This window comes from Hymenobacter sp. BT491 (assembly GCF_014349165.1).
Classification (GTDB): Bacteria; Bacteroidota; Bacteroidia; order Cytophagales; family Hymenobacteraceae; genus Hymenobacter; species Hymenobacter jejuensis.
Genome location: NZ_JACSJJ010000003.1, coordinates 519043 through 574497, shown reverse-complemented (window position 1 = coordinate 574497; position 55455 = coordinate 519043). Strand labels below are relative to the sequence as shown.

Here is a 55455-nt window from a genome sequence, read left to right as displayed (position 1 = left end):
GTGAGCACATCAGACGGGGCAGATTGGGCGGCAGCGACCAGCGGCAAAAACGCGAGCGCCGTGAAAAAAAGCTTTTTCATTGAAACAGAAAAGAAAGAAAACAGGCCGGGAAAGTTAGGCAGGAAATGCGCAGGAAAGAACGCTCTGTCCCCCCGCCGGCGTACCGCTAAGCCGCCTTCAGCGCTGAAACGACCGGCGGGATAGCTGGCTGTATGCATTTATTAAGTATCTTATAATCAAATATATAATGTGTTTTTCGTTGAATTCCTTCTTTTAACCTCAAGCGTTACTACTGTGAAAGCCTTCGTTGTAAGCCTACTGCTGCTGCTCGGGGCGTGGGGAAGCGCCGCGGCGCAACAACCTACGCCTCAGCAACAAACCGAACTGGAGCGGCAACGGTGGAACAAAGTGCTTACCGGCAAGCAGCCGGGCTACGTGTTCAACCAAGAGCCAAACGCCCTGTTGGCCGAAAGCATCAAGGGGCGCACGCCCGGCACAGCCCTCGACGTCGGGATGGGGCAGGGGCGCAACGCCATTTATCTGGCGACGCAGGGCTGGGACGTCACCGGCATCGACATTGCCGACCAAGCCGTGGCGCTGGCGCAAGAAAAGGCCAAGCAGGCCCACGTCACCATCCATACCGCGCTCCAAAGCGACGCCGACTACGATTTCGGTACCAACCGCTGGGATTTGGTGGCTTTCATTTACGCGGGCGGCCGGCGGTACGTCGAAAAAGTGCGGCAGTCGTTGCGGCCCGGCGGCATTGTCGTAATCGAAGGCTTTCACCGCGACGCTACCCAAGGTCGCCGCATCGGCGAAGACGTGGTATTTGATACCGACGAGTTGAAAAAGCTCTACGCCGCCGCCGGCTTCAAGATCTTGCGCTATGAGGAGCCCGAAGGCATCGGCGATTTTGGAATGCAGCGCGTGCGCCTCGTGAAACTGGTAGCGCAGAAACCTTAGCCCAAGTCTGCCTTGCGCGTACACCCGGTCCGCATCATCGACTAAGGGTGTTTTGATAAGTATTTGGTAGATAAATACTTACAAAAAAAGCGTCGGGCTCCTACGCGAGTCCGACGCTTTTGCTTTCCGCCTAAGTAGGGGCGTAGATTTAGCTCGATTTTTTACGGCCGGAGCCGCTTTTCTTGCCGCCACCATCGGCTTTGTTGACGGTGGCCCAAGCCCGACGTTCGGCTTCGTCTTCCGAAACGCCACGCTTTTCGTAGCCTTCTTCAATGTGTTCGGCTTGCCGTTTTTGCTTGTCGGTGTACGCCGATTTATCTCCTCTGGGCATGATGTGGTAAGCTAGAGAGTGAAACAAAAAAGTACTCAGCTTGCTAGTTTACGCAGCGGGTGCGGGTCTGTTTCGCAGGCTGCCGACGAAGTAGTAGGGCGGGGGCGCTATCTTCGCCTTTTCCTTGCTAATAATTGCTCCTGCCATGCGACACGTTGCCGATATTCCGCATCCTGCGGCCAAAATCACGCTGTTTTCGTGGAACGGCAAGTACCTCATCAAGCTGGAAAAAGGCCCGCTGGAACAAACTTACAAGGTGAGCGAGATGGACGTCAGCAGCGATGCCGACGTGCGCGAGTTGCTCGACGAAGAGTTTCTGCAAGCTGCCGTGCAACGCTTCGACCTGATGTGGCAGGATTTGCAGGCGGCCATGGAGCGGCACGACCTTTTTTAGCTCGACCGTAAAAAGTAGCTTATCTTAAGCTTCAAAACGTATCAATTTGATTATGAAACACTTGTATTTTCTGGTATTCGGTTGCCTTCTCGGGTGCATTGCGGCTACATCGGCTTCGGCGCAGCTCTACGACGTGCGCACCAACAGCGTCAACTACGAACGCAAAGAGCGCGACGCCCTCAAAGTGCAGGTAGAAGGCACCGCCCAATGGACGCGCGATTTCTGGGTGTCGTGGCTGAAGGATACCTATAGCATCAAGCTGAAGGGCGAGGGCGTGTTCGGCGTGGGCAAAAAAGACCTGTTGGTGGCCAAGCAAGCACCCGTGTCCAGCGTCTCGGGCAAGCTGCTGGACTTGTATTCCACCGTTACGTCGCCTTCCGATACGGTTTCGGAGCTGTCGGTGTGGGCTGCTATGGGCCCGGACGCGTTTTTGAGCCCCGACCGAACCCCATCAGAATTCGCGGCCCTGCGCAACATCACGCAGAACTTCGCTACGGCGGCCCGGCTAAAAGCCTTTCGTGAGCAGATAGCCGCCGCCGAAAAGCAGTTGAAAGACGCAGAAAAAGAGAAGGAGAAGCTGGAAAAGGAACGCGTCAGTCTGCAAAACAACACCACCAGCAACCTGGCCAAGATCGAATCGCTGAAAAAGCAGAACATCGAAAATACCCTCAAAGCCCGCGAAGACTCGGTGAAGCTCATCACCAACGCCCAACTGCTGGACCTGCGCAAAGCCCGGCTGCAAAGTCGGCGTGACCGTTTGTCGGCCCTCGACCGTAAATAGTCCGCATGCATCTTGCATTGCTTCGCCCTAACGCGCCGCTTTTGCCATGGAAAAAGATCCTTCGCCTCTCGACACCCTGCGCCAGCTCAAAGAATGGCTGGATGCGGGCGCTATTACGCAGCAGGAGTTCGATACGCTGAAGCGCAAATTGGTCTTCAGCGATACGGCACCGACTTCGCCCGCTTCGCCTCCTGCGCCGCCTGCAGCATCTACACCTGCTTCGAATCCTGCGCCGCCCGCCCCGGAATATCCTACGTTGATTCCGCCCGTGGAAGAGAGCTTTTTGCCGCCTTCCGCAACTCCGAAAGCGGAGGAGCCCGCGTTCCTGCCGCCCAAGTCCCTGACGCCACCCCCGTCCGCTACCGTGCCGCCGTGGGAGTCAACCGCTCCGTTGGGAACGCCGTCTTCCTTCACACCGCCTTCGCCCGAAGTGCCAAAAGATGAGCCACTTGCACCGCGTGCTTCCTCACCCGTAACTCCGGCCTCGCCGATTGATTCATTTATTCGGGAGCAGCAGGAAGCCAAGGCGCCACGTCCCACCGAGCCCGTGCGGCCTGTAGTGCCCCCGCCCGCTCCCGAAACTACGGTTCGGCGCGCTCCACAACCCATTGTGGAAGAAGATGAACCGTATGTAACGCCCCCGGCCGGCCGTAGCCCTTTGAGCACGATCCTGATTGTAGGCGGCATTGTGGCGTTGCTGGCGTTGGTGGCGTATCTGGTGCTCGGCAATCGGCAATCGGAGAGGCTCACCAGCACCTCCAAAACCGAAGCTGACAGCGTGGTAGTGCAGCCAGAGGTGGGGCCACAGGATGCGCAAATTGATTTGCCAGCGGCCACAGGTCCGGAAACGGTACGCGTAAGGCCCGCCATCCCCCCAGCTGTTTCGACGCCTGCCGCCCATGATTCGGCGAAGGCGCCAGTTACGGCCCCCGTGCCCGCTACTACTCCGGCGCCTGTACAAACGCCTGCTAATGAGCCTGATACACCCGCGGCTGAAGACAGCGCTACTAAGAGCGATGCATCTGTCACGTCGCGGGTGCAGAGCCTCTTAGCGGCGTATTACGAAGATTTGAAAGCGCCGCCCTTTGCAGCCGCGCAATATCTTGCGCCTAATGTAGAGCGCTTTTACACGCTGCAAAACGTGACGCCAACTGCCATCAACGAAGAGTTGACGCGCAGTCATTTCCCTGAATTTCAGGAGGCACAAACGCAGATTGAGCCGGGAAGCCTAAAGGTAGGTCCGGTTGCCAACGACGGCTCCCGCGTGATTACTTTCCTGGAAAAAAGCAGTGCTTTTCGGACGTCGCTGAACAAACACCAGCAAACCCGGGCTCAGGTACGAATGCGCCTCGACCGGAATATGAAAATCTCTTACCTCCGGCAGGAGCGGCTGTTGGAGAACACTTTTACTGATTAACTAGAATATTCCCGCGTCATTTGGCTCTTCGTCGCGGTTTTTGAGCTTTCCATGTTTCGTTCTTGCTCTATCCTGATTCAGTTGTTGCGCTCATCGGCGCTCGTCCTTCCCTTACTGCTAGCTTCCTGCATTGGCGTTATCCGGCCTAGTCGCGATTTCACGACGTATCAGCCGGCGGCCGAACCCGATTATGCCATGGCGGCCAACTGGGCGGCGCTGCCCGATCGCCGTGATTCGGCCGACGCGGTGCCGCGCAATACCGATTTGCACGACCGCCAGCGCGACGCGCCAGTGGATGTGTTCTTTGTTCACCCGACTACTTTCTATCGCCGCGGCGCTTGGAACGCTGATTTGAGCAATGAATCCGTAAACAAATTCACCGACGCCAGTACCATTCGCAAGCAGGCAAGCGTCTTCAATTCCACGGCCCGAATCTACGCGCCGCGTTACCGACAGGCTACGTTGTTCTCCTTCTTCGACGACAAGAGCGAAAGCGGCAAGCGGGCGCTCGACTTGGCATACAGCGACGTAAAAGCGTCCTTTCAATATTACCTGAGCCATTATAATATGGGTCGGCCGATCATCATTGCCAGCCACAGCCAAGGTACCTTGCATGCTACGCGCTTGCTGCACGAGTTCTTTGACAACGACCCGAAGCTGCGAAAGCAGTTGGTCGCCGCTTACCTCATTGGGTTCAACGTCAAAAACAATGAATACCAGAGTATTAAGCCCTGCGAAGATTCGACGCAAACCGGTTGTTACGTAAGCTGGAATACGGTAGAGTGGGGCAATGATTACCCGCCCTTCGAGGGCGGCGTAGCGACCAACCCCCTCACCTGGACCCGCGACACTGCTACCGCGCCCGCCGCCCTGAACTTGGGCGGCACCCCCTATAGCTTCACGGGCCTTGATAAAGCTGTGGTAGATGCCAAAGTGCACAACGGCTTGGTGTGGGTGCATCCGCCCAAAGCTGCGGGCTATCCGCGCTTCTTGCTGCCGGGGCGCCCCGAGTTGCGTCATTCATTCCACATCGCCGACTACGCGCTGTTTTACCTGAATATCCGGCAAAATGCGGAAGCAAGGGTACGAGCTTATCGGATGCACATGGCAGGTAACTAATTGATAGTCAAATATTTGTGATGGAAGGCGAAATGAATCTGTCGGTGCTGCTTATGTCGATGCAGCCGATCTTGCGGGCGGAAGAATTTGTTTTCTGTACTACACGTAACGCACCGTCTACCGCTTTGCGCGAGGCTATCTGCTGGTTTCGCGAAGAAGAAGGCTCGACACTTATCCTGACTCGGGCGCAAGCCGATGCCGCGCAGCTTTCTTATGCTTCAGCATTCCGGATGATTACCTTAGCAGTGCATTCTAGCCTCGAAGCCGTCGGCTTTTTAGCTGCCGTCACCGGAAAGCTTGCGGCAAATAGCATCAGCGTAAACACCGTTTCTGCTTATTATCACGATCACTTATTCATCCCAATAGATCGCGCCGCCGAGGCGATGGAGGTACTCTGGGAGTTATCACGCAACTCGCTCCAAGAGTAAATAAAAAAGCCCACTGGCATTACACCAGCGGGCTTTTTTAGTAAGTACGGATTCTAAGCTTAAGCACCAATAGCTACGCGCTTGAAGTCGCTGACGGTCATGCCCTTCTGCTTGTTGTCGAGCAGTTTGGCGATAGTTACCGAGTTGTCCTTCACAAACTCTTGGTTGAGCAGGGTATTGTCTTTGTAGAACTTGTTGAGCTTGCCCTGAGCGATTTTCTCCAGCATAGCTTCTGGCTTGCCTTCGGCGCGAGCTTGCTCTTTGCCGATTTCAATTTCGCGCTCTACAGTAGCCGAATCTACACCGTCTTTGTCAACGGCAACAGGCTTCATCGCTACGATTTGCATTGCTACGTCGCGGCCTACTTCGGTAGTGTCAGCACCACCTACGTTCTTCAGTCCTACCAACACGCCTTTCTTGTTGTCGGAGTGGATGTAGGAAGCAACTTTCTCAGCGGTCAGTGTTTCGTAAGCAACTACGTCGATCTTCTCGCCGATTTTGCCCATCAGGTCGGTGATGTGCTCCTGTACCGAACGGCCATCCGATTCTTTAGCAGACAACAACTCTTCTTTCGAAGCAGCATTGCTCGATACGGCGGCGTCCATTACTTGCTTAGCCAAATTGCGGAAGTCTTCCACTTTGGCCACAGGCTCAGTTTCGCAAGCCAAAGCTACCAACTTGCCTTGAGTGCCATCTTCGCTAACGCTTACCAATACAATGCCTTCGGCAGTAGCATTTTCAGCACGCTTGTCGGCAATTTTCTGACCTTGCTTGCGAAGAATGTCGCGAGCGGCTTCGAAATCGCCATCAGCTTCAGTCAACGCTTTTTTGCAGTCCATCATGCCTGCGCCGGTCATGGCGCGGAGCTTGTTCACGTCTTGGGCGGTAATAGCCATTACTGTGAGATTATGGGTGAGGAGGTTTTAAATCTTTTCAAGCCGCAAATCCTTTTGCGAAAAGGAAGCAGTTGGCCCCGTATTCCACGGATTGTACCAACTCTGCATTTCCGTCATTCTGACAGGTTGCGGGTAAAGAAAAAGGGAACACCGGAGCCGAGTGCTTCGCATGTTCCCTTTTTATAACGGTCAGCAAGCCTATTCGTCGGCGTTCTGCTTTTCCTTAATGCCTTCTTCTTCTGACTGCTTCTTGTCAGCTTCTTCCTTGTCGACTTTGCGCTCCGACAGGCCTTCTTCAATCGCTTTGGCCATTGCGCCAACAATCAGCGAAATAGACTTAGAAGCGTCGTCGTTAGCAGGAATTGGGAAGTCTACTAGCTCCGGGTTCGAGTTGGTGTCGCAGATCGCAAATACCGGGATGTTCAGCTTTTGGGCTTCTTTCACAGCAATGTGCTCGCGCTTCACGTCCACTACGAACAGGGCAGCAGGCAGGCGGCTCAGGTCGGCAATGCCGCCCAAAACGCGCTCCAGCTTTTCACGCTCGCGCGACAGCATGAGGCGCTCGCGCTTGGCCAGTGCCGCGTAAGCTGTATTTTCTTTCACCATCTTGTCGATGGTGCTCATTTTCTTCAACGACTTGCGAACCGTAGCGAAGTTAGTGAGCATGCCACCCAACCACCGGTCGGTTACGAAAGGCATTTTCAGGCGCTTGGCCTCTTCGGTTACAATTTCCTGAGCCTGCTTCTTCGTTGCAACGAACATGACCTTACGGCCGCTCTTTGCAATGTTGCGGATGGCGTTGGTAGCCTGATCCAGCGAAACAAGAGTTTTGTTCAGGTCGATAATATGGATACCGTTCTTCTCCATGAAGATGTACGGCGCCATTTTCGGATCCCACTTGCGCGTAAGGTGACCAAAATGGGCACCTGCGTCGAGCAGGTCTTTATAAGTGGTGGACTGAGCCATGATAGATTTCCTCTGGGATTAGCGTTTCGAGAACTGGAACGAGCGACGAGCCTTGCGACGGCCGAACTTCTTGCGTTCTACCATGCGGGGGTCACGGGTCAAGAAGCCTTCCTTCTTCAACGCTGGCCGAGACTCAGCAGTTTCTTCCACAAGGGCTTTCGAAATGGCCAAGCGGATAGCTTCAGCTTGGCTGGCGATACCGCCGCCGCGCACGTTCACCTTTACGTCATACTGCCCGAGTTTCTCGAGCGTAGCGAAGGGCTGGTTCACGATGTTTTCCAGGAGTTCGTTGCCGAAATAGGCTTTCATTTCCCGGTCGTTGATAGTGATATTCCCTTGCCCGGCCTGCATGTAGATGCGGGCCACCGAGGTTTTTCTTCTACCAGAGGTGTTGGTAATTTCCATTAAATGAAGAAGTTAAGAAAAAGAAAGTCAACTAGTGACTTAGAGGTTCGTTAGTTCAACAGCTTTGGGCTGCTGGGCTTCGTGTGGGTGCTCAGCACCGGCATACACAAACAGGTTACGGAACTGCTCACGGCCCAGACGGTTGCCTTGCAGCATGCCTTTTACTGCGTGCTCAATTACGCTGGCCGAGTTCTTGGCCTTCTTGTCGCGTAGGTTGATACGCTTCTGGCCACCCGGATAGCCCGAGTGCGTTACGTAAATCTTGTCGGTCATCTTCTTGCCGGTCACGCGCAGCTTGTCGGCGTTGAGAACAATGACGTTGTCGCCGCAATCGGAGTTGGGCGTGAACGAGGGCTTGTGCTTGCCGCGCAGGATGTTTGCAATTTGGCTGGCCAAGCGGCCAAGCGGTGCAACACTGGCATCAATCACGACCCAGCCCTTATTGGCGTTGGCTTTGTTGACGGATTGCGTCTTGAAGCTCAGATGATCCATTGGGGAGGAGGATAAGCAGTTGGAAATGAGAAGAATCCGGATACGGTCCGGCAAAAACGGACACAAAGTTACGGTCTTTCGCTGGATATGCAAGTCAGTGGTTAAGAATTGTATAGTGCAGCAAACGCCAAAGCGCGTTCTACTTATACTGACGTAGGTTTTCGACCAGCACGCGGAAGTCTTTTGGGTAAGGAGCCTCTACCGTAATCGGCTCACCGCTGAGCTTGGCAAAGCTCAATTTGGCAGCATGCAGGGCAAAACGCTTGATAAAAGGCTGCTCTTCTTCGCCTTCCTTCATATTGAATTTCTTTTTGATGGAGGATAGGTAAAAGTCCTCGCCCCCGTAGAGCGTATCGCCTACAATGGGTGCCTGTAAGTACATCAGGTGCAGCCGAATCTGGTGCATGCGGCCCGTAACCGGAACGCATTGTACCAAGGTATGCCGGGTATAGGTTTCGAGCGTGGTGAAGTAGGTTTCAGCGGGTTTGCCTTTGTAGGCCAAACGAGCTTTGCCTTTGGAAGTTGTTTCGATGCTGCGATCAACCAATTGGTTGTCAAACTGATGGATGCCCCAAGCGACGGCATGGTATAATTTGCTGACCTCGCGGTTTTCAAACTGCATCGAAAGGTGACGATATGCCTCCGGGTTTTTGGCCAGCGCCAAAGCCCCCGAAGTTTCCTTGTCTAGGCGGTGGCAGGCCTGCACGTCGTCGTGGTATTGCCGGGCCATGCGCAAAATGTTAGGGGCCGTTCCGATGCGCTCGTCGAGGGTAGCCAGGTAAGGCGGCTTGTTGATGACGATGTAGTCTTCGTCTTCAAACAGAATTAAGTCTTGAAAATCAGGATGCTTCATAGCGGGCCGCAAAGGTACGCCGAAGTCACGGAAGCTTATGCCTCGGTTGGGGTATCTTTGGGAGGCGCCGGGATATTTTTGGGCCGTGGAAGCTTGAATTCCAGCGTGGTACCGTGCCCAAGCTCACTGTGCACCCGAATGGCCGATTTGTGCGCTTCTACAATATGCTTGCTAATGGCTAAGCCTAAACCCGAACCGCCCGAATCGCGCGACCTGCTTTTGTCGATGCGATAAAAGCGCTCGAAAATGCGGTTTTGGTGTTGCTTCGGGATGCCCTCTCCGTCGTCGCGCACCGAAATTTTGACCACCTTGTTTCCCTCAATGAGGGTGACAGTTACGTGGCCGTTCTCACGCCCGTATTTGATGGCGTTATCTATCAGATTGACAAGCACTTGGCGGATTCGGTTGCGGTCTGCGAGCACGTAGATACCCGTAGCCGGAATCGTCGGTGGAAAGAGTACCAGTTCGACGTTGCGCTGGGCTGCTTTCAACTCTAGTAGCTCAAAGATTTCCCGCACCAGTGCCGCTAAGTCGAAGGCCTGCCGACGCATGCGCACAACGCCCTTTTCCAGCTGCGATATCGTCACCAAATCCTGCACCAAGGCATCGAGCGCGTCGAGGCTGGCGGCGGCTTTGGTCAGGAATTTCTTGCGCGTAAAATCGTCTACCTCGTCGTCGTCCAGAATGGTGTGTACGAAGCCTTGCGCGGCAAAAATAGGCGTCTTCAATTCGTGCGAAACGTCGGCTAGAAATTCGCGCCGCAGGGCTTGCAGGCGCTTGAGTTCGTCGATTTCCTTCTGGCGGCGCTCGGCCATTTGCAGGATTTCGTCGCGCAGGCGCTTAAGGGGCTCGGGGCGGAACAGAAACTTGTTGGAAAGGCGCTTAAATTCCTTGCGCTTGACGTTTTCCAGACTTGCGTAAATGTTGTTGATCTCGCGAAAAATCAGCGCTTCAAACGACAGATACACCAGCAAAAAACACGCTGCTACCGTAATGCCCCCAGCCAGAAAGGCTTCCCGAAAGGCCATGGCGGGCACCACCCACGCAAACGTAGTCAGCACGCCGGCTACCAGCAGCGCAATCAGGATGGCAATAGACCGCGATGAAAGGTCCACTTTGGAAAGTTAAATTACAAGTGTCTTATAATCAATATGTTATAAGGAGGTATATTAATTTGCGGCGGCTTAGTCGGTGTTGAATTTATAGCCCACGCCCTTGATCGTCTGGATGTGGTGATCGCCTACTTTCTCGCGCACTTTGCGCACGTGCACGTCCACGGTGCGGGCCAGTACAAACACGTCGTTGCCCCAGATATTTTGCAGCAGCTCGTCGCGGCCAAACACTTTGTGCGGTGTGGCCGCCAGAAAGGCGAGAAGCTCAAATTCCTTTTTCGGCAGCACAATCTTGCGGCCGTCCTGGTACACGGCAAAACCCGTGCGGTCGATGGTGAGGCCGTTTATCTCAATGGTGTCCTGCACGGCCTGGGGGTTGCGGTCGCGGCGCACGAAAGCGGCGAGGCGGCTAAGCAAGGCGCGCGGCTTGATGGGCTTGGCAATGAAATCGTCGGCACCGGCTTCGAAGGCCGCTACCTCCGAAAACTCCTCGGCGCGGGCCGTCAGGAATACGATATATGTGTCTTTGAACAACGGCTGCTCGCGCAGCAACCGGCAGGTAGCGATGCCATCGAGGTGCGGCATCATCACGTCGAGCAAAATAATATCGGGGCCGAACTGTGGCGCCACTTCCAAGGCCTTGCGGCCGTCGGTGGCGCTGGCTACTTCGTAGCCTTCTTTGCGCAGGTTGTACTCCAGCAATTCGACGATGTCTGGGTCATCATCTACCACGAGAATCTTGTAGGCGTTGGGCGAAGGCGTAGGCTGCTGCACGGTACGAGGGGATTGGGGGTAGAAAAATATACGCGACGACAAAAATACCGTCTGACGGGCGGCAGGACGTGTTACCATTTTGTGAAGCGCTTGCGGTTCGGGCATAAAAAAAGCGACTCACCAGAGTCGCTTTACTAAAAGGGTCAGTTTTGAGCCACCAGATTCAACCGGTTCCTCAGGCCTTGGTATTTATACATATCCACTTTCACGGAGCCTACAAACATCTCGGCCTGAATGAGTACCGGAATCTTGTTGCGGTCGTCGGAAAGGTAAACGGAGATGGCATTTTCGCCGCGGAAAAGCTTGTTGCTTGGCATTTTCGGTACCAGCTTGATGGCGCGGATGTTGCCGGCTTTTGTCTCCACAGTTTCCCGGCCTTTGTAAATGACATCCATGTTGAACACTTCTTCGTCAAAAAAACCTTGCACCCGGATGACTTCGCCAATGCGGCGCTGGTCGTAATTGATGGTGCGCAAAAAGTAGACGCCGCTGACTAGGTCCTGCACGTTGTTGGGAACTTTATAGGTACCCTGCTTGGGCGGGTCCTTCTCTTTTTTCCGTACTTCTACCATCACTACGTCCCGGGCGTGGTCGAAATCTACGGTTTCTTTTTTACGGTAATGGTTTTCTTCGATGTTGCGAAAAAAGCGTTGCGGCAGAATGCTGGTCGTATCGATATACGAACGCCACGTATCCCGGATGCGCAGAAACAGGTCGAAGGAGCCGGTTGTGCGGCCAGTCACAGTAGCCTTGTAGCACGGCCGATCGTTGATGCGGTGAATGTCGTTGGCTACTTCAATGGTCGCTTCAGCGGCATTAATTAGCCCGTAATGAACTTTATAATTGAGTACTTCGCCGCGGGTAAAGCTGGTATTGGGCACAGCCCGCATTACATCATTCGGGCCAAAAGAAGTCAACAGACCCGCTACGAGGGTCAATAGAGAGGCAAGCGCAAGCCAGCGGCGATTCATAGAGGCGGTAATGATAGTTTTAGCCGGGGCTTACTCAAACGCGATGCCAGCAAATATAAGCAGCCGACCTCATACCCCTTCCGGATTCAGCAGGAACGCAAACTGAGCAGTGAGGTTGGCTAAAATTCCCTGACCGGCTTGATACCAAGCAAACAACGGAAGCCGGGAAAAAGATATAAACACAAGTATTTGATAGTCAATTGGTTGTAAAAAAGCCTCCCCAGCTAGCTGGGGAGGCTTTTTGAAGGAAAGCGCCGAAGTTTATTCGTCTTCGTCCGCGATCGACTCGTCGGTAGGAATCGCAGCTAAGGCAGCAGCAGGCTCGCCTTTCACCATGTCGCGAATCTTCTTCTCGATTTCGTCGGCCAGTTCGGGGTTGTCGTGCAGAATGGTTTTCACACCTTCACGGCCTTGGCCCAAACGGTCGCCGTTGTACGAGAACCACGAGCCCGACTTAGCAATAATGCCCATGTCAACGCCCAGGTCCAGGATCTCACCGATTTTGGAGATGCCTTCGCCATAGATGATGTCGAACTCGACCACTTTGAAGGGCGGCGCTACTTTGTTCTTCACCACCTTCACTTTCGTGCGGTTGCCGGTTACGTTGTCTTTGTCTTCCTTGATTTGGCCAATCCGACGGATGTCGAGGCGCACGGAAGCGTAGAATTTCAGCGCGTTACCACCGGTCGTCGTTTCGGGGTTACCGAACATCACGCCGATCTTCTCGCGCAACTGGTTGATGAAAATGCAGCAGCAGCCGGTTTTGTTGATTGTGCCGGTCAGCTTACGCAGGGCTTGGCTCATCAAACGGGCGTGCAAACCCATTTTCGAGTCACCCATGTCGCCTTCCAGTTCACCTTTTGGCACCAGAGCAGCTACGGAGTCAATTACAATGATGTCGATAGCACCCGAAGAAATCAGCTGGTCAGCGATTTCCAGAGCTTGCTCTCCATTGTCGGGCTGCGCGATGAGCAGGTTTTCGGTGTCGATGCCCAGCTTTTCAGCGTAGCTCTTGTCGAAGGCGTGCTCGGCGTCGATGAAAGCGGCAACGCCACCTTTTTTCTGCGCTTCTGCAATGCAGTGCATCGTGAGCGTAGTCTTACCCGACGATTCTGGGCCGTAGATTTCAACAACACGGCCTTTGGGCAAGCCGCCAATGCCGAGCGCAATGTCGAGGCCGAGTGAGCCTGTGCTAATCGACGGAATGTCGCCGATCTTGTTGTCGCTCAGCTTCATCACGGTGCCTTTGCCGAATGCCTTGTCCAGCTTATCCATGGTGAGCTGAAGGGCCTTCATTTTCTCGGAGACCGGATTGGCAACGGCTTTGTCTGTGGTTGCAGCCATTTGGGAGGGGTTTATAGAATTTCTTAGGTTTGGTGAAATTACGCTTTTTTGGCCGGTCGTCCAATCGCTCAGTACATCTCATGTACCGAGTGCAGCCGCTGTTTCGGGCCGGCTTTTGTTAACACGGCGGCTCTATATTTTGTGCCCGCAATGCTAAAAAAATTTGCTGGGATTGAGGGTAAGCTTCTATGCTAAAAATTTTGTCAATTCTGCCGGCGCGTACTATTCTGATACTGACCTTACTAGCTTGGTTGGGCAGTTCGGAAGCGGTTTTGGGACAACTGGACAACCGGGCATTTGTCGAACCCAGACCAGGTGCAGCGCGGCAAATACACTATGCACGCGATCCGGATTATGGTCAGCAGGTAGCAAAAGATTCTGTAGGCGGCGTAATTCCCAAAACATATCCGGTGGCAGAAGCCGGTGACTTACGGCTCTCAGTTTACTGCTTCACCTTTTTTAAAGACAACGAGTACTTCAACAAAATCGCCGATGGCTACACGCTTTTCGGCACCCAGATCAATCCGCAGTTTGTCTATTATCCGACGCCTAATTTGAGGCTGGAAGGTGGCGTGTTTCTGTGGAAGGATTTCGGCAGCCCGCGGCTGCAACAGGTAAGGCCCACATTCAGAGCGACCTACACCAAGAATCGCAGCGAGTTCCTGTTTGGCAACATTCGGCCGCACCTTAGTCACGGATACATCGAGCCGTTGTTCAACTTTGAGCGTGTGATTCTGCGGCCGCTGGAAGAAGGCTTGCAATACCGCTACACCGGCGACCGGGTTGGGCTGGATGTGTGGGTCGATTGGCAACGGCAGCAGTACCGCTATAGCAATTACCAGGAAGAGATTGCGGGCGGACTGAGCGGCAACATCCGCCTTACCGGCGACGACAGTCGCGTGACTCTAACGTTGCCCGTGCAATTCACCGCCACGCACCACGGCGGCCAGATTGACACCATTGACCGACCGTTGCAAACGCTATTCAACGGTGCTACGGGCCTTGTTGCGCGATATCAGCCCAGAAACAGCAAAACCGCCTATCGTATAAATGCTTATGTAACAGGGTATTACGACAAGTCGTTTGCGTACTTGTTGCCCTACAAGCGCGGGGCCGGCCTCTACCTCAACGCCACGGCCGAAACGCGCTACCTCGATGTAATGCTCAGCTATTGGCAAGGCAATAAATTTATTGCTCCCCTGGGCGGCGACTTGTACCAGTCCGCGTCGCGTACGGTGGCCAACCCTACGTATACTGAAGCCAACCGCCGCATCCTGATTCTGAGGCTAATGCGTGATTTTTCGTTGGGCGAAGCGGCCGCCATCACGGTGCATGTAGAACCGGTATACGACTTCCAGGCCCGTAGCACCGAGTTTGCGGCCGGCATCTACCTGAACTTCCGGCAGGAATGGCTGCTGGGGAATATCGGCAAGCGGGTTCGCTTCGCTCAGTGAGCCTGCTGGTAAGTGGTCTTGTGCAGGGAAAAATGCAGAATCTCCGGTTTGGCATCCGAGCGTAACGGCCAGAGCCGCGGCCTGACTGCCAATTGCTTAAAGCCTGCATGCAGCGCCACTGCAAAGCTGCGCGGGTTATCGGCGTAGCACCGGATGGTAAGCCGCTCGGCGCTGATGGTGCTGGTGAAGCCGAAATGCACAGCCGCTTCGAGGGCTTCGCGGGCGTACCCGTTTCCTTCGGCGTCGGCGTCGAGGTAGTAACCAATCTCAGCCGTAACCGGCCGGGCCCAGTTTGGCTTCAGGCTGATATCACCTACATATTGAGCAGTGGCTGCGTTCCAGATGCCAAATGCATACAAACGGCCTGCTTGCCAGTCGTGCGCAAAAATGCGCAGCACGCGCTGGGCATCCGTAACGGCTTTTACCGCCGCCACCCGCGAAGGAAAAGCGCGGTGCAGCCGGCCCCGATTCCTGTCGAGCAAGGCAAAAAATACGGCTTCGTCCAAGGCCGAATAAGGCCGTATCGTCAGGCGCGACGTGCGGATGGGCGACAGCGACGGAACTGGAGGAGGCGAGACAACAGAAGGCATAGAAGATGGCGCGCGGGTCCGTTTGCTTACGGCTAAACAAGGCGTTGGTGTCAGAATTGGTTTGGGCCACCGCGGTAACCTGCGGTGCAACTGCCCGTTAAGTTCTAGGGTTGGCGACGCTTTCGGCTCGCTGATTTTATACGCGTTCTGTTCTACCAAACCTTAAAAAAACGAATATGACTATGCAGGGAAGACTCGAAGGCAAAGTCGCCATTGTTACGGGCGGCGGTACCGGTATTGGCGAAGCCATTTGTAAAAAATTTGCGCGCGAAGGGGCGGCTGTAGTTGTAGCAGGCTTCGTGGAAGATCCGGTGCGGGCAGTGGTAGATGAAATTACGGCCGCCGGTGGCCGGGCTGTAGCCTTCACTGGGGATGTTTCGCATCAGCAGACGGCGGAAGCGTGCGTAAAACTGGCCGTTGAGCAGTTTGGCAAGCTAGATATCTTAATTAATAATGCGGGTGTTTTCCCAACTACTTCTACCATAGATACTTATCCGGTGGAAGCGTTTGAGTACCTCATCAAAAACAACGTGTATTCGACGTTTATGATGACCAGAGCTGCTATGCCGTATTTGCAGAAAACCCGCGGCAACGTCGTGTCGGCCGGTTCCGAATCAGGGGAGATCGGGTTGGCGCAGAACTCGCCTTATGGTGCCTCCAAAGGGTGGGTGCACGCGTTTATGCGCGGCGTAGCTGTAGAGCAGGCCCGCAACGGCGTACGCGCCAACTGCGTGTGCCCAGGCCCTATTGATACTGCCTGGACGCACAAAGAAACTGGCCCCATGACTGCCAAAATGGAAAAAGGACTGGTGGCCGGTACGCCCATGGGCCGCCGCGGCACTACCGAAGAAGTCGCCAATGTGTACGCATTTATCGCTTCCGACGAAGCCAGCTACGTGACCGGTGCCCTTTACTTCGTGGACGGTGGCACCACCGTATCCAAAGGCCCCGACGGCGACGAGGTACCGAGCGAACTAAAGCAAGAACCAGAAGGTCAGTTGGCCGTCGAGCATTCCAAAGACGGGCACACCAAAATCCGCGAAGCGGATGCAGGGCACATGGTCTGAACCACGGATTGGTGCGGATTAGACGGAATTCGCGGATTTTGTAGCTGTCTTATTTTTTATTAACCCTACGTTGAGAAACAAAAAAGCCACTGCGGATGCAGTGGCTTTTTTGTTTAGTATAATGTGCATAAGGCACTGGCTGGCAACTGATTGCGAATTAGTAACAAAATCCGCGAATTCCGTCCAATCCGCACCAATCCGTGGTTCAGACTACTTTTTCACAGCCAGGCCTTGCAAATGGGGGTGTTTGTATTGCACAGGGCTGCCCAATGCCTGCTGAGTACGCATGACGTTGACGAGGCGCGCCGTTTCGTTGAAGTACTCGAGGCGGCGAATGAGCATTTCCTTCGTCAAGACGCGGCCTTCGGGCGTGCGCATGAAAGACTTTTTATCTTCCAGAATGCGACGCATAATGGCCTCGGTTTCGGACTCATGCTGCATGTACTGTTGCTCAAATTCAGCCAAACGGGCTAAACCGTCTGTAGTGAGGCGGTATTGTGCGCCACCAGCGTTGAGCACTTCGCAGAGCACGTATACTTCCAGCGGCAAAGACACTTCCAGTGGCGTAGTGCGCACATCGAGCCCGGCACGCAAAGCATCCAGAGTGATTTCAACGTTGCGCTCGAACTGTTGGTAGTAACCGGGAACTTCCATGAAATTTTTATTTAACTGTTTGCAGGTGACTGCTAACTGGCTTAAAGCAACTCTTTTATGATTTGTTCTACGGTAATGCCCTCGGCTTCGGCTTTGAAATTGCGCACCAAGCGATGACGCAAAATAGGCAAGGCCACGGCGCGTACGTCCTCAATATCCGGCGAATATTTACCGTTGAGCAGTGCATTGCATTTGGCCCCCACAATGAGATGTTGCGAAGCCCGTGGACCAGCGCCCCATTCTAACAGTTGACTTACGCGTGCGCCTGCCCGGTCGGTGTTGGGCCGCGTTTTGTGCACCAAGCTTACAGCGTATTCCACCACATTATCGGCCACCGGCACGCGGCGCACCAAGTGCTGATACGCCTGAATATCATCGGCGTGCAAAATCTTGCTGATCGTGGGCTTGGTATCGGAAGTGGTGTTCTTTACAATCTGAAGCTCAGCTTCATAGCTCGGATAACCCAGTTCGATGTTGAACATAAAGCGGTCGAGCTGAGCTTCTGGCAGTGGGTACGTGCCTTCCTGCTCGATAGGGTTTTGCGTGGCCAACACAAAGAACGGGCGCTCCAGCGAATAGCGCTTGCCGGCCACCGTCACGGCGTATTCCTGCATGCTTTCCAGCAGCGCCGCCTGCGTTTTGGGCGGCGTCCGGTTGATTTCGTCGGCCAGCACGATGTTGGCAAACACCGGTCCGTGCACGAACTGGAAATCGCGCTGTTGAGTAAGTGTCTCAGAACCAACGATATCCGAAGGCATCAGGTCGGGCGTGAACTGAATGCGGTTGAACGACAGGTCAAGCGAGTCGGCAATGGTCTGGATAAGCAGCGTTTTGGCCAAGCCCGGCACGCCTACCAGCAGGCAATGACCCTGCGAAAAAACGGCCGTCAGCACGAGGCGCACTACTTCGTCTTGGCCGATGATAACTTTGCCGATTTCCTGGCGCAGCGTACGATACGAGGCAGCCAGCGCGTCGGCGGCTTCTTTGTCAGAAGAGAATGTGCGCATCCGGGGTAGTTATCGGTAAGTAATTGCTAACAGTCAGAAAATAAGCAGGTTGTGGGTAGCGGGTCAGAAGGCTTCTGACCCGCTACCCACAACCTGCCGTGTAACTTAAAGCGCAGAATTCAGGAGCTTACAATCGGCGTATTGCGGATCGACGTCGATGAATACGCCGGTGCGGTTCTTCTCAAACCACTCATCCAACGCCTTGTTTTTCTTCTCGTTCAGAGCGGCGGCGGCTATTTTCTGGTAGTCGTCGGTGAGGTTGGCTTGGTGCGGCGGGCGGTTTGCCTTCAGCCAGATGATGCGCATGGCATCTTTGCCGTCGTCGGTACGATAGGGCAGGGGCTTGGTGATGTGCCCCACTTTCATCGTGTCGATAGTGAAGAAAATAGCAGGATCGATCTTGTCGAGCGGCAAGTAAGAGCTGTTGTCGGCGCGGTTTTGCAGCAAACCGCCATTGCCGCTGGTGCTTTTGTCATCGGAGAAATCCTTGGCGGCTTTTGCAAAGCTAATGCTGTCGGACAGGATACGCTTCCGGATCTTTTCGAGCTGGGTAGCGGCTTCGTTGACATCGTTTCCGCCCGTTTCCGGCTTCAGCAAGATATGTCGTGTGCTAAATGTTTCGCCCTTGCGCTCAATGAGTTGGATAAGGTGGAAGCCAAACTGCGACTCTACTACCGGCGACATCTGACCGGGCTCTAAGCGTAGCGCCGCTGCTTCGTACTCCGGTACCAGTTCATGGCGCTTGAAGAAACCCAGATACCCGCCTTCTGCGGCCGAGCCGGGGTCTTGCGAAAACTGCTTGGCCAGCGTAGCAAAATCTTCTCCTGCTTGGATGCGGGCGCGTAACTCGTTGAGTTTGGCAATGGTAGCCTGCTTGGCTTTCTGATTGACCTGCGCAAACTTAATAATCTGACCTACTTCTACTTCCGTAGAAAAATAAGGCAAGCTGTCTTTCGGAATGCGGTTGAAGTACTGTTTTACTTCGCGAGGCGTCACGGTGACCTTGCCCGCAATTTGCTCTTGCATTTCCTGCTGCACGAGCTGTTCCTTAACCTGCGGGCGCAAATCCTCCTTCAATTGCCGCAACGGCTTGTGATAGTATTCTTCCAGCTTCTGCTCCGAGCCGATCTGCTGCACAAAATACGCCATCCGACGATCGAGCTCGCTCTTTACTTTGTCGTCGCTGACGACCACGGAGTCGGTTTCGGCCTTGGCTAGCATGAGCTTGTTGAGCACCATGCCCTGCAAAATGCGGCACTGGGTATCGGGGGGAAGCGGTTTGCCTTCAGCCCGTGCAACTTCTTGAGCGTAAGCACCTTCCAAATCGGAGCGCAGTACAATCTGGTTATCGACCTTCACGATGATGCCGTCTACGATTTTGCGCCCCACCGGACGACCCACGCCGAGCTGCGCAAAGCTTGTAAACACCGTGCCAGCTAGCAGCCCCACACTGAGCAGAACCACACGAACCGACAAACGAAAAAATTGAGTCATGGAATCTAAAAAAGTAATGATCGTGCCGGTGAGTTTGCCGCACGAACCGACCAGCTTTTGAAACGCAAAAAGCCGCCCGTAAATTTCAACATAAATCCTTTCTCTGACAAAAACAGCAAGTTAGGCTCCAATGCGGCTCGGGCTACTTCGGCAAAGAGACCGCCCTTTGCATATTCGTTGCACGGACGAGTGTTGCCTATTTGCTGCTCCATAACAAAAGAGCTCCGGCGTTTGTCGGAGCTCTTTTGTAAATTATTGATTATCAATCAATTACTTGGTAATTAATTTATCTGCTTCGGCTTGGTTGATGGTAACCGGGTAACGCTGGCGTAACTGCGCAATCCATTCCTTCTCCAGATAATTCTGGTAATCGGAAGTGGCCTGGCCACGGGCCTCCGCTAATGTTTTAGGACCGGCGGGCAATACCTTTTCAATTGTGACAGCGTAGTAACGCCCGTCTTTCTGCACGTTGTAAGTGCCTGGTCCTTTGCTTGTTACCTCGTCTACGGCTTTGTTATCGCCCTTCTGAAAGCTGCGCTGCATGATCTGCACAGCCAGCGGGTTCTGCTTGTTCAATGCATCTTCTAAGGCAGCAGTGCTGCTGCTTGTCAGGGCAAAGGAAGCGGTAGCTACAGTGGGTTTGGTGGCCGCGACCGTTCGGATGCGCGTTTTATCAATTCCCTTTGTGGTCAGATAAGCGGCTACTTTATCGGCCCGGCGACCTGCTAACGTAGGGGTTTCCCCTCGCTTTACGTGGCCGGTTATCTCTACCGTAAGCGCTTCGTCGGTGGCCAAGCGGTTGGCGAGCTGGTCAAGACTCAGCGAGCTACCCGAGGCTAGGTCCGTGCTTCCGGTTTTGAAAGTAGCCGCCGCCGGCACGTTGCGCACCACCTGATAGCGGCCTACGGCAAGCGATGCTTTGGCTTGCGCCAGTACCTGAGGCGTCGCCGCACTGATTACGGTAGCCTGCACGCGGGGCTCCCATTGGTAATTAGATTGGTTGGCGGCAAAGAATTTTTGCAGACCTACCGTGTCTTCAATCGCCTTCGACCACACCTTCTCATCCATGAGCTGGAACAGCAGAATGCCGTCACGGTACTCTTTCACCAGCATGCGATAGTCCTCGTACTTATTTTCGAGGTTGGCCTTTTCAAAATCCGTTAGGCTCTGATCAACATACTGATCATAAAGCAGTTGCATGGCATAGCGCGGCTCTGAGCCTGCGCGGGGGTGCTGGTTTTGCTGTGCGTAGGCCAGAAAATCTTTCGTCAGGTAAGGCTTGCCCTTAATGGTGAAAAGCGAGGCATTGGCCAGCTTATCTTTCGGGGCTGGCGTGTACTTAAATCGGCCGCTGGTCAGCGTGGTGTCAGCTTTTGCAAATACGTAGTCTTTCGCCGCGGCATTCTCCGTGAAGTTGTTCTCAGTGCGAATGCGCTTGAGGAATGCCGTGCGGTTAAGCTCAGAGCGTGAATCTTTGGAAACCTTGCTTTTTAGCGTCGGCTCCATGGCTTCGAAACTCGGAACGGTCTGTTTTTCAATGAGTTTGATGATGTGCCAGCCATAAGGTGTTTGCACCGGAGCCGACAAATCTCCTTTTTTCTGGAGCTTAAAAGCCGCTTCTTCAAAGCTCGGAATCATGCGATTGGTGCCGAAAGGGGGCAACTCGCCGCCATTGGTCGCAGAGCCGGCATCTTCCGAAAACTGCGTAACCAGCTTGTCCCAGTTTTCACCGCGCTTGAGGCGTGCATACAGTTCGTCAATCTTCTTTTTGGCCGTAACCGAGTCGGCAGCCGGCATGCCCGGCGTCGCCCGAATCATAAGATGCGCTACTTTGATCTCGCCCTGAGCCGGGCGCGCATCGTTGACTTTGATGATGTGGTAGCCGTATTTCGTGCGAATCGGCTGCGATACTTGACCTACCGGCGTTTTATAAGCCGCCGTTTCAAACGGATACACCATTTGCATGGCCGTAAAATAACCCAACCGGCCGCCATTTTCGCGGGCCGAAGGGTCCTCAGAAGTTTCGCGGGCCACTTTATTGAAATCCTCGCCGCCAAGCACGCGCTGCCGCAAGGCCACCACTTTCTGATAAGCCGCCAGCGTGTCTTTAGGGTCGGCGTCGGGCGTAACCCGGATCAGGATATGCGAGGCGTTGATTTCTTTGCTCATCCGATCGTAAGCTTCCCGTACCAGTTGGTCGGTGACGCTTTTCTCAGTCAGGTAAGGTTGAGCCAACTGTTGCTTGTAGCCATCCAACTCCCGCTTAAAAGCCTGGGTGGTGTCGAGGCCGCGTTGCTCGGCTTCCAGCACTTTCAGCTTGAAGTTGGTATACAGGTCCAGATATTCCGTAACGCTGGCCCGCGTGCCGAAGTCGGGCGCGGTGCTGTTGTTTTTGCGGTAGACGTAAGCAAATTCCGCCGCTGGCACCGGTTGGGTACCCAGAGTTTCGATAACAGGCTGTTTGGCGGTGGTAGATGACTTGGAGGCCTGGCATCCGGCCAGTAGCGCGCCGGCCATGAAGCCAGCGTACAGAACGCGTTTGTGCATACAGGGAAGAAGAAACTTCGATGTGCCAAGCACTCCGGCAGCATACGCCGGACTACTGACTGATGCAATTTTACGGATTTTTTTCGGCCCGGCGCGGCCGAAAGATCAGCTACTTAGATACAAAACGAGCACCCCGTAGCTGAGGTGCTCGCCATAAGCAATGCCTGTAAGTAGAGTTAGCTTATCCGTTTGTACAAACGGCAGACGTTATGGGTTCCCGTTGTGACGAATTCTACGCGGTCCATGATGCGGTTGACCAAGGCCATGCCTACTCCGCCTTTCCGCCCCGTGCGGATGTACTCCTGTAGGTCAGGGTCGCGGAAGGTAGAAGGCACATAGGAAATAGTGCTGTTGTCCTCGATCTCAATCTCAATGGTCTGATTATCAACGTCTAGCGTTAAATTCAGAAACTTGTTTTCATCTTCGCCATTCGCATGGATGATGAGGTTGGCCACTACTTCATCTACGGCCAGCACGATTTGGTTGATGTGCAAATCCGACAGCTTGTAAGTCGACAAATATTCGCTCACAAAATCGCGCACGACCTTCAGGTTTCGGCGTGTGCAGCTTACTCGGATTGCATTTTTCATTCCCGCGATACCCCTCTGGTAATTAAATGGCGGTAGCCTCGGCCTGCGATGGAACGATAGTCATCAAAGAATCCAGCCCCAAAATCTCGAACACATTGTGGACCTTTTCCTGCATATTGAAGAAGATCAGCTTTACAGACGCGTCCTGAAAGCGCTGCAAGTGAGAGATAAATACTCCCAGTCCAGCAGATGAAATGTAGTTAAGGCGTTGACAGTCAATCAGAACCTTCTTGTTACTCAGGATTTCAGATTTCGAAAGCTCAGTATCAAGTAGTACGGACGAGCTAGCATCTAGTTCGCCATCCAAGCTGAGAATAAGGGTGTCGTCGGTGGGTTGTTGCGTTATTTTCATGCCTCGTCTCTACGTTAACTTAAACTGTCGGGTTGAGCCGCTCTGAACTTGATAACCAGCAGCGTTTGGTCGTCGTGAATGGGCTGGCCACGGCTAAACTCGGCCAGATCGGCTAGAATGCGTTGTTTGATCTCGTCGGCCTCTAAATAATAGGCGAGCTCCAGCATTTTTTTCAGCCGTTCTTCGCCGTATTCTTCTTTGTTAGCACCTCGCGCCTCTACGATGCCATCGGTGTAAATCACCATGACGTCGCCGGGGTTGTAATCGTAGAATTGGTTTTTGATGTGCTTCTCGTAGCTGTCGTTGCGAATGATGCCCAAGCCCAACCCCGCCGTACGGAAATACGAGACTTCTTCCTTAATGGAATGGTAATACAAAGTATGGCAGTGCCCGGCGCGGGCAAAGACGAAGCCACCGTTTTCATAATCAATGATGTACAGCGCCGCCGTAATAAACGACGACCGCTCTAGGCAGTGCACCAAGGCACGGTTGGCCTGCGACATAAACTTGCTGGGCGCCAGAAACTTTTCGCGTTCGTCGCGGGCCAGTGGGTTTTCCTGCATCAGCGCGTGGAAGATGCCTTTCATCTGGGCCATGTGAAAAGCCGCCGTGATACCTTTCCCCGAAACGTCGCCGATGAGGATGGCCAGCCGTTGGCCGGGCAAGTGCAGAAAGTCGTAGAAGTCGCCACCTACTTCTTTGGCCGCCAAGGCGTGCGAACTGATCTCGAACCAGTTGTCGATAGGCAAATCCTTGGGTATCAGGCTTTCCTGAACGGAAGAAGCAATTTTAAGCTCCTCCTTTACGCGCTCGTTCTGGATGGAAGCTGCCACGAGTTGCAAATTCTCAATACTCAGAATGGTCTGACTAGTAAAGGTTTGCAAAATCCCTAGGTTTTCCCGGTCAAAGCCCTGCCGTTGCTCCTTGAGCATGTACAGTGACCCGTATTGCCGTTTCGACGACCGCAAGGGCATGACAATCAGCGACCCAAACGGCAGCTCCAGGGCTCGAAAGCCGGTGCTGTTGGTCAGGTCGTTGTTGAGGTATTCGATGTGGCCTAGGTTGTAGTCGGCGAGCAGGGCCCGGATGGCATTGCTTTGATCAATGCTGATGTTGTAATGCTGGCCGCGGTAGGTGTCGCTTTCGTCTACATCAAGCCAAGCCGCATCGGCGTCCACCGTCTGGATCGCCGAGTCGAAAAGCATGCTGTACACTTCCTCTTCGGTTTGGCCTTTCTGAATGAGTTGCGTAAGGCGCTGCAAACTCAGGATCTCTTCCCGCTTCTGTTCGAAAACACCCGCCGTCGGCAGATTGAAGAACGTGACCAGCAAGCCCGTCAGAGAGTAGAAAGCGGCAAAAAATACCGTGAGCAGCAAAAAGGCATGCTGCGGCGCGGGTGCCACAAGCTTGGGGTCGTGTTCGATGCGCAGGAAATACACGACGAATACGCCCATGCAGAGCAGCAAGGCCAGTTGCAAAAATACCACCTCCCACTTCTGCCGCCGGTTCAGATAGGCAACCCACTTTTGGTTGCCGCTCAAATACACGCCATACAGGGCCAACCCGCTAACAATGGCGTATGCGATTGGCGCTGGCGGTGCCCAGTTGAGCAGGCGAAACAGAAGCGTAGCACCCAGCAACACTTCAAATAGCTCCCATTCGCGCCGCAAGCGCTGAGTAGAGCGAAACAGAACCAAACAGCGCCAGGAGTAAGTGGTGTAGGCCAGCAGCACCACAAATAACCCTAGGTTAACGGTATAGATAACAGAGAAGAAAACCTTGCTATCGGTTGGTAGCTTATACTGAATCAGGCGCTCCAGCAGGTGCAGCCCTACGCATACGCTTGCCAGCAGCCCCGGGCCTAACACGAGGCGGCGCAGCAACCCCACGAAATCGGTGCCGCGAAGAGTTTCAGGCTGACTGCGCTGGTATATGAAAACGCCGGCGGCAAAAGCTGCCTGCGCCACCAGCGTCACCCACTCCGGAGATTGGCCGAATCGACTGGCCACCGCAGAACTGGTATGAAGCAGCGTGCTGATTAACAACACCATCCAACTCACAACCGTGAACGGCAGCATTGCATTACTCAGCGTCTTGCGAAAAGGCATCGAACTAAATTAAGTGCAATAGGATGCACAGAGCAGAGGAAAAGTTTAAAAGGACTGCCAAGATACAGCGTCTGTACCAATTCAGCAGTTGTTAAAGTCAGCAATTGCTTGAAGCTAACAGGAGGACAAAACTAAAAAACCGACGGCTTTGTCGGCCATCGGTTTTTTTAGGCGTTACGCAGAAGTGAGTTTAACGGCTGCTGTAATTAGGAGCTTCGCTGGTGATTTGTACGTCGTGCGGGTGGCTCTCCCGCAATCCGGCATTGGTAATGCGCACCATGCGCGCTTGCTGAAGTGTTTCGATGGTGGCGGCGCCGCAGTAGCCCATGCCGGCCCGCAGGCCGCCCGCCAGCTGGTAAAGCACTTCGCCGGCACCCCCTTTAAACGGTACGCGGCCCACAATGCCTTCCGGCACTAGTTTCTTGATGTCGTCTTCGGCATCCTGGAAATACCGGTCTTTCGAGCCGTCTTCCATGGCCTCCACTGAGCCCATGCCGCGATACGACTTGAACTTGCGGCCTTCGTAAATAATAATATCGCCAGGAGCCTCTTCAGTGCCCGCTAGTAGCGAGCCGATCATGATGGAAGAAGCGCCTGCGGCCAGCGCTTTCACGGCATCGCCGGAGAATTTTACGCCACCGTCCGCAATCAGCGGAACGCCAGTGCCTTCCAGCCCACGAGCGGCTTCGAGCACGGCCGAAAGCTGCGGCACCCCAATGCCGGCGATAATGCGGGTGGTGCAAATAGAACCTGGCCCTACGCCGACTTTCACGGCATCGGCGCCGGCATCGGCGAGGGCGCGAGCCCCTTCGGCCGTGGCCACGTTGCCGGCAATTACTTCGAGGTTGGGGAAGCGCTGCTTGAGATTGCGCACGGCGTCGAGCACGCCTTTAGAGTGGCCGTGAGCGGTGTCAACGCTCACCACATCAACGCCAGCCTCAACCAGCGCCGTGACCCGCTCCATCAAATCAGCCGTTACGCCCACGGCGGCGCCTACGCGCAGACGGCCGTAGGTGTCTTTGCAGGCGTTAGGTGTGCGGCGGCGCTTGCGGATGTCTTTGTAGGTGATGAGCCCGGTAAGGCGGCCGTTCTGATCAATGACCGGAAGCTTCTCGACCTTAGACTCTTGCAGAATGTCCTCTGCCACAGCCAGATCGGTGCCGGTGGCTGCTGTGACCAGATTTTCTTTGGTCATCACTTCCAACACCGAACGCCCCATGTTCTTCTCGAAGCGCAGGTCGCGGTTGGTCAGAATGCCTTTGAGGCGGTGCTGCTGATCCACAATCGGAATGCCGCCGATCTTGTGATCGTGCATGAGCTGCTTGGCGTCGCCGATGGTGGCGTCTTCCTGCAGCGTGAAGGGATCCAAGATCATTCCGCTCTCCGAGCGCTTCACCCGGCGCACCAACTCGGCTTGCTTGCGGATGGTCATGTTCTTGTGAATAATGCCAATTCCACCTTCCTGCGCCATAGCAATGGCCATGTCCGCTTCGGTCACGGTATCCATGGCCGCCGAGACAAACGGCAGCTTCAGGCGAATATTCCGGGTGAGTTGGGAGCTGGGATCGGCGTCGCGCGGCAATACCTCCGAATAGGCAGGTAGCAGGAGAACGTCGTCGTACGTGAGGGCCTCGAAGGCAATTTTGGCGAGCTGGTCAGCCATGGCAACAAGAAGGTTAGGTTCCGCTTATTGCCGGGTAAAGCTACGGCGAAAAGTTGGCTTCTTCATTATCAAGCTGTTGTCTTCGTGCGCAAACCAACATCATTCGGCCGGCCGGCCGTGCTGGTTACACGTAAAAAACCAGCTTCGGTGAGGTGCGAAAACTGACCTTGCCGAAGGAAATCGGAATGGAAAGAAGTCGCTACTGCTAAACCGATTTGAATAACCCAGTAAGCCTGTTCAAATCGGATTATTAGATAACGAAGTATTGTATATAAATAACTGATTATTAAGTAGATGTGTTAAGTGCTGAAACTTGCTTTCTCTCCCCGAGTTTAACTCACCGGGTTAATCTTTTGAGAGCTTTTACAGGCTCTTCATCCAACAATAGCTTTTTATTTCAATGGCAACCGATTCTAAAGTTTGGTTTATCACGGGAGCTTCTTCCGGTTTTGGCGAGGCGCTCACCCAAGTATTACTTGAAAAGGGCGACCGCGTGGTGGCTACCTTCCGCAAGCCCGAACAGGCGGAAGAATTCACGAAAAATGCCAAAGGCAACGGCCGCGGCGTAGTGGCTGACGTCACCAACCCGGCTCAGGTGAAAACAGCTGTGCAAGAGGCGCTTGATGCGTTCGGTCACCTCGACGTGGTGGTCAACAATGCTGGCTATGGCTCGTTGGGAAGCATCGAGGAAATCTCCGAAGAGGAAACGCAGCGGCAATTCGACGTCAACGTGTTCGGTCCGTTGCGCGTGCTCCGGGCCGTGTTGCCACACCTGCGTGAGCGCAAGACGGGGCATATTCTCAACATTACTTCCGTTGGGGGCCTCATTGGGCTGGCGCACGCGGGCATCTACAACGGCTCCAAGTTTGCCCTGGAAGGCATCGGCGAGGCACTGGCCGCGCAGGTTGGGCCGCTGGGCATACACGTTACCAACGTCGAGCCGGGACCCTTTCGTACCAACTGGGCCGGGGGCTCGGCTACTTACACTCCCAATACCATCGCCGATTACGAAAGCACTGTAGGCGAAGGACTTAAGGCCTCGCAATCGCGTAGCGGAAACCAAGTCGGTGACCCCATGAAAGCGGCTGAAGCCATGTACGCCCTCGTGCGCCTCGAAAAGCCGCCGGTGCATTTGGTACTCGGCGGCCCAGCCTACCAAATGGCCCGCAAAAAATTCCAAGACATCACCCACGAAATCGAAGCCTTCGCTCATCTGGGCGAGCCTACTGATTTTTCGTAATAAATAGTTGATTGTCAGGTATTTAAAAAGATGCCCGGTTCAACACAGAGCCGGGCATCTTGCTGTTCCAGTAGGCTCCGCAGGATACTCCTGCGATCTTCTAAGCAGGGTTTCTGTAAAGGCCTAGCAGTTAGTAAAGCAACGCGATAAGGGCGACTTACTTCATTCCGTTTTGCTTTTTCGTCCCGCGGATGGGCTCGGCCTCCAACGGGTTTTCGGGCCAGTAGTGTTTGGGGTAGCGACCGCGTAAGTCTTTGCGCACTTCGAAGTAGCCCGTGGCCCAAAAGCTGCGCAGGTCGCGCGTGACCTGTACCGGCCGCCGGGCCGGCGAAAGCAAATGAATCGTAAGCGGAACGCTGCCACCGCCCACCCGCGGCGTATCCAGCAGCCCAAATACCTCTTGCAGACGCACGGCCAGCACAGGAGCGGCAGGCTCACTGTAGTCTAAAGCGATGCGGGAGCCCGTCGGGACTTCGAGGTGCGCGGGCGCCAAGCGGTCGAGCTCTTGGCGTTGTGACCAGCCACCGGGCAACCAGTTGAGTAGTGCTTCGCTCAGGTCGATTTTGTTGATGTCGGCCAAGGTGCGGGCGTTGGTGAGGTAGGGGCCAAGCCATTCGGGAAGGGTCGCGAGTAGCGCATCGTCGGCTACGTCGGGCCAAGCGGCGGGCTGCCAATGATGCATAAACGCCAGACGTTCGCGCAGTTGCTGGGCCGTTTCGCTCCAGGGTAGTCGCGCCATGCCGCGGCTGCGCAACCCATCGAGCAGGGCCGCCGCCAAAGCCTCAGGGTCAGGTTGGGCCAACTGATTTTCGGAAAGAACCAACGCCCCCAATCGCCGAATGCGGCGGGCTACTACCCGGCCGTTCTGCTCGTCCCAGCGCACTTCTTCCTGGTTTTCAATCAGATCGGCGAAATACGTTTCTAGCTCCGCCCGATCGAGCGGCGCTGCTAACCCCGCGCGCGGTGCGTGTGGTGGTCCATCGATGTAAGCCGCAGCAAAAAATACATCGCTTGGGCTAAAATACTCGGCGGGCAGCGCCGCACGCTGCCCCGTGACCAAGCGCACGCGTTCCGGCGTTTCGCGCTGGGCAAGCCGATCTGGGTAGGCGAGAGCCGCCAGCAACCCGGCTATATCGGGTTCAAGAGCCGCGCCGGCCGGCACGCCCGCGCGCTTGCTCAGAACTGCTGCTGCTTCGCGTACTCGGCGTAAGGCCCCCGCATCGGGCACCAAACCGGGCAGGGGGGGGCGGCCCGTAGCCAGAGCTTCCAAGCGCAGGCGCAAGTCTGGCGGCGTGAGGGTACCGTCGTTGAGCCGCAAAATGTCGCGTTCGGTCAGTAGTGCGGCCAAGGCACAGGCCGTGGCGCCGTGGCCTGCCTCCCGGCCGCGCACCACCAAATGCCCAAGCCGCGGAACTAGTCCCAAACCTGCTAGCGTGCGGCCGTGAGGTGTCGGTTGGCCGGTAGGCAACAGCGCACCCAGTCGCACCAATAAGTCACGGGCCTGGGCCAGCGGGGCCGACGGCGGGGCATCGAGCCAGCGCAACGTGTTGGCATCGTAAGCGCCCCACAGCGCCAGCTCGATGGCTAGGCTGCTGAGGTCGGCGGTAAGAATTTCGGGAGGCAGATGCGGCGGTAGCAGTGCGTGTTCGGCCTCCGTCCAGAGGCGGTAGCAGGTCCCGGGGCCCAAACGCCCGGCCCGCCCCCGGCGTTGGTCGGCGGCGGCTTGGCTAACCGGAACGGTAACGAGCGTAGTCAGGCCCGTGCGCGGCTCAAACTGCGGCACCCGGGCGTAGCCGCCATCTACTACTATCGTAACCCCTTCGATGGTGAGGCTGGTTTCGGCAATGCTTGTGGCCAATACAATTTTGCGTCGGCCAGCCGGCGCGGGGCGCAATGCGGCATCCTGTTGCTCGGCTGGCAATTCGCCGTGCAACACATGCAACTCGACGGTAGGCGGCAGCGTGCCTTCCAGCCGCTCTGCTACGCGGCGCTGATCGGCAAAACCAGGCAAAAACACGAGCACGTCGCTGGTAGCGTGTCGTTGGAGGGCTTCGCGGATGATCTGCGGCGTGAGCGTGGCTAGTCGCTCGTGTGGCCGGTTGCTCACGGCCGCCGCGCGGGTAGGAGCGAGGTACTGCGTACCGACCGCGTGCTGCAAGCCCGCGCTGCGTACTACGGGCGCCTGAAGCCAAGTGCCTAGCCGTTCGGCTTCCAGGGTGGCGCTCATTACTAGCAGGCGCAGATCAGGCCGCAGTACCGCCTGCGAATCCAGTGCCAGCGCCAACCCTAAATCGGCCTGCAAGCTGCGCTCGTGAAACTCATCGAACAGCACTACCGCTACGCCTTCCAGCGCTGGGTCGTCCTGCAATTGCCGGGTCAGAATAATTTCCGTCACAACTTCGATGCGCGTCTGGGCCGAAACCCGGCTTTCCAACCGCATCCGATACCCGACCGTCTGCCCCACCGGCTCGCCCAACAGCTTGGCCATGCGCGCCGCCGCCGCCCGCGCCGCCAAACGCCGCGGTTCGAGCACAATGATGCGGCCCGTAGGCGGCATCCACGGCGCTTCGAGCAACGCCAGCGGCACCACGGTAGTTTTGCCGGCACCGGGCGGCGCCTGCAAAATCACGCAGTTAGCAGCGCCTAGCGTAGCCAGCAGCTCGGGCAGGGCCGCCCGGATAGGAAGATCAGGTAAGTGCAAGAAAATGAACTAGTTAGAGAAACGGCCAATTAATAGATAGGCACCGAAGAATCGACGCGTACTGACCACGCGTGAATGCCGCCGCGCAGGTTGAGCAGGTTCGTAAAGCCATGACGGTGCTGAAGGTATGCCAGCGCCTGCGCCGACCGTACACCGTGGTGGCAGATCAGCACGACGGGCCGGTCGGTGGCGATCTCCTCGATATGCTGTGGCAAATCGCTTAAGCTAATCAATTGACTGTCTGATAGTTGGCAATACTCGTATTCTTCTGGCTCGCGCACGTCGATGAGCTGAATGGATTCGCCGTTTTGAAGGCGAGCGTGCAGGTCTTCGGGCGTGAGTTCGGGGAGCATGGACAAAGGAAAAAGCGGTTGCAAAGGCAAAAATAGTCCGTGGCTCGTTAGCTTTGGCGTTGCCCGACCGCTGGTGTGGCGGGCAAAGCTTCATCCTCTGAACTTCTGGTCTTGCTGCATTCGCTCTACGAGTTTTGGACTTCTGCCGCCGGCAACACCCCGCTGGAGTGGGTGGCCGTGCTCACCGGACTGGCCTGCGTGTGGCTGGCGGCCAAAGAATCAATCTGGAATTTTCCGGTGGCTATTTTTAGCTGTGCGCTTTACATCGTGGTGTACCACCGCGCGCAGCTGTATTCCGACCGCAATTTGCAGGGGATTTTCATTGCCATGAGCCTCTATGGGTGGTACGAATGGCTGTACGGCGGCGCCAGCAAAACCGAGTTGCCGGTCTCGCGCACGCGGCCCGCCGAGTGGCTGTGGCTGATGCTGGCAGCAGCGGCCTACACAGTTGGGTTTGGCTATTATCTACAGCACCACACCGACGCCGCCCTGCCGCACTGGGACAGCTTCACGACGGCCGGTAGTTTGGTGGCGCAGTACCAGCTTACGCGCAAACGGCTGGAAAACTGGCTGTTGTGGATTATGGTGGATATTATCTACGTGCCCATTCTGTGGTACAAGCATCTGTACCCGACCAGCGGGCTGTACGCCGTGTACCTGGTGCTGGCGATTTATGGCTACTTCGAATGGCGCAAAACCATGCGCAAGGAGCAACTGGCGGCGCAAAGCGCAGTCGTAAATTAACTTCTGGCCGCCCAAAACGTATCTTGGCCTATGCTGCGCGTCGCTCTTACTGGCCCCGAATCGACGGGCAAAACCACTCTTAGCCGCCATTTGGCCGAGTACTACCACACTACCTGGGCTCCCGAATACGCCCGTAAATATCTGGAAGAGCGCGGGCCGCACTACACCCTTGATGACTTGGAGGCCATCGCCCACGGCCAGCTCGCGGCCGAAGAAGTTGCAGCGGCCGGAGCTTCGCGTATCCTCTTCTGCGACACCGATTTGTTGGTGATCAAAGTGTGGGCAGAACATGCCTTTGGGCATTGCCCCGAGTGGATCAAAGACGAAATTCAGCAGCGCCACTACGACTTGGTGTTGCTGCTGAACGTGGATTTGCCCTGGGAGGCCGATCCGTTGCGCGAGCATCCGCACCTGCGTCACCATTTCTTTGCCGTCTATCAGCAGGAGCTGCGCCAGCTACACGCTCATTTTGCGGAGGTCAGCGGCACGCCGGAACAGCGCCTGGAGCAGGCTTGCCGCTTGGTCGATGAGTTGCTAAAAGTATAGGGATGCGCCTCACCAAGCCCCGCAATTTTCGTTAAACCCCCATGACCTACACCCTCGAAAACGACCTCTGCCGCGTAAGCGTAAATTCGCACGGCGCGGAGCTAAGCAGCTTCATCCGCAAAAGCGTCGACGAACGCGCTGAGCTGGAGTACATGTGGCAGGCCGACCCGGCCATTTGGGGCCGCCACGCGCCGGTGCTGTTTCCGATTGTCGGGCGCTTGCCACAGGATACGTATTTGCATAACGGCCATAGCTACAAGCTGTCGCAGCACGGTTTTGCCCGCGACCGCGAGTTTGCCTTGGTACGCCAGACGCCCACGCAACTGCGCTTCGAGCTGCGCGCCGACGAGCAAACCCGCGCCGTGTACCCGTTCGATTTCCTGTTGGCCATCACCTACCAGCTCCATGACCGCACGCTTACCGTGGGTTGGGACGTGCAAAACCCGGCTGCCGATCAGGATTTGCTGTTCAGCATTGGCGCGCACCCGGCGTTTCGGTGCCCGATACTCGAGGAAGAAGAGAAGTTCGAGGATTACTTTTTTCATTTCGACCACCCCGTAACCTTCGAGCGGCATGTGCTGGAAGGCGGCCTGCTCAACTGCCAAACCGAACCTGTGCTCCACGAGCAAACGGAGCTGCCCCTGACTTACCCACTTTTTGAGCAGGATGCCCTGGTGCTCAAGCACTACGATTTCACGCACATCACCTTACGTAGCTTCCGCTCCGACCGCAGCGTCCGGATGCGTTTTGATGGCTTTCCATACCTCGGCCTCTGGACCAAAGGCGAAGGTGCCCCCTTCGTGTGCATCGAGCCGTGGCACGGCGTAGCTAGCTCAATAGGCGAGGTGCAGGAACTATCTGATAAAGAAGGTATTATGACTCTAAGACCTGGCAAGAGTTTTTCCGCCAACTACGACATCACCGTAGTATAAAGCCATTAACTAAAGCTAGAAACTAGCTCCCCTCCTTTTTTTAAGGAGGGGTTGGGGGTGGTTAGCTAGAATTAGAACTAGTCTTCGCTCAACGACCTTTACCACCCCCAGCCCCTCCTTAAAAAAAAGGAGGGGAGCTTAGCTTTCTAGTTTTTAGGCTTAAAACGCATATGCACCTGTTAATCAAGAGTATAAAGGCTGATGCTACTTATGACTTGCGGCACTCGGTGCTGTGGCCCGACAAGCCGCGGAGCTACGTCATGATCGCGGAAGATGCAGAGGGGCATCACTACGGGGCTTTTCGCGGCGAGGAGTTGGTATCGGTGATTTCGTTGTTTTTGGAGGGCGACGAGGCGCGCTTTCGCAAGTTTGCCACGCAGCCCGATTGCCAGCGCCAAGGCATTGGTTCTGCGTTGCTTACGCATACCATGCAGGAAGCGCGGCGCTTGGGCGCCCGCACGATCTGGTGTGATGCGCGGGCCGAAGCGGCCGCGTTTTACCACCGTTTTGGGATGGCTGTGGAAGGCGAAAGGTTTTACAAAGGCCCGATTCCGTACGTGCGGATGCGCAAAGGTCTCCCGTAGTCTGCTTCCCACACACAAGCGCGACCCTCTCTACTTTGCTTCTGTTTCAGCCACGATGAACAGAAGGCAAAAGGTAAAGAGGGTCGCGTTTTTGTAAGTGTTTGTTAGTTAAATAGTTATAAGAGCATTGGCTCTGAAGGCTGAACGGGCGATTTGGGGCGGCGGTTGTAATCGGGCTCCCAATCGTTGATGGGGCGTGTAATGCCGGGGGGCAAATCCAGGTCGGGGAGGCCATCATCCAGTGGTTCGCCGCCATCGTCGTCGTTGTCCGGGTAAGGCGGACGTTGAAAACGACGGCGCGGAATCACCATGAAGTAGGCCAGAATGGCAAGGACCACGAGCGTATAAACAAGGCTGATCATGGCGAGGCGAGGTGTAAGTCGACTAATAGCGTAAATCCGACGAGCGCTGCTGAGATAACGATGCCGGGGGCAGAGTTGTTTCCGCAAAATCGTGCTTTTCGCTTCGCCTCCCTGCGGTATATCTTATCTCCTAAGATAGTTGATTCTCAAGCGAAAGTAAAGTATACGGGCCGGTAGTTTGGAACTGGCCCAGGCAGGCTCTAGCTTTGCAACAGAGTTTAGGGGTGCCCGGAATTTCAGATGGAATCGGCCGGGCTGAGATCATACCCATTGAACCTGATCCGGGTAATGCCGGCGAAGGGAACAAACGATCCGCGAACGTACAACCTGTTGCGCCGACCCCTGGCGTTGGGTCCGTTCCACCTTTCCATTTTTACCACTTGAAAAAAGTACTGGGTTTCGGAGCCGCGCTGCTAGCGTTGCCTCTGACCGCGGCATGGGCGCAAGGCCCCGTATCCGGCTCCATTACCGACGCCCGCACGGGGGCTGCATTGCCCGGCGCGAGCATCGTGCTCGACGGCACGCCAACCGGCGCCGCCACCGACGCCAGCGGCGCGTTTACGCTGCCTGCGGTGCCCGCCGGGGCACACGAGCTGCGTATTTCTTTCATCGGCTACCGGCAGCTGGTGCAAGCAGTGCAAGGCCAGCCAGCCGCGCAGCAAGTGCGGTTGGCCTTGGCTCCCGCCGACTTCGTGACCGGTGAGGCCGTTGTGACGGCTACGCGCGCCAACGAGAAAACCGGCACCACCTACACCAACGTGTCGAATGAGCAGCTTCAGGCCCGCAATTTTGGGCAGGACCTGCCGTACCTGCTCGACCAGACGCCTTCCGTGGTGGTTAATTCGGATGGCGGCACGGGTGTGGGCTATACCGGCATTCGGGTACGTGGCACCGACAACACGCGCATCAACGTGACGCTCAACGGCGTACCAGTCAACGAATCCGAATCGCACGGTGTGTTTTTCGTTGATTTGCCGGATCTGGCTTCTTCGGTGCAAAGCATTCAGGTGCAGCGCGGCGTGGGCACCAGCACCAACGGCGCGGGCGCGTTTGGCGCCAGCCTGAACGTCGAAACCACTGGTTTGCGCACGCAGCCCTACGCCAACGTCAACAATTCGGCCGGCTCGTATGGCACCTGGAAAAGCACTATCGCCGCCGGTACCGGTCTGATTAATAGCCACTTCACGTTGGATGCGCGCGTATCGCGTTTGCAGTCAGAGGGTTATGTAGATCGGTCGGCTTCGCGGCTGGGGTCGTTGTATTTGGCGGGCACGTATTCGGGCAAAAACACGCTGGTACGCGCCATGGTCCTGACTGGGCGCGAAAAAACCGGCCAGGCCTGGTACGGTTTAGCCGATTCGCTGCTAACCAAAAAGCGCCGTTTCAACGAAGCCGGCACCGATTACGGGCAGCACTTCCCTGCGTATCGCAACCAAACCGACAACTACCAGCAAGATTATTACCAACTGCTTGTCTCCCATCAGTTTGGGCCGAACTGGAACTTAAGCGTCACGCCTTTCTGGACGCGGGGCGGCGGCTACTACGAGGAGTATAAAGTGGGTCAGGATTTTGCCAAATACGGCATTAGCGGCCCCGTGTACGCGGCGCGTGCGGCGGGGGGGCTCGATACGATTACCTCCACGGATGTCATTCGGCGGCGCTGGCTCAAAACGGATTTGTACGGTGCCACCTACTCCCTGCAATACCGTCCCGAAACGGGCACCCTGACCGAACTTACGCTCGGCGGCGCGACCATCGGCTACCGCGGGCAGCACTTCGACGAGTTGACGTGGGCGCAATACGGCCTAAATATTCCCGAATCGGGTTACCGCTACTACAGCGAGCCGAACGCCCTCAAGACGGATGCAAATGGCTATGCACGAGCCGTTTATCAGTTGGCTGAACCGCTAAGTGCCTTTGTCGATCTGCAATACCGTTACGTGAAGTACACCTTCTTTGGCCCGCTCGCCAGCGGCGAAAAGGGGCAGCAGAACACGTATTTCCACTTTTTCAATCCCAAAGCCGGGCTCACGTATACTTTGCCGCACAGCATTACGGCATACGCCTCGTACGCCGTTGCCCAACGCGAGCCTACCCGCACCGACTACACCGATACGCCCGCTGAGCGGCGACCGGTTTCGGAGAAGCTGCAAAACGTAGAAGCCGGTTTGCGGCGCAACGCGGGCGTTTTTCAGTGGTCGGCCAACTACTACCTGATGCTGTATCGCAACCAATTGGTGCTGTCGGGTAAGCTGGATGACGTGGGCAACCCCATTCACAACAACGTGCGCGACAGCTACCGCACGGGCGTAGAGCTAACCGGCGCTGCACAAGTAGCTAAGCAACTCACCATCAGCGCAAACGCGACGTTTAGTCGCAACAAAATCAAGAACTACACCGACTACCTCGCCGACTACGACAACGGCGGCGAAGCAGCCACGCGCTATCGCGAAACGGATATTTCGTTCTCGCCGGCCGTGATAGTGGGCAATACGCTTGAGTACCAGCCGGTGAGCGGGTTACGCTTGGCGGTGCTGAGCAAATACGTAGGCAAGCAGTACCTCGACAACACCGCCTCCAACGACCGCAGCATCGACTCGTATTTTGTTAATGATCTGCGCTTGCGGTACGCTTTCCAGCCCGGAAAACTAGGGCTGCGCAACGTGGAAGTGGCGTTGCTGGTAAATAACATCTTCAGCACCCGGTACGAGAGCAACGGCTATACCTATGGCTACATCGAAGGCGGGCAGGTGCAGTATTTCAACTACCATTACCCACAAGCGCCGCGCAATTTTCTGGCGTCGCTGAACCTGCATTTCTAACAGCGCTACTGTTGTAGGTTGCACAAAAAAATAAGGTTCGCGCTAAACACTTAGCGCGGACCTTATTTTTTATTTTATCACAAAATATTGATAATCAAATAATTAGCCTAACACCGCCCAGTTCGGAGATTTGATACGGGAAGCGGTCGCCGGGGGAGCCGATGAACATGAAGTTCTTCGGGATTTGCCACTCGTAGGACAGCTTGTTGATGAGTTCCGGACCGAATTCGCCGTTGAGGGAGACAAATTCCACTTCGATTTGGTCATAGGCGCGGTCAAGCACGTCGATGTCGGTGAGCAATTCTTCCGAGTAGCGTTCGCCGTCCTTGAGCAGCGTCACGATTTTTAGGCGGTTGGTAAACTCGTTTTCCACTACGTAGGTCATCACCTTATTCAGGTTCGCCACGTTGTCGCCTTTGGTGAAAAACACGAATTCCTGTTTGGCCAGCTCGCGCAGTTGCCGCCGCACCACCACGCGGCTCACCCGCGAAAACCGGGGCAGGTGCTCGGCCAGCGACTCGGCCGCGATCAGGGCCAGATTGAGAATGACCATGCGATTGAGCATTACATAGACGATCACGATGGCAGGCACAAAGTATTGCAGAAACACCACCAAGTAATCGGGGTGAATCTTGATGTTGCCGTACAGCGCCGTTAGCACGCCTGCCAACGCCAGGGCTACGGTTACAATGCCCGCGTACACGGGCCGTGGGAGCTTGGGCCGCTTACTTTTCAACAGAAAATTGCCAATGGCAAAGAACGCCATCACCGACAGAAACGAGATGGTGTACACGCCCGCCAGCGGCCCTAGTTCGCCCTGCGTGATGAGGAGCACCGAAATGCACAGCACGAAGAAGGTAATGAGAATGATGTAGTTGCTTTTGCGCCGGTTTTCTTTCAGAAAGGCCTGGGGCAGAATGCGGTCGAGGGCCATGCGCTGCATCAGGCCGCTGACGCCCACAAAAGACGTCAGCACCGCCCCGCTGAGCACGGCTACCGCGTCCACCGAAATCAGCATGCCCAGCCACGGACCGCCCGTTATGGTGCCCATGTACGACAACAACGTTTCGGTATGTGTCCCGACTTCGGCCAGGGGCAGCGCCGCAATGGCCAGAAAAGCAATCAGGGGGTTGAACACACTCACCACGACCCACATGTTGCGCAGGGTTTTCTGAAAAACGCCAGGCGCCTGCTCTTCCACGAAGTTGGCCGAACTCTCGAAGCCCGAAATGCCCAACATGGCCGCGCTGAAGCCATAAAAAAGAGCGGTGGGCAGGCTCCCGCCTTTGATTGGGCCGCTAAAGTTAAAATGCAGATTATCAAATCCTTGTGTAAATAAGAACCACGCCGCAAAGCCCACTAGCAGCGTCAGCGACACAATGTGCGTGAGGAAAATGGCCACCGCCACCTTCGCCGACTCCGATATGCCCAGAATTGTGAGCAGCAGAAACAGCCCCAGCAGGCCGATAGTGGCCGTTTGGATGGGCAACGCGCTCCACAAATTGTGCAAGTAGTGCATGGCTTCGCTGGCCGAAATCACGGCCGTGGCCATGTAGGAAAGGATGGTTAGGCAGGCTGCTACAGCGGCGTTGCGCTTGCTGGTGGTGTTGAGCAGCACGTTGTAAGCGCCCCCGTTGAGCGGCAGCGCGCCCACAACTTCGCCGTAAATTTTGCGAAACAAAAACAGCACGGCACCTACCAAAATCAGCGCCAGCCAGGCGTATTGGCCGGCATAGGCAATGGCCAACGCCGACACGTACAGGCAGGAGGAAGAAATGTCGTTGCCGCAAATCGCCGTGGCTTCGAGTTCGTTGAGTTTCTTCGCGTGGCTCATTGGGACGGGTGGGATGGGTTGACACATGCACTGTACGGCAGAAAACGGAAAGTGAATAGCCCCGCCCGTCAGCACAGCACCGGCGGCCGAACCAACTCCGGCCAGGGCCTGTTGTCCGAGGCAAATATTCTATCTTTGGAATCATTGCCCACCCATCCCATCGCTATGTCATCGCAATCCGACGTTCTCTCGCCTAAGGCCAAAGCCAGCCAGCACCACGGCTCGACCAACGCCGCCGGCTTCACCGATTATTTCGACCTCGACGGCCTGCTCACCGAAGAGCACAAGCTCATCCGCCAGAGCATCCGCGACTTTGTGAAACGCGAAATCTCGCCCAGCATCGAAAAATGGGCGCAGGACGCGCATTTTCCTTCCGAGATTGTGCGCAAGTTTGGCGACGTGGGCGCGTTCGGCCCGACCATTCCGGTCGAGTACGGCGGGGGTGGCCTCGACTACATCAGCTACGGCCTGATCATGCAGGAGATCGAGCGCGGCGACTCCGGCATGCGCTCTACGGCCTCGGTGCAGGGCTCGCTGGTGATGTTCCCGATTTACCAGTACGGCTCCGAAGAACAGCGCCGCAAGTACTTGCCCAAGCTGGCCTCCGGCGAGTGGCTCGGCTGCTTTGGCCTCACCGAACCCGACCACGGCTCCAACCCCGCCGGCATGGTTACCAAGCTCGAAGACAAGGGCGATTATTACCTGCTCAACGGCGCTAAGCTCTGGATTTCGAACTCGCCCGAATGCCAAATTGCGGTGGTTTGGGCCAAAAACGAACAAGGCCGCGTGAAAGGCGTGATCGTGGAGCGCGGCATGGAAGGCTTCACGACCCCCGAAATTCACAACAAATGGAGCCTGCGCGCTTCCTGCACCGGCGAGCTGGTGTTCGACAACGTGCGCATTCCGAAGGAAAACGTGCTGCCCAACATCGAAGGCCTCAAAGGTCCGCTGAGCTGCCTCGACTCGGCCCGTTTTGGCATTGCGTGGGGCGCCATCGGGGCCGCCATCGACTGCTACGAATCGGCGCTGAAGTATTCGTTGCAGCGCGAGCAGTTTGGCAAACCCATCGCTTCGTTTCAGTTGCAGCAAAAGAAGCTCGCCGAAATGATCACCGAAATCACGAAGGCGCAGCTAATGGCTTGGCGCTTAGGCGTTTTGAAAAACGAAGGCAAAGCCACCTCGGCCCAGATTTCCATGGCCAAGCGCAACTCCGTGGACATGGCCTTGCAGGTAGCCCGCGAAGCCCGCCAGATTCACGGCGGCATGGGCATCACCGGCGAATATCCCATCATGCGCCACATGATGAACCTAGAGTCGGTAATCACTTACGAAGGCACCCACGACGTGCATCTGCTAATTACAGGGGCAGATATAACTGGTATTCAGGCATTTAAATAAAATTTTCTTGCCAAAAGACACAAAAAAGGGCCGCTCCATTTAAGGGCGGCCCTTTTGCATGGCACATACTATGCTTACTGCTTCTGCAGCAGGTAAATAGTTTGACTGAAAACAGTAGTGCCAGCGGTTGCTACGCCATTGGGAGCCGTGCTCACCAAGCGCCAGCCGTTGCGGGTGTACTCGTTGATGGTGGCAAGGGCCGCTTTGTGCACTACCGTCGTGTTGGCGGCTAGCTGCTTGGCGCTGCCCCGGCTGAAATCGATTTCTTTTTCCTGCTGCGTGCCATCGGGGTTGATGGTCACGATGGAAGCTTGTGCGTTGAGGCCAAACGACAAGTTGCTGATCACCATCATGCTGTTGCCGGTTTCGGCTGGCTTCGGATAAAATGCCCAAGAGCAGATGGCTACGAGCAGTAAAGCGGGGAGATAGTAGAGCTTTTTCATGCAGCAAGAAAACCAGATTTTCTGCGTCCGCAAAAAAGCATAGCCTCTCTCGGCCCGACAAACAGTGCCGCCCTTGACCCTCGAGAGATCAAATAAATTCTTGCCTACTGCTTGGCCTTCTGATAGCGGCCGAATACCCGTCCAACTGCAGTCAGGCCGAAGAAGATCATGATATAGATGCCCGCGCTGCTTTTGTTAAATCCTTCGGTTGCGAACCCCAGCAACCCGACCCCAAGCAGCCAAACGGCAGCCATGAGGATAACGGTTTTCTTAGTCGGGTTACGGAAAGCAGAATCCAGAAAATTCATCGGAATAAGGCAACGCGTGAAACAGGTATTGCAATCAAAAGAACCGGTTTTCGGGAAAACGTGCAACAGTCCCCGCAACTAAAAAGGGAAATCTGCGGCAGCGTTGTATTTTGGCCCCATGAACACTGCCGACGCCTCCGCTCCCCTCGTGCTGCTCGAATGCCTTGTGGCCGGCACCACGCACCGCCCCAACCTCAAACAGCACGAGCCCGGCTTGTATCTGGGGCAGCCTCTGCGACTCATCCGCGAGGCCGATAGCAAATACGACGACTGGGCCGTGCAAGTACACACCGAAGCCACCGACTCGGTGCCGGCTGTGTGGCTTGGCTACCTGCCCGAAGGCCGTAACGAAACAGTCGCGCGGCTGCTGGAGGCCGGCAAAAACATCACGGCCCGCTTGGTGCACAAATCTTGGGAAGAGGATTGGCTGTACCTGGAAATTGAAGTTTTGTTAAACGATTGATTAGCAATAAATTATAAATACAACGCCTGCCCGATTTTTCGGGCAGGCGCTTGCAAAAAAGGGGCGAAGGGGTAGCTATAATTAGCGGGACGAAGTGCCGGCCCGGCCGAGTGCCTCCTCATTTTTCTGCAATAGATAGCGCACCGTGGTTCCTTCCTGAAGGGTGTTTACCAATACCCAACCCTGCGTACCCAGTTCGTTGAGTTTTTTTATTTCTGCTTGGTACAGCAGGTTGCTGACGTAGCGGTTGCGGCGGAGGAGGTTTGTAGTGGAGTCGACGCGGCCACTCATGGAGGCATTAACTACCTTCTTCGAGTAAGTACTGCCGCGAAGCGTAGGTAGTTCGACGGTCGTGAAAGTTCCGTCCTCAATTACCGTCAGGGTCGGCTTGGTTGCCAAACCACCAGCATCGAGATCTAGGTCGCGCACCAGCATCAGATAACGCGGTGTGGAAGTGGATTTTTGCGCATGGACGGGCGCCAAGGCCACGAGCGATAGCAAACAAATTGAGCAAAGTAGTTTTAGCATAGCTGTAAAGATTTAGGGAACGGAATATGTGGTGGAAAGGCAGTCACGGCCTGTAGAACGTATACAGTTGAGCTAAATATAAGTGTATATCTAAGAATATTGTTATTCTAACGTAGTTCTTCGAATGCGTATTGCGCGTTGCTCCAGAACTCGTCCAGCGCGATTAGGCGCGGCTTAAAAAAGGAGATTAGTTGCGGCCAATCGTCGCGGTTGAAGAGGTTGACGGGCTGCAACTCCCGGAAGATACGGGCGAGTGGCTGGCCGTTGGCGTCCAGCGCGTCGGGTATCCACTGCCAGGGCTCGCCCACCGATTCGTGCAAAACGTTTTTCAGCGCCTGGAACTGCTCAAAAAACAAGGCCCGTATGTCGGCATCGGGGTGCGTCAGCTCGATGGCGATGGCGGCGCGCCGACCGTCGGCGTGCATCCGAAACTGCACGTGTTTGAGGCCCGTTTTGTAGTTGATCCAGTTGGTGCGCACACCTTCCGCCGAGGGCACGGGCAGCATATACTGGCCGAACGTAGTCCAGAAAGCCTGTCGAAGCTGAGCAACTTCGGTTTTGCTATACATTGTATAAAATATTGATTATAAATTAGTTATAAAAGATCGGTGAGCGCTGCGACCTCTTGTCGGGCCTGCTGCACCTGCGGTTCGTGGCCAAACTCCCGCTGCACCCAATTGGTAAAACCGGCTACCAATGCCCCCACCGCCTGTCGGCTGGTGCCGAGCGGCTCGGCGGAAGTTGTCGGGGACTTTGCATCGGTCGGAAAGGCGTTTTCCAGCCCCAGAATGCTCAGGATATCCGACACAAAAACCAGCCCGCACACTTGCATGGCTTGGTAGAGCAGCGTCAGTTCGGGAAGTGAAAGACCCAGTCGCTCGTTCGGCTGCACGGCCCCGAAACGAGCCAGCAGCGCCGCCACGGCTTCGGGCCGAAAGCTGGACAGCCGAGCTACCGCTTGCACAAACGGATGATCGGTTTCGGATTGCGGCAGCGTTTCGGCCAGCAGCAAGGCCAGCCGCAGCATTTGCAAGCGCGCCTCGTCGAAACCCAGCGTCACGACGGGCGGCAACTGCGGGTGCAGGGTTGCTTCAAATTGCGTAAACACGGCTTGTAATTGCTGCTGTCGGCGGCGCAAAGGCGCCAGCGCTGCTGCTCCGCTCGGCCCGGCAAGGTGTTGTTCCAGAGCATGTTGCAATTGCTCGCTCAGGTGCAGGCAGTACGAGAGCAACGTCTGTAGCTGCGTGCCATCGATTTGCATCTGGTGCTGCACAAAGGCCAGCACCGGCCCTTCCAAGGGACTGCGCAAACTTAGCTGGCCGACCAGCACAAAATCGTAGAGGCGCAACGGCCGTTGTAGCAACAGCTGTTGCAGAACCGGAGTCGAGTCGATGGCATTTAGGTCGGCTACTACGCTGCTATTCAGGCCGGTAAGCGCTGTTACATGCTCCGGTACGGGGCCGTGCGATTGGCTGAACAGGTGCGTGCACGCCATGCCCAGCAGCGACAAACAAGGCGACAGCCGCTGATAAGCATCGGGCGGAAGATTGTGAAGGGAAACCAGCGGTTGCTCAGACGAAAACATGCAGAAAAATCAGAAAAACGAACGCAAAGAACGGAGCTTGCGCGCATTCGCGTTCCCAAGCGCTTCTTTTCAGGTTGAAAGGTGAAGCTTGGGCCTAAGTAAAACATCAAAAATGCCGTAGGCAACCAGGTTTTACACTGGTTTTTGCTAATGCAAATAGCAAAACATCGATATGAACAGATTTTTTGCTAAAAACGGAGCTATTTCCTTGCTCTAGGTGTTACCTTCCCGCTACCAACTTCTCAATTTCGCCGTCTTATGCGTGAAACATACCTGACCGGTGACAGCAGCCAAATGGACGCCACCGACAAAGAAATAGACAAGGCCCTTCGCCCGCTCAGCTTCGAAGATTTCACGGGGCAGGAGAAAATTCTGGATAACCTGCGCGTATTTGTGGCCGCCGCCAAGCAGCGCGGCGATGCCCTCGACCACGTGTTGTTGCATGGGCCTCCCGGCTTGGGCAAAACCACGCTCTCGCACATCATCGCCAACGAGCTAGGGGCCGGCATCAAAATGACGTCGGGGCCGGTGCTCGACAAGCCTTCCGATCTGGCGGGTTTGCTCACCAACCTCGAGCCGCACGACGTGTTGTTCATCGACGAAATTCACCGCCTCAACCCTGTGGTGGAAGAATATCTGTACTCGGCGATGGAAGACTATCGCATCGACATCATGCTCGATTCGGGTCCGAATGCGCGCTCAGTGCAGATTTCGCTCTCGCCGTTTACGCTCATCGGTGCCACCACGCGGTCGGGTTTGCTGACGGCTCCGTTGCGGGCGCGTTTCGGTATCAACGCTCGTCTGGAATACTACGACTCAAAGCTGCTCACCACCATTGTGAAGCGCTCGGCCGAAATTCTGGGCACGCCGATTTACGACGACGCAGCCTTCGAGATTGCCCGTCGTTCGCGGGGTACGCCGCGTATCGCCAACAATCTGCTGCGCCGCACCCGCGACTTTGCCCAGATCAAAGGCACCGGCACCATCACCGTCGATATCGCGCAGTTTGCCCTGAACGCTCTTGACGTCGACCACCACGGCCTCGACGACATGGACAAGCGCATCCTGACCACCATTATCGATAAGTTTAAGGGTGGCCCCGTGGGCATCAGCACCATTGCCACGGCGTGTGGCGAAGAAGCCGAAACCATTGAGGAAGTGTACGAGCCGTTCCTAATTCAGGAAGGCTACATCATGCGCACGTCGCGCGGCCGCGAGGCTACCGAGGCAGCGTACCGGCACTTGGGCAAGCTGATGCCCCAACATTTGCGCGGCAACACTACTGATTTATTTGATTCGCAGGTATAAATAATTGATTATTAAGTATTTGTGTGTAATGGAACGCGCCGGTAACCCCGGCGCGTTTCTTTTTGCTCCTGCGCCTCTAATGCTTCGGCCCGGCTTTCTGCCGATCTTTGCGCACTCATTCTGGTCGTCATGCTCCCAACTGCTGCTTATACTGCCTTCATCAAGCGCCGCGCGGCGGAGCTGGGCTTTATGTATTGCGGCGTGTCGAAGGCAGAGTTTCTGGAAGAAGAAGCCCTGCGGCTCGAAACCTGGCTTAGCCGCCAGATGAATGGCAAAATGGCCTACATGGCCAACCACTTCGACAAGCGCCTCGATCCGCGCCTGCTCGTGGATGGCGCCAAGTCGGTGGTCTCACTGTTGCTCAACTACTACCCACCCCAAGATGAGCAACAGCCCGACGATACGCTTAAAATCAGCAAGTATGCGTATGGCCGTGATTATCACTTTGTTATAAAGGACAAACTCAAAACCTTGCTAGCCGATATTCAGGCTGAAATTGGGGAAGTCGGTGGGCGCGTGTTCGTCGATTCGGCGCCAGTCATGGACAAGGTATGGGCGAAGAAAAGCGGCTTGGGGTGGGTCGGTAAAAACAGCAACCTCATTACGCCCGGCGTAGGCAGCTTTTATTTCATCGCCGAGCTGATTTTGGATTTGGAACTGGAATACGACGGTCCCATCAAAGACTACTGCGGCACCTGCACCAAGTGTATGGACGCCTGCCCAACGGATGCTATTTCGGAAGCCTATGTAGTAGACGGCAGCCGTTGTATCAGCTACTTCACCATTGAGCTGAAAGACCAGATCCCGACCGAAGTGAATGGGAAGTTCGGCAACTGGGTTTTCGGCTGCGACATCTGCCAGGATGTGTGCCCCTGGAATCGTTTTGCCAAGCCGCACGACGAGCCACAATTCAACGCGCATCCACAACTCAAGGAAATGCGTGCCAGCGATTGGCAGGAAATTACGCACGAGCTGTTTTCGGAGCTGTTTCGTCAATCGGCCGTGAAGCGGACGGGGTATGCCGGTTTGGTACGTAACATTCAGTTCGTAACCGACGGGCCGAAGCCTGTCGGGCCGGGCGAAACCAACAGCGCCGAACTGCTCTGAGCAGTTCGGCGCTGTTGGTTAAGAGGCCTTGTTGTTGAGGATTAGGTCGTGGTAGATTGCGTAAACACGCGATTTAAAATACGGCGATACAGCCGGGCAAATTGTTGATAACACCATTCCTTCAACTCGACTAACTCGGTAGGGGCCAGCATGCGCAAGGCTTTGCGCAGTTCCTTTTCGAATAAGATTTTGTCGAAGCTGACCTTGAGCAGGATGGTTTTTGCGTATTCCAGCATCGTAATAAGAATGTTTTCTAGCGGGGTGTAAGGATGAGTGTGGTTGGTTGCAGTACGTATACGGCTGCCCTGTAAAAAGGCTTCCGACCAAGGAGCGGCATAAAACAGATCTACTGAAATATACAATAAATACTCATGCCAGTGCAACTATTCGAAGAATAATTGCTTCAGCAAACGTTTGCTGTGTATAACAGTAAAGGAACGGTTTTGGCCGTCCCTTTACTGTATAAATTATGTTAATTCGGTGTTAAAAAATGAAAGCCGACGCTACCGCCGTAGCCGAGGCTGCCGTCAGGGGCTCGTCGAAGGCTTCGGCTACTTTCACCAAGATCGCCGTACCGATTTTGTCGATGTCAATAGGCAGACTGCTGCCCGAATTATCGAAGGGCACCAAGATGTTGCGGGTCGAGCCATCGGAGCTGGCCAAGGTCACAAGCTGCTTAGTAGACTCTTCGCCGGCATACGCCGCGTCCGTTTTGCCCGGCACCGTAATGACCTCGTCGTTGCTGCTGATCCAGCTTTTGACGTTGGCCCCGCGTCCGCGCCGCAACGTGCGAATGTGGGAGGCATGCCGTGCTTCCATGCTGTGAATGCGCACCGCAGCTTCGACGATGGCGTTGTCGTAAGCAAGGTTGGCCACTTGGCCTTTGTAGGCCCGCACGCCGGTATCTTCCAGCGTCTGGGCTACTTTCAGAAACGTATCGAAGTTGGTAAACACGTCGCCAAACGGTGCCGACTGGCTGCCGTTTTTGCTGCCCGTAAAATCGAAGTTGGGCTTAGCAGGCAAGTCGCCACCGGAAGACTGAATTACAAGCTTCAGTGTATCAACGTGTTGCTGCTCGTGACGGTAAATCGTTTCGATGCCTGCTCGCGCATCTGCCGGAATGAGTCCTGCTGCTACGGGCGAGTTGCTGGGCAATACACCCAGAGCCCGACCGTAAAATTCACTCTCCAGGTATTCCAGGGTCAGCGCCAAACGCAGCGCATCGTAAATCGTGTCTTTGGGCCCGCCATAGGCTTGTTGCAACAGGGTGCCAAAAGCCATCGGGAGGGCTGCCACAGCCGCTTTACCGCTGAGCTTGCCTAAACGGTTGAGTACGTCGCGGCGCGGACTGAGGCGTTCGGTTATTTCCGGGTCAACTTCGGCCAGATCGGCCAGTAGCTTCAGAATGTTCATAGGAGAAGAAAACCGCCCTTACGAGGTAGGTAAGCTGGCAACGGAATAGGTGATTTTGAAAAAAGGCTTTGCCGCTTCGAGTACCTGCGTCGGTGTCAGCAGCAGGTCGAGGCCAGCGCCGTCGCCGCTCACCGGCGATACGGTAGTGTCGGCAAACGCACCGGGTTGCTGCAAATCACGGATCAGGGCGGCGTGGCGGGCTTCCACCGACGAAATTTTGCTGAGCATGGTCAGCACCACAGTGTTAGCGACCAGCTTACCCACGCCGTTGTAGGCGGCTACGCCCAAGTCTTCGATGGTTTTGGCTGCTGCCAACACTCCCGCACGGGTTGTGAGAGTGAGCGTGCTGAAATCGAATTCCTGCGTTTGAATAGCATCGGTAGTGCCTAAAACATACTTGAAGAACTCGCGGTGAATGACTTCGTGATCGCGTAGGTCGATGAAGTAGGCCAACTCGCCCGTCCGCAGATCGGAAGGGGGCGTGTCGATGATTTTTTGGTAGAATGCCGCTTCCAGCTGTTCCAACAGGTAAGCGTAGTTCATAATGCCCGTGTCGCCGCTGCCCAAACTCAACACAGGATCGGTGGCAACGGGCGTCGGGGTGTTGGTGTCGCAGCCCGCCAGCACCAGCGCGGACGTCACGGCCGTGGCACCGGCCACGCGAAAAAAGGAGCGGCGGCGCATCACGCGGTCCGCAAAAGAAGCAGAATCAGACATCAGCAAAGGTTACTGGCAAGCAATTGGCCCCGTAGCGGCCTCTACAAAGATACTCCGATAAACTCGGATGCACCAACGACAAGAGAGGCACGCACGGGAAAGGGTTGCGTGATGGCAAAACAAAAAGGACTGATCCGAAGACCAGTCCTTTTTAATAAGCGGAAACAAAGGGGCTGCGTATTAGCTAAACAACGTGCTACCCGTAATCGTGAACGTGCTGGCAATAGCCGACACCGTAGGAACGGGGAGTGGCTCATCGAAAGCTTCGGAGAAGGCCAGCGTTGGGAAGTTCAGCGACGACAGAGCCGTTTGCAGGTTTACACCGCCTTGGGTTACATTGTCCTCAGCCGGAAATGTAATACCGGTTGGAGTGTAAGAGGGAGCAGTGCCGGCGTCGTAGATCGGCGCCGTTTGGGTTGGCGAGGCACCGCCGTTGTCTTTGCCCGAAATCCAGCTTTTGGGCGATGCGTTGCGGCCGGCTTCGGTAGTACCAGCAGGTGCTACAGCAGAGGCCGTGTTGTTGTTAGCACCAGCACGGCGCATCGTGCGCAGACGCGAAGCGTGACGAGCTTCTACCGAGTGAATGTTCAACGCAGCTGTTAATACATCTTTGTTGCTCATCAGATAAGGAGCACCGCCTTTGTAGGCCCGCACCCCGGTGTCCTCCAGCGATTGCGCAACCGCCAGGAACGTGGCTGGATTCAGGAATACATCTGCGAAAGGGCCTGTGCCAGAGCCTTTACCGCCTGTAAAGTCAAATTGCGTGCGCGCCGGAGCTGCGATCGCGTTGGCACCCAGCGCAGTAGCCAGATACTTTACATGGTTGGCTTCGTCGGTGCGAATCTTGTCGAGGGCCGATAGGTTGGTAGCGCTAAACAGAGCCCGGAAAGTGGTCTGAGCGGCAGTAGCCGTGGAACCGGCAACGCCCAGGCCCGCATCGTAGAAATATGATTCCAGATACTCCAGCTTTAGGGCGAAGTTGAGTACGTCGTTTACGCTGGGGGCCGAAGTCGTCTGGCCGTAGGCTTTGTTGAAGATGGAGCCCAGCGCCAAAGGCAACGCCGAAGCCGCCAGCGTCTTGCCAAAGCCGGTCATGTGTTTGAACACGCGGCGACGCGAGTCGAAGCGTTCGAAAACCTCCGGATCTGTTTTCTCGAGCTCAGAAAGTATTGCAAAAATATTCATAGTGAATGTGCAGTTTGGATGTGGGAAAGGGCCGAAAGCGACCTGCCTTACTTGATGCCGGAAACGTCCAGCTTCGAGCCGTCTTTGAGGAACGTGTTAGCCGTAGCTACCACTACCGAAGGCTCTTTCGAAAGCTCTAAGCCCGTCGAGCCGATTGCAACCACGTCGGAATCGACAAACGAAGCTTCGGCAACCAAGTCACGGATGATGGCCGCATGGCGCGCTTCCACCGATACAATTTTGCCGGCAATTACCAGATACTGAGCCGATTGAATATAACGGCCTGCTCCATTATATGCCGCAACACCGAGGTCCTCAAATGCCTTGGCCGTGCCTAGTACACTGGTGCGGCTGTTGAAATCGATTTTCGAGAAATCAGGCTCCAATGCCTTGATGATCTGGGTAGGTGCTGCTGCCGTGATAGCCGCCTTGAAGAACTCGCGGTGAATAACTTCGTGGTAGTAGAGGTCGTCCAAGATCTGCTTCTCGGCGCTGGTAGCCGCTAAGCCAGTATAGTAAGTACCTGTACGGACTTGCGTGTAAAAACCGGCCTCGAGCTGCTCCAGGGCGTAAGCGTAGTTCAGAACACCTACGTCGCCGGTTCCGACGCTTACCATGCCAGGGGTAGTAGGAGCAGCCACGTTGTTGTCTTCGTCTTTGCAACCTGCTAATAGCAAGGCAGTGGCACCAGCGGTGGCACCAGCGTACATGAAGAAAGAGCGGCGTTTGATCGGTACATAAAGCGGCTTGGCGAATTCCGCTTCGTCCGTCCCATTTTGGGTGATTTTGGACATGAGAACAGAGGTTAAAGTGAACAAAAGAACTAGGTGGGTAATACGCTACCAGCACACTCCCAAAAGGCCGTTTTGGAGGTTGCCAAATCAAAAAGTACTAGTAGCTGTATGTCACTTACGGTGCAGGTAGGGCCGGAGGTTATGTTTTTTAGGTAAACTTTATAGGTGGGTATGATTTTCTGAATATTCATGCTGCTTGAAACGCACCCGTATATATGGCCTTAAGCAGAACAATAAATCTATAGTAAATTACAGTTGATGAGGCCTTATGTTTTTGTAATTATTTGATAGTAAATGTGTTATGTAAATATTTGCTCTTGGGCATAATTATAAAAGCAAGAGCTGCAAAAGGCAGGCTATAGCCGAGCATAGAGGGCAAAACAAAAGAGGGGTAACGCTAAAGCGTTACCCCTCTTTTAAAACCTAAATCTTGGTGTGTGCCGACGCAAAAGGGCCACCTCACGCCATAATGGAAAAATGCTATTGTGTAGCTTTTAGGTGTTTGTTGATAAAAGCCTCATAGAATCCATAGCTCAATCACCTCGTTCAAAAATCACAAGTGGCAAAGAATTTTTCTGTTACAAAAAAGGACTAGCAACACGCCAGTCCTTTTTTGTCGTTAAGTAAGAAATGCAAGGATCTAGCTTTGCACCAAGCCGCCAGCGCGCGACATATCGAGCACTTCGGCTTTGGTCAGGATTTCGTCGAATGCTGCAGCGGCATCGTCGGCCGAGTATTTCAGTGCAGATACTACTTCCACCCCTGCTTGCGTCGTGTTGCTTTCCGGAGTAGAGCCCGTGTAAACCGGACCAAGGGGAGCAGGCAACGCAGAATCCGAGGCCGGAATCCAGGCGGGCTGCTGGCGCATACCGCGAATGTGCGCCGCATGACGAGCCTCTACCGAGTGGATCTGCAAGGCAACGGTCAGCAAATCGGTGCCCAGCAATTCACCGGCCCGGCCTTTGTATGCCCGTACGCCTGTGTCTTCAAGTGCTTGTGCTACAACGAGTTGTGTTGCGTAATCGGCGGGGAAAGCAGATTGCTTAAAGGTCACGCCCGTAACTGGAGTGCCGTTGAGGCCTTTGATGGCGTTCGTCAGCAAGGTGACGTGCGCATCTTCGTGCTTCTTGATCTGCGTAATGGCCCCGAGTGGAGCGCCGGCCGGTATCGTGCCGGCGGCCAAGAATTTCTTGTAAAAGTCGGCTTCCAGCAATTCCAGCGTCAGCGCATAGTTCAGGATCTGAACTGGCGTTTCGGCCGCGGTTTGAGCATAGGCTTTCTGGAATAATGCTCCCAAAAACAACGGCGTGGCCGATAAAGCCGTCCGCTTGGCCATAGAGCCCAGCGAGTTGAACACAGCCCGGCGCGAGTCAAAACGGTCCAGAACGTCCGGGTCAACGGCGGCAAGCTTATCGATGATTTGAAATATATTCATGGCGAGTGTTTCTTAATTCGGTGGGAGAAATTACATGCCGACTTTTGAGCCGTCGATCGTCTGCTTGATGTACTTCTGCGCGATACCGAGCACTTCGCTGGGCGTGCGGGCCTTGTCCAAGCCTGAAGTGGGGTCCACAATGTCGTCGGCGGCAAAGCTACCGGCCGTCATCAGGTCGCGTACATAAGCAGCATGGCGCGCTTCCACCGATACAATTTTGCCCGCTACCAGCAGGTAATCCACCTTTTTGATGAGTTTGCCAGCTCCGTTGTAGGCCGACACACCCAAGTCCTCGAATGCGACTGCAGCGGCCAATACGCCGGAGCGCTTCGTGAAGTCAATGGACGAAAAGTCAGGCGTCAGATCCGCGATAATCTGGCCTGGCGCATCGCGGTTGATGGCAGCTTTCAGGAAATCGCGGTGCAGCGCCTCGTGTGAAGCAATATTGGTAAAGTACGCTTTCTCGGCCGTAGAGAGGTCGGCTGCGGGATTGGCCTTTACTTGCGCATAAAATGCTGCTTCGAGTTGTTCCAAAGCATAAGCATAGTTCAACACGCCTACATCGCCCGAACCCAAGCTAACCGAGTTGCCATTGGTAGGAGAAGGATTGTTATCGTCATCTTTACAGCCAGCCAAAAGCAACGCAGTAGCGCCAGCAGTGGCTCCGGCATACATGAAGAAGGAACGGCGCTTGATCGGTACATAAAGCGGCTTGGCGAACTCCGCTTCATCCCCACCGGTTTGGGTGATTTTAGACATGGGAAAAATGTTAAGGGTGAATTGAAAAGTTTAGGCAATAGAGTTCTAGCACGCGCTAAAAAGCCGTTTTTTGAAATCTGAGCCAGAAGGTTTCGGGTATTTGAAAGGCACTTACGGCGGTGCTGAAAGTTCGGATTGAGCTCAACCATAAATTTTCGAGCTGCCAAACCTTCGGCTAAGGTTGTGCTTAACTACTTCCCTTGAGCAAAACGCGATTCAACTGCTCCGCTTGGGTTTTTGTGTAGTTTTAAGAGTGCTGAGAATGCTTCCGTTTATTTTTCGCTTCCTGCTGCTTTGTGTGCTCTTGATGGGGTCATATTGGGCGGAGGCACAAGTTGATGCCACCGGGCAAGCCGAAATTGAGCTGGGGAAAGTTGCTTTCCCGGTCAACGAGTATTTCACCATCAGCTTCCACCTGCGCGGTGCGCCGCTGGAGCGGTATTCGGCCTTCCCCGACCTCGAAGGGTTCAAGAAAAGCGGCAAGTCGAGCACCACCACCACCCGCATCACCGGCGGACAAACCACTACCGAACTGACCATTACGCAGCGGTACGCTGCCTTTGCCGAAGGAGAGTTTGTGATTAAGCCCTTTACCATGACCGTCAATGGGCAGGTGGTGCGCTCGGCAGGCGCTACGCTGAAGGTAGGGCCGGTAGCTGCGGCGCAGGCGCCCTCGGCTACTGCACCGCCCGGTGCGGGACCGTTGCAGGGCATTGGGTTGTTGGATCAGCTTTTTGGCAAGCCACGCCCGCAGGACTACATCGAGCCGCACGACAACGCTTTTCTGGCGTTGGTAGCCGACAAAAACAGCGTGTATGTAGGCGAGGGCGTGCACATTGGGCTGTATTTCTACCTCACGCCCAGCGATCAGGGGCTGCTCGATTTCCACAATTTTGCCGGCCAGCTCCCGGATCTGTTGCGCCGGATGCGGCAGCGCACGGCGTGGGAAGAGCCCTTCGAAGAGCAAGAGATTCTGCCCGAAACCATTGTGGCCGGCGGCAAGAAATACCTGCGCTATCGACTCTATGAAGCCGAATACTATCCGCTTAATAATCAACCACTTGTATTTCCGGCTTTGCCCTTGCAAATGGTGAAATACCGTGTCGCCAAAAAGCCCGAGGCAGGCTCTGATAACCGCCTGGAGGGCTACAAAATCTATTACTCAGACGCCCGTACTGTGACCGTGAAACCGTTGCCGCCACACCCGCTGCGCGATCAAGTGCCGGTCGGTAATTACCAATTGCGCGAGGCCATCGACCGCACGGCTTTCCGCACGGGGCAAGTGTTTACGTACACTTTTCGGGTAGAGGGCGAAGGCAATCTGGCGGCCCTCTCGGCGCCGGTTTTGCGTGCCCGGCCCAAGCTGGAGGTCTACGGGCCGGATGTGCAGCAGGACCTGACGCGGCAGGGCGGCCGCGTGGGCGGGGCCAAGGTATTCAGCTACCGCATGGTGGCCCAACAGCCCGGCGTGTTGCCGCTCGACAGCGTGTTGTCGTTGGTGGTGTTCAACCCCAGCACGGCCCGCTACGATACGCTGCGCCCGGAAATTCGCCCCGACATTGGAGGCAGCGCCAAGCTGGCTTCGGGCTTTCACGGCAATCCCGATGACCCATTTTACGCCGACGTGCTCAACAACGCCGACAACCACTTACAACCGCTGGACGAGTACCGCAATGTGCGTCTGTACGCCAATTTGGTGCTGGTGCTGCTAGCGGCCATCGCCGGATTTGGCTGGTGGAGAAAGAAAATGTAGCGTTAGCTTTGCCGGCGCTGTCACGCTATTCTTTTGCTTATGAACTCTTTCGGCACTCTTTTCCGCATCACCACCTTCGGCGAATCGCACGGCGTGGGCATTGGCGTCACCATCGATGGGTGCCCGGCTGGGCTGCCCGTGACCGCCGAAACCATCCAGACGGCTTTGGATCGGCGGCGGCCCGGCCAGTCGGACCTGACTACGCCGCGCCGGGAGGCCGACCGCGTGGAAGTGCTCTCGGGGCTGTTTGAAGGCCAAACCACAGGAACTCCTATTGGGCTTTTCATTCGCAATCAAGATCAGGCCAGCCACGATTATTCGCACATCGAACACGCTTACCGCCCTTCGCACGCCGACTACACCTACGACGCGAAATACGGCCGTCGTGATTACCGCGGCGGCGGCCGAAGCTCAGCCCGCGAAACGGCGGCCCGCGTGGCGGCCGGGGCCGTCGCGGCCGAGCTGCTGGCGCATTACGGCATCAAAGCGAGCAGCTATGTGTCGCAGGTAGGCGCTGTGCGCGTGCCCGTAGGCTACGAGGAGCTTGATCTGGGCCTTATCGAAAGCAACCCGGTACGCTGCCCGCACCCCGAGACTGCCGAGCGCATGGCCGAACTCATCCGCCAGACTCGCGACCGGCACGACACCGTTGGGGGCATCGTAACGGGCGTGGTACGCGGGGTGCCCGCCGGTTTGGGCGAGCCCGTTTTCGACAAGCTACACGCCGATCTGGGCAAAGCCATGCTGAGCATCAACGCCGTAAAAGGCTTCGAATACGGGTCGGGCTTTGATGGTACGCTGTTGTTCGGTTCGGAGCACAACGATGCCTTCTATACCGACGAAATCGGCGCCGTCCGGACGCGCACGAACCACTCGGGTGGCATTCAGGGCGGTATTAGCAACGGGCAGGATATCTACTTCCGCGTTGCCTTCAAACCCGTGGCCACAATTTTACAGCCCCAAACCACCATCAACGACCAAGGCGAAGAGATTACACTGGCCGGCAAAGGCCGCCACGACCCATGCGTGCTGCCGCGTGCCGTGCCCATCGTCGACGCCATGACCAACTTGGTGCTCGCCGATATGCTGTTGCGCAGCCGCAGCAGTAAGTTGTAGGTTTTTTATGTAAGTAATTGATTGAAAGGCATTTGTGTTTAAAAAGCGCCTCTGGCCTAATCGTGATCCACGGATAAATTAGGGCAGGCGGTGGTCGGCCAGATTTACAGTAGGCGAAAAAGGCCATGGCAAACCGCGATGCACAACCCCGGGTGGGCAAACGCTGCTGTAGCTAGCGTAAAAAGTGGCCGTCCGGTTGCGCTTGCCTCCGTAGGTGCTACCAAAGCGTTAACAACCAACCGATTAGCAATAG

General features: G+C 55.4%; 57 protein-coding genes and 1 riboswitch (2 of these 58 cut by a window edge). Of the genes, 20 read left to right on the top strand and 37 right to left on the bottom strand.

Annotation, left to right across the window (positions count from 1 at the left end; genetic code table 11):
- A protein-coding gene (locus H9I52_RS13985) for a prolyl oligopeptidase family serine peptidase (RefSeq protein ID WP_187454364.1) crosses the window boundary here: on the bottom strand, positions 1–80 show its beginning. 1981 nt of this gene lie to the left of the window's left edge; only the first 80 of its 2061 coding nucleotides appear in the window; it begins with the start codon at positions 78–80; its stop codon lies off the left edge, out of view.
- A gap of 214 nt (positions 81–294) precedes the next feature.
- On the opposite strand from H9I52_RS13985, the gene H9I52_RS13980 reads away from it, so the two are divergent.
- A complete protein-coding gene (locus tag H9I52_RS13980; RefSeq protein ID WP_187454363.1) occupies positions 295–963 on the top strand; it encodes a class I SAM-dependent methyltransferase in 669 nt (222 codons plus the stop codon).
- Positions 964–1111: 148 nt separating this feature from the next.
- Here the strand turns inward: H9I52_RS13980 and H9I52_RS13975 are convergent, their stop codons facing one another.
- Positions 1112–1294: a hypothetical protein gene (locus H9I52_RS13975; protein WP_139515974.1), complete on the bottom strand. Its 183-nt coding sequence runs from the start codon at positions 1292–1294 to the stop codon at positions 1112–1114.
- A 145-nt stretch (positions 1295–1439) separates the two neighbouring features.
- On the opposite strand from H9I52_RS13975, the gene H9I52_RS13970 reads away from it, so the two are divergent.
- Genes H9I52_RS13970 through H9I52_RS13950 form a run of 5 tightly spaced genes read left to right on the top strand, consistent with a single transcriptional unit; the run spans position 1440 to position 5433 of the window.
- Positions 1440–1688: a hypothetical protein gene (locus H9I52_RS13970; RefSeq protein ID WP_139515975.1), complete on the top strand. Its 249-nt coding sequence runs from the start codon at positions 1440–1442 to the stop codon at positions 1686–1688.
- A gap of 52 nt (positions 1689–1740) precedes the next feature.
- On the top strand, positions 1741–2469 hold the full coding sequence (locus H9I52_RS13965) for a hypothetical protein (RefSeq protein ID WP_187454362.1): 729 nt from the start codon (positions 1741–1743) through the stop codon (positions 2467–2469).
- 46 nt (positions 2470–2515) lie between these two features.
- A complete protein-coding gene (locus H9I52_RS13960) occupies positions 2516–3886 on the top strand; it encodes an SHOCT domain-containing protein (RefSeq protein WP_187454361.1) in 1371 nt (456 codons plus the stop codon).
- A 51-nt stretch (positions 3887–3937) separates the two neighbouring features.
- Positions 3938–5005 carry a DUF3089 domain-containing protein gene (locus tag H9I52_RS13955; RefSeq protein WP_187454360.1) on the top strand — a complete coding sequence of 356 codons (1068 nt, stop codon included), beginning with the start codon at positions 3938–3940 and terminating at the stop codon, positions 5003–5005.
- A 20-nt stretch (positions 5006–5025) separates the two neighbouring features.
- Positions 5026–5433, top strand: coding sequence for an ACT domain-containing protein (locus H9I52_RS13950; RefSeq protein WP_187454799.1), 408 nt, complete (start codon positions 5026–5028; stop codon positions 5431–5433).
- 59 nt (positions 5434–5492) lie between these two features.
- On the opposite strand, the gene tsf is transcribed toward H9I52_RS13950, so the two are convergent.
- From tsf to recA, 9 genes are all read right to left on the bottom strand, one after another.
- Positions 5493–6329 (bottom strand): translation elongation factor Ts, encoded by an 837-nt coding sequence (tsf, locus tag H9I52_RS13945; protein WP_187454359.1) that lies wholly within the window; start codon positions 6327–6329, stop codon positions 5493–5495.
- 198 nt (positions 6330–6527) lie between these two features.
- Entirely contained in the window at positions 6528–7295 is a 768-nt protein-coding gene (rpsB, locus tag H9I52_RS13940; protein WP_139515980.1) for a 30S ribosomal protein S2, read from the bottom strand.
- An 18-nt stretch (positions 7296–7313) separates the two neighbouring features.
- Positions 7314–7700 (bottom strand): 30S ribosomal protein S9, encoded by a 387-nt coding sequence (gene rpsI / locus H9I52_RS13935; RefSeq protein ID WP_139515981.1) that lies wholly within the window; start codon positions 7698–7700, stop codon positions 7314–7316.
- A gap of 39 nt (positions 7701–7739) precedes the next feature.
- Positions 7740–8192 (bottom strand): 50S ribosomal protein L13, encoded by a 453-nt coding sequence (gene rplM, locus H9I52_RS13930; protein WP_139515982.1) that lies wholly within the window; start codon positions 8190–8192, stop codon positions 7740–7742.
- A gap of 139 nt (positions 8193–8331) precedes the next feature.
- Positions 8332–9045, bottom strand: coding sequence for an RluA family pseudouridine synthase (locus tag H9I52_RS13925; protein WP_187454358.1), 714 nt, complete (start codon positions 9043–9045; stop codon positions 8332–8334).
- 35 nt (positions 9046–9080) lie between these two features.
- The gene (locus H9I52_RS13920; RefSeq protein WP_165699379.1) at positions 9081–10160 is read right to left on the bottom strand and encodes a sensor histidine kinase; all 1080 of its coding nucleotides are present in this window, start codon (positions 10158–10160) and stop codon (positions 9081–9083) included.
- A gap of 69 nt (positions 10161–10229) precedes the next feature.
- Positions 10230–11009: a response regulator transcription factor gene (locus H9I52_RS13915; protein ID WP_187454357.1), complete on the bottom strand. Its 780-nt coding sequence runs from the start codon at positions 11007–11009 to the stop codon at positions 10230–10232.
- A 65-nt stretch (positions 11010–11074) separates the two neighbouring features.
- Positions 11075–11902: a DUF3108 domain-containing protein gene (locus tag H9I52_RS13910; protein ID WP_187454356.1), complete on the bottom strand. Its 828-nt coding sequence runs from the start codon at positions 11900–11902 to the stop codon at positions 11075–11077.
- Between the two features lie 261 nt (positions 11903–12163).
- The gene (recA, locus tag H9I52_RS13905) at positions 12164–13246 is read right to left on the bottom strand and encodes a recombinase RecA (RefSeq protein ID WP_139515986.1); all 1083 of its coding nucleotides are present in this window, start codon (positions 13244–13246) and stop codon (positions 12164–12166) included.
- Positions 13247–13434: 188 nt separating this feature from the next.
- On the opposite strand from recA, the gene H9I52_RS13900 reads away from it, so the two are divergent.
- Complete coding sequence (locus H9I52_RS13900; RefSeq protein ID WP_187454355.1) at positions 13435–14700, top strand: hypothetical protein; 1266 nt, start codon at positions 13435–13437, stop codon at positions 14698–14700.
- Here H9I52_RS13900 and H9I52_RS13895 read toward each other — a convergent pair.
- Positions 14694–15290 carry a GNAT family N-acetyltransferase gene (locus H9I52_RS13895; protein WP_187454354.1) on the bottom strand — a complete coding sequence of 199 codons (597 nt, stop codon included), beginning with the start codon at positions 15288–15290 and terminating at the stop codon, positions 14694–14696. The genes H9I52_RS13900 and H9I52_RS13895 overlap by 7 nt on opposite strands.
- 182 nt (positions 15291–15472) lie before the next feature.
- Here H9I52_RS13895 and H9I52_RS13890 point away from each other — a divergent pair, with 182 nt between their 5' ends.
- Positions 15473–16357 (top strand): SDR family NAD(P)-dependent oxidoreductase, encoded by an 885-nt coding sequence (locus tag H9I52_RS13890; RefSeq protein ID WP_187454353.1) that lies wholly within the window; start codon positions 15473–15475, stop codon positions 16355–16357.
- 210 nt (positions 16358–16567) lie between these two features.
- On the opposite strand, the gene H9I52_RS13885 is transcribed toward H9I52_RS13890, so the two are convergent.
- The 8 genes from H9I52_RS13885 to guaB form a co-directional block, all read right to left on the bottom strand.
- Positions 16568–17011, bottom strand: coding sequence for a hypothetical protein (locus H9I52_RS13885; protein ID WP_187454352.1), 444 nt, complete (start codon positions 17009–17011; stop codon positions 16568–16570).
- A gap of 41 nt (positions 17012–17052) precedes the next feature.
- Complete coding sequence (locus tag H9I52_RS13880; RefSeq protein WP_139515991.1) at positions 17053–18018, bottom strand: AAA family ATPase; 966 nt, start codon at positions 18016–18018, stop codon at positions 17053–17055.
- A gap of 105 nt (positions 18019–18123) precedes the next feature.
- Positions 18124–19512, bottom strand: coding sequence for a peptidylprolyl isomerase (locus tag H9I52_RS13875; RefSeq protein WP_139515992.1), 1389 nt, complete (start codon positions 19510–19512; stop codon positions 18124–18126).
- Positions 19513–19782: 270 nt separating this feature from the next.
- Complete coding sequence (locus H9I52_RS13870) at positions 19783–22059, bottom strand: peptidylprolyl isomerase (RefSeq protein WP_187454351.1); 2277 nt, start codon at positions 22057–22059, stop codon at positions 19783–19785.
- A gap of 176 nt (positions 22060–22235) precedes the next feature.
- The gene (locus tag H9I52_RS13865) at positions 22236–22649 is read right to left on the bottom strand and encodes an ATP-binding protein (protein ID WP_139515994.1); all 414 of its coding nucleotides are present in this window, start codon (positions 22647–22649) and stop codon (positions 22236–22238) included.
- Between the two features lie 22 nt (positions 22650–22671).
- On the bottom strand, positions 22672–23001 hold the full coding sequence (locus H9I52_RS13860; protein WP_187454350.1) for an STAS domain-containing protein: 330 nt from the start codon (positions 22999–23001) through the stop codon (positions 22672–22674).
- Between the two features lie 14 nt (positions 23002–23015).
- Positions 23016–25109 (bottom strand): PP2C family protein-serine/threonine phosphatase, encoded by a 2094-nt coding sequence (locus H9I52_RS13855; protein ID WP_187454349.1) that lies wholly within the window; start codon positions 25107–25109, stop codon positions 23016–23018.
- A 190-nt stretch (positions 25110–25299) separates the two neighbouring features.
- Entirely contained in the window at positions 25300–26772 is a 1473-nt protein-coding gene (gene guaB, locus H9I52_RS13850; protein WP_187454348.1) for an IMP dehydrogenase, read from the bottom strand.
- Positions 26773–27172: 400 nt separating this feature from the next.
- On the opposite strand from guaB, the gene H9I52_RS13845 reads away from it, so the two are divergent.
- Entirely contained in the window at positions 27173–28012 is an 840-nt protein-coding gene (locus H9I52_RS13845) for an oxidoreductase (protein WP_187454347.1), read from the top strand.
- A 157-nt stretch (positions 28013–28169) separates the two neighbouring features.
- Here the strand turns inward: H9I52_RS13845 and hrpB are convergent, their stop codons facing one another.
- Complete coding sequence (hrpB, locus tag H9I52_RS13840; protein ID WP_187454346.1) at positions 28170–30713, bottom strand: ATP-dependent helicase HrpB; 2544 nt, start codon at positions 30711–30713, stop codon at positions 28170–28172.
- A 29-nt stretch (positions 30714–30742) separates the two neighbouring features.
- Complete coding sequence (locus tag H9I52_RS13835; RefSeq protein WP_139516000.1) at positions 30743–31066, bottom strand: rhodanese-like domain-containing protein; 324 nt, start codon at positions 31064–31066, stop codon at positions 30743–30745.
- 111 nt (positions 31067–31177) lie between these two features.
- On the opposite strand from H9I52_RS13835, the gene pnuC reads away from it, so the two are divergent.
- From pnuC to H9I52_RS13815, 4 genes are all read left to right on the top strand, one after another.
- Positions 31178–31810 carry a nicotinamide riboside transporter PnuC gene (gene pnuC / locus H9I52_RS13830; protein ID WP_187454345.1) on the top strand — a complete coding sequence of 211 codons (633 nt, stop codon included), beginning with the start codon at positions 31178–31180 and terminating at the stop codon, positions 31808–31810.
- Positions 31811–31840: 30 nt separating this feature from the next.
- Positions 31841–32356 carry an AAA family ATPase gene (locus H9I52_RS13825; protein ID WP_187454344.1) on the top strand — a complete coding sequence of 172 codons (516 nt, stop codon included), beginning with the start codon at positions 31841–31843 and terminating at the stop codon, positions 32354–32356.
- A 41-nt stretch (positions 32357–32397) separates the two neighbouring features.
- A complete protein-coding gene (locus H9I52_RS13820) occupies positions 32398–33288 on the top strand; it encodes an aldose 1-epimerase family protein (protein WP_187454343.1) in 891 nt (296 codons plus the stop codon).
- Positions 33289–33458: 170 nt separating this feature from the next.
- Positions 33459–33872: a GNAT family N-acetyltransferase gene (locus H9I52_RS13815; protein WP_187454342.1), complete on the top strand. Its 414-nt coding sequence runs from the start codon at positions 33459–33461 to the stop codon at positions 33870–33872.
- Positions 33873–33988: 116 nt separating this feature from the next.
- Here H9I52_RS13815 and H9I52_RS13810 read toward each other — a convergent pair whose 3' ends face one another.
- On the bottom strand, positions 33989–34234 hold the full coding sequence (locus H9I52_RS13810) for a hypothetical protein (protein ID WP_139516005.1): 246 nt from the start codon (positions 34232–34234) through the stop codon (positions 33989–33991).
- 210 nt (positions 34235–34444) lie between these two features.
- A riboswitch (TPP riboswitch) is annotated at positions 34445–34556 on the top strand.
- Between the two features lie 58 nt (positions 34557–34614).
- Between H9I52_RS13810 and H9I52_RS13805 the strand changes: the two genes are divergently transcribed.
- Entirely contained in the window at positions 34615–37056 is a 2442-nt protein-coding gene (locus tag H9I52_RS13805; RefSeq protein ID WP_187454341.1) for a TonB-dependent receptor, read from the top strand.
- A 94-nt stretch (positions 37057–37150) separates the two neighbouring features.
- Here the strand turns inward: H9I52_RS13805 and H9I52_RS13800 are convergent, their stop codons facing one another.
- Positions 37151–38917: an APC family permease gene (locus H9I52_RS13800; protein WP_262386075.1), complete on the bottom strand. Its 1767-nt coding sequence runs from the start codon at positions 38915–38917 to the stop codon at positions 37151–37153.
- 138 nt (positions 38918–39055) lie between these two features.
- Between H9I52_RS13800 and H9I52_RS13795 the strand changes: the two genes are divergently transcribed.
- Positions 39056–40288 carry an acyl-CoA dehydrogenase family protein gene (locus H9I52_RS13795; RefSeq protein ID WP_139516008.1) on the top strand — a complete coding sequence of 411 codons (1233 nt, stop codon included), beginning with the start codon at positions 39056–39058 and terminating at the stop codon, positions 40286–40288.
- Positions 40289–40362: 74 nt separating this feature from the next.
- Here the strand turns inward: H9I52_RS13795 and H9I52_RS13790 are convergent, their stop codons facing one another.
- Together H9I52_RS13790 and H9I52_RS13785 are read right to left on the bottom strand one after the other, a co-directional pair.
- Positions 40363–40731 carry a hypothetical protein gene (locus tag H9I52_RS13790; protein ID WP_139516009.1) on the bottom strand — a complete coding sequence of 123 codons (369 nt, stop codon included), beginning with the start codon at positions 40729–40731 and terminating at the stop codon, positions 40363–40365.
- A gap of 104 nt (positions 40732–40835) precedes the next feature.
- Positions 40836–41039 carry a hypothetical protein gene (locus tag H9I52_RS13785; protein WP_187454339.1) on the bottom strand — a complete coding sequence of 68 codons (204 nt, stop codon included), beginning with the start codon at positions 41037–41039 and terminating at the stop codon, positions 40836–40838.
- 118 nt (positions 41040–41157) lie between these two features.
- Here H9I52_RS13785 and H9I52_RS13780 point away from each other — a divergent pair, with 118 nt between their 5' ends.
- On the top strand, positions 41158–41502 hold the full coding sequence (locus H9I52_RS13780) for an HIRAN domain-containing protein (protein ID WP_187454338.1): 345 nt from the start codon (positions 41158–41160) through the stop codon (positions 41500–41502).
- An 81-nt stretch (positions 41503–41583) separates the two neighbouring features.
- Here H9I52_RS13780 and H9I52_RS13775 read toward each other — a convergent pair whose 3' ends face one another.
- The 3 genes from H9I52_RS13775 to H9I52_RS13765 form a co-directional block, all read right to left on the bottom strand.
- On the bottom strand, positions 41584–42030 hold the full coding sequence (locus H9I52_RS13775; RefSeq protein WP_187454337.1) for a hypothetical protein: 447 nt from the start codon (positions 42028–42030) through the stop codon (positions 41584–41586).
- Between the two features lie 107 nt (positions 42031–42137).
- On the bottom strand, positions 42138–42599 hold the full coding sequence (locus H9I52_RS13770) for a DUF4268 domain-containing protein (RefSeq protein ID WP_187454336.1): 462 nt from the start codon (positions 42597–42599) through the stop codon (positions 42138–42140).
- A gap of 26 nt (positions 42600–42625) precedes the next feature.
- Positions 42626–43615, bottom strand: a complete 990-nt coding sequence (locus H9I52_RS13765) for a hypothetical protein (protein ID WP_187454335.1) — start codon at positions 43613–43615, stop codon at positions 42626–42628.
- A gap of 258 nt (positions 43616–43873) precedes the next feature.
- Here H9I52_RS13765 and ruvB point away from each other — a divergent pair, with 258 nt between their 5' ends.
- Together ruvB and queG are read left to right on the top strand one after the other, a co-directional pair.
- Positions 43874–44923, top strand: coding sequence for a Holliday junction branch migration DNA helicase RuvB (ruvB, locus tag H9I52_RS13760; protein WP_187454334.1), 1050 nt, complete (start codon positions 43874–43876; stop codon positions 44921–44923).
- A gap of 129 nt (positions 44924–45052) precedes the next feature.
- Positions 45053–46030 (top strand): tRNA epoxyqueuosine(34) reductase QueG, encoded by a 978-nt coding sequence (queG, locus tag H9I52_RS13755; protein WP_187454333.1) that lies wholly within the window; start codon positions 45053–45055, stop codon positions 46028–46030.
- A gap of 41 nt (positions 46031–46071) precedes the next feature.
- Here queG and H9I52_RS13750 read toward each other — a convergent pair whose 3' ends face one another.
- The 7 genes from H9I52_RS13750 to H9I52_RS13720 form a co-directional block, all read right to left on the bottom strand.
- Positions 46072–46266: a hypothetical protein gene (locus H9I52_RS13750; protein WP_187454332.1), complete on the bottom strand. Its 195-nt coding sequence runs from the start codon at positions 46264–46266 to the stop codon at positions 46072–46074.
- Positions 46267–46513: 247 nt separating this feature from the next.
- Positions 46514–47443, bottom strand: coding sequence for a ferritin-like domain-containing protein (locus tag H9I52_RS13745; protein ID WP_187454331.1), 930 nt, complete (start codon positions 47441–47443; stop codon positions 46514–46516).
- An 18-nt stretch (positions 47444–47461) separates the two neighbouring features.
- Positions 47462–48160: a ferritin-like domain-containing protein gene (locus tag H9I52_RS13740; RefSeq protein WP_187454330.1), complete on the bottom strand. Its 699-nt coding sequence runs from the start codon at positions 48158–48160 to the stop codon at positions 47462–47464.
- Between the two features lie 180 nt (positions 48161–48340).
- Positions 48341–49345, bottom strand: a complete 1005-nt coding sequence (locus H9I52_RS13735; RefSeq protein WP_139516019.1) for a ferritin-like domain-containing protein — start codon at positions 49343–49345, stop codon at positions 48341–48343.
- Between the two features lie 47 nt (positions 49346–49392).
- Positions 49393–50139, bottom strand: a complete 747-nt coding sequence (locus tag H9I52_RS13730) for a ferritin-like domain-containing protein (protein WP_139516020.1) — start codon at positions 50137–50139, stop codon at positions 49393–49395.
- Between the two features lie 640 nt (positions 50140–50779).
- The gene (locus H9I52_RS13725; RefSeq protein WP_139516021.1) at positions 50780–51574 is read right to left on the bottom strand and encodes a ferritin-like domain-containing protein; all 795 of its coding nucleotides are present in this window, start codon (positions 51572–51574) and stop codon (positions 50780–50782) included.
- Positions 51575–51604: 30 nt separating this feature from the next.
- The gene (locus H9I52_RS13720; protein WP_139516022.1) at positions 51605–52333 is read right to left on the bottom strand and encodes a ferritin-like domain-containing protein; all 729 of its coding nucleotides are present in this window, start codon (positions 52331–52333) and stop codon (positions 51605–51607) included.
- A 262-nt stretch (positions 52334–52595) separates the two neighbouring features.
- On the opposite strand from H9I52_RS13720, the gene H9I52_RS13715 reads away from it, so the two are divergent.
- Both H9I52_RS13715 and aroC read left to right on the top strand, forming a co-directional pair.
- On the top strand, positions 52596–54086 hold the full coding sequence (locus H9I52_RS13715) for a BatD family protein (RefSeq protein WP_187454329.1): 1491 nt from the start codon (positions 52596–52598) through the stop codon (positions 54084–54086).
- A gap of 39 nt (positions 54087–54125) precedes the next feature.
- Positions 54126–55202: a chorismate synthase gene (gene aroC, locus H9I52_RS13710; protein WP_187454328.1), complete on the top strand. Its 1077-nt coding sequence runs from the start codon at positions 54126–54128 to the stop codon at positions 55200–55202.
- Between the two features lie 217 nt (positions 55203–55419).
- Here aroC and H9I52_RS13705 read toward each other — a convergent pair whose 3' ends face one another.
- Positions 55420–55455, bottom strand: partial view of a sodium:proton antiporter gene (locus tag H9I52_RS13705; protein WP_262386074.1) — the 3' end only. The gene runs 1365 nt beyond the window's last position; only the last 36 of its 1401 coding nucleotides appear in the window; the start codon falls outside the window, past its right edge; its stop codon occupies positions 55420–55422.

What these genes read in the sequence shown, in the direction of transcription:
- H9I52_RS13975 (WP_139515974.1), bottom strand. Translation starts at nt 1,294, where the DNA reads ATGCCCAGAGGAGATAAATCGGCGTACACCGACAAGCAAAAACGGCAA.
- H9I52_RS13970 (WP_139515975.1), top strand. Translation starts at nt 1,440, where the DNA reads ATGCGACACGTTGCCGATATTCCGCATCCTGCGGCCAAAATCACGCTG.
- H9I52_RS13965 (WP_187454362.1), top strand. Translation starts at nt 1,741, where the DNA reads ATGAAACACTTGTATTTTCTGGTATTCGGTTGCCTTCTCGGGTGCATT.
- H9I52_RS13960 (WP_187454361.1), top strand. Translation starts at nt 2,516, where the DNA reads ATGGAAAAAGATCCTTCGCCTCTCGACACCCTGCGCCAGCTCAAAGAA.
- H9I52_RS13955 (WP_187454360.1), top strand. Translation starts at nt 3,938, where the DNA reads ATGTTTCGTTCTTGCTCTATCCTGATTCAGTTGTTGCGCTCATCGGCG.
- H9I52_RS13950 (WP_187454799.1), top strand. Translation starts at nt 5,026, where the DNA reads ATGGAAGGCGAAATGAATCTGTCGGTGCTGCTTATGTCGATGCAGCCG.
- tsf (WP_187454359.1), bottom strand. Translation starts at nt 6,329, where the DNA reads ATGGCTATTACCGCCCAAGACGTGAACAAGCTCCGCGCCATGACCGGC.
- rpsB (WP_139515980.1), bottom strand. Translation starts at nt 7,295, where the DNA reads ATGGCTCAGTCCACCACTTATAAAGACCTGCTCGACGCAGGTGCCCAT.
- rpsI (WP_139515981.1), bottom strand. Translation starts at nt 7,700, where the DNA reads ATGGAAATTACCAACACCTCTGGTAGAAGAAAAACCTCGGTGGCCCGC.
- rplM (WP_139515982.1), bottom strand. Translation starts at nt 8,192, where the DNA reads ATGGATCATCTGAGCTTCAAGACGCAATCCGTCAACAAAGCCAACGCC.
- H9I52_RS13925 (WP_187454358.1), bottom strand. Translation starts at nt 9,045, where the DNA reads ATGAAGCATCCTGATTTTCAAGACTTAATTCTGTTTGAAGACGAAGAC.
- H9I52_RS13915 (WP_187454357.1), bottom strand. Translation starts at nt 11,009, where the DNA reads ATGGTAACACGTCCTGCCGCCCGTCAGACGGTATTTTTGTCGTCGCGT.
- H9I52_RS13910 (WP_187454356.1), bottom strand. Translation starts at nt 11,902, where the DNA reads ATGAATCGCCGCTGGCTTGCGCTTGCCTCTCTATTGACCCTCGTAGCG.
- recA (WP_139515986.1), bottom strand. Translation starts at nt 13,246, where the DNA reads ATGGCTGCAACCACAGACAAAGCCGTTGCCAATCCGGTCTCCGAGAAA.
- H9I52_RS13900 (WP_187454355.1), top strand. Translation starts at nt 13,435, where the DNA reads ATGCTAAAAATTTTGTCAATTCTGCCGGCGCGTACTATTCTGATACTG.
- H9I52_RS13895 (WP_187454354.1), bottom strand. Translation starts at nt 15,290, where the DNA reads ATGCCTTCTGTTGTCTCGCCTCCTCCAGTTCCGTCGCTGTCGCCCATC.
- H9I52_RS13890 (WP_187454353.1), top strand. Translation starts at nt 15,473, where the DNA reads ATGCAGGGAAGACTCGAAGGCAAAGTCGCCATTGTTACGGGCGGCGGT.
- H9I52_RS13885 (WP_187454352.1), bottom strand. Translation starts at nt 17,011, where the DNA reads ATGGAAGTTCCCGGTTACTACCAACAGTTCGAGCGCAACGTTGAAATC.
- H9I52_RS13880 (WP_139515991.1), bottom strand. Translation starts at nt 18,018, where the DNA reads ATGCGCACATTCTCTTCTGACAAAGAAGCCGCCGACGCGCTGGCTGCC.
- H9I52_RS13875 (WP_139515992.1), bottom strand. Translation starts at nt 19,512, where the DNA reads ATGACTCAATTTTTTCGTTTGTCGGTTCGTGTGGTTCTGCTCAGTGTG.
- H9I52_RS13870 (WP_187454351.1), bottom strand. Translation starts at nt 22,059, where the DNA reads ATGCACAAACGCGTTCTGTACGCTGGCTTCATGGCCGGCGCGCTACTG.
- H9I52_RS13865 (WP_139515994.1), bottom strand. Translation starts at nt 22,649, where the DNA reads ATGAAAAATGCAATCCGAGTAAGCTGCACACGCCGAAACCTGAAGGTC.
- H9I52_RS13860 (WP_187454350.1), bottom strand. Translation starts at nt 23,001, where the DNA reads ATGAAAATAACGCAACAACCCACCGACGACACCCTTATTCTCAGCTTG.
- H9I52_RS13855 (WP_187454349.1), bottom strand. Translation starts at nt 25,109, where the DNA reads ATGCCTTTTCGCAAGACGCTGAGTAATGCAATGCTGCCGTTCACGGTT.
- guaB (WP_187454348.1), bottom strand. Translation starts at nt 26,772, where the DNA reads ATGGCTGACCAGCTCGCCAAAATTGCCTTCGAGGCCCTCACGTACGAC.
- H9I52_RS13845 (WP_187454347.1), top strand. Translation starts at nt 27,173, where the DNA reads ATGGCAACCGATTCTAAAGTTTGGTTTATCACGGGAGCTTCTTCCGGT.
- H9I52_RS13835 (WP_139516000.1), bottom strand. Translation starts at nt 31,066, where the DNA reads ATGCTCCCCGAACTCACGCCCGAAGACCTGCACGCTCGCCTTCAAAAC.
- H9I52_RS13825 (WP_187454344.1), top strand. Translation starts at nt 31,841, where the DNA reads ATGCTGCGCGTCGCTCTTACTGGCCCCGAATCGACGGGCAAAACCACT.
- H9I52_RS13820 (WP_187454343.1), top strand. Translation starts at nt 32,398, where the DNA reads ATGACCTACACCCTCGAAAACGACCTCTGCCGCGTAAGCGTAAATTCG.
- H9I52_RS13815 (WP_187454342.1), top strand. Translation starts at nt 33,459, where the DNA reads ATGCACCTGTTAATCAAGAGTATAAAGGCTGATGCTACTTATGACTTG.
- H9I52_RS13810 (WP_139516005.1), bottom strand. Translation starts at nt 34,234, where the DNA reads ATGATCAGCCTTGTTTATACGCTCGTGGTCCTTGCCATTCTGGCCTAC.
- H9I52_RS13800 (WP_262386075.1), bottom strand. Translation starts at nt 38,917, where the DNA reads ATGTGTCAACCCATCCCACCCGTCCCAATGAGCCACGCGAAGAAACTC.
- H9I52_RS13795 (WP_139516008.1), top strand. Translation starts at nt 39,056, where the DNA reads ATGTCATCGCAATCCGACGTTCTCTCGCCTAAGGCCAAAGCCAGCCAG.
- H9I52_RS13790 (WP_139516009.1), bottom strand. Translation starts at nt 40,731, where the DNA reads ATGAAAAAGCTCTACTATCTCCCCGCTTTACTGCTCGTAGCCATCTGC.
- H9I52_RS13785 (WP_187454339.1), bottom strand. Translation starts at nt 41,039, where the DNA reads ATGAATTTTCTGGATTCTGCTTTCCGTAACCCGACTAAGAAAACCGTT.
- H9I52_RS13780 (WP_187454338.1), top strand. Translation starts at nt 41,158, where the DNA reads ATGAACACTGCCGACGCCTCCGCTCCCCTCGTGCTGCTCGAATGCCTT.
- H9I52_RS13775 (WP_187454337.1), bottom strand. Translation starts at nt 42,030, where the DNA reads ATGCTAAAACTACTTTGCTCAATTTGTTTGCTATCGCTCGTGGCCTTG.
- H9I52_RS13770 (WP_187454336.1), bottom strand. Translation starts at nt 42,599, where the DNA reads ATGTATAGCAAAACCGAAGTTGCTCAGCTTCGACAGGCTTTCTGGACT.
- H9I52_RS13765 (WP_187454335.1), bottom strand. Translation starts at nt 43,615, where the DNA reads ATGTTTTCGTCTGAGCAACCGCTGGTTTCCCTTCACAATCTTCCGCCC.
- ruvB (WP_187454334.1), top strand. Translation starts at nt 43,874, where the DNA reads ATGCGTGAAACATACCTGACCGGTGACAGCAGCCAAATGGACGCCACC.
- queG (WP_187454333.1), top strand. Translation starts at nt 45,053, where the DNA reads ATGCTCCCAACTGCTGCTTATACTGCCTTCATCAAGCGCCGCGCGGCG.
- H9I52_RS13750 (WP_187454332.1), bottom strand. Translation starts at nt 46,266, where the DNA reads ATGCTGGAATACGCAAAAACCATCCTGCTCAAGGTCAGCTTCGACAAA.
- H9I52_RS13745 (WP_187454331.1), bottom strand. Translation starts at nt 47,443, where the DNA reads ATGAACATTCTGAAGCTACTGGCCGATCTGGCCGAAGTTGACCCGGAA.
- H9I52_RS13740 (WP_187454330.1), bottom strand. Translation starts at nt 48,160, where the DNA reads ATGTCTGATTCTGCTTCTTTTGCGGACCGCGTGATGCGCCGCCGCTCC.
- H9I52_RS13735 (WP_139516019.1), bottom strand. Translation starts at nt 49,345, where the DNA reads ATGAATATTTTTGCAATACTTTCTGAGCTCGAGAAAACAGATCCGGAG.
- H9I52_RS13730 (WP_139516020.1), bottom strand. Translation starts at nt 50,139, where the DNA reads ATGTCCAAAATCACCCAAAATGGGACGGACGAAGCGGAATTCGCCAAG.
- H9I52_RS13725 (WP_139516021.1), bottom strand. Translation starts at nt 51,574, where the DNA reads ATGAATATATTTCAAATCATCGATAAGCTTGCCGCCGTTGACCCGGAC.
- H9I52_RS13720 (WP_139516022.1), bottom strand. Translation starts at nt 52,333, where the DNA reads ATGTCTAAAATCACCCAAACCGGTGGGGATGAAGCGGAGTTCGCCAAG.
- H9I52_RS13715 (WP_187454329.1), top strand. Translation starts at nt 52,596, where the DNA reads ATGCTTCCGTTTATTTTTCGCTTCCTGCTGCTTTGTGTGCTCTTGATG.
- aroC (WP_187454328.1), top strand. Translation starts at nt 54,126, where the DNA reads ATGAACTCTTTCGGCACTCTTTTCCGCATCACCACCTTCGGCGAATCG.